Source organism: Altererythrobacter sp. H2 (assembly GCF_035319885.1).
Taxonomy (GTDB): domain Bacteria; phylum Pseudomonadota; class Alphaproteobacteria; order Sphingomonadales; family Sphingomonadaceae; genus 34-65-8.
Genome location: NZ_CP141285.1, coordinates 113,103 through 169,614 on the forward strand (window position 1 = coordinate 113,103; position 56,512 = coordinate 169,614).

The following is a 56,512-nucleotide window of genomic DNA, read 5'->3' on the forward strand; positions in this document are numbered from 1 at the left end:
CCCGGCCATAACCGCCCACCGCCAGGATCGAGAGCCGTTCGCCGGAAGATCGGTTCGCCAGCGGATAGACGTCGGCCACCACGTGGTCGTGGATCAGGCGCACGATCTGGTCGATCAGGAAAGCATGGCCACCGGTGCATTCGTGCCCGGCCGAAGGCGCTGCCTCCAACCGCCGGTCCAGCTCCTGCCGCCCCGCATCAAGCGCATCGCGCAGCAGGGCCACGACCTGCGGGCGGGCACTGTCGCCCTGCTCCGCCGCCAGCGCCGCAATCTGCGCGGCGAGCGTCCGGCGATCGAGAATCGCGCGCTGACGGGGAATGGTCTGGCGGTTCAAGCGGCGAGGAACTCCTGGGTGTACTTTTCCCGCAGCGAACGCTTGTCGATCTTCTGGGTGCCAAGGCGTGGCAGGGTGTCATCCGCCCGCCAGTAGACCACCGGCTGCTTGAACGGGGCGAGCCGGGTGGCGAGGAAATCGCGCAGCTCGGCCTCGGACAGGTCGCGGCCCGGCTTGGTCAGGAAGACCGCGCCGACAATCTCGCCATAGCGTTCGTCCGGCAGGCCGAAGACCGAGCATTCGGCGATCGCGTCATGGGCATAGATCGCGTCTTCCACCTCGATGCAGGTCACGTTCTCGCCCCCGCGGATGATGATATCCCTCTTCCGGTCGACGATGAAGAGGTAGCCGTCCTCGTCCAGCCGCCCCAGATCGCCCGTGCGGAAATACATGTCGTCGGTGAAGGCGGCGGCCGTCGCGTCTTGGTTGTTCCAGTAGCCCAGGAAATTGCAGACCGAGCGGATGCAGACCTCGCCCACGCTACCCTGCGCCACCGGCTTTCCGGCATCGTCGAGGATGGCGAGATCGACCAGCGGGCGGCTCGGCTTGCCGGTGCTGGAAGGCTTGGCGAGATAGTTCTCGTTGAAGTTGCCGCAGCCCACGCCGTTGGTTTCGGTGAGGCCATAGCCGAGCAGCGGGAAACCGTCCGGAAAGGCGTCCCTGATCTTGGTGACGTGCTCCGGCGGACGCGGTGCGCCGCCGCCGGCCCAGCCCTTGCAGGTCGAGGTGTCGAACTTGTCGCGGTCAGGGTGGGTCGCCATTTCGTAGGTCATCAGCGGCACGCCGGCGAAATAGCTGACTTTCTCGTGATCGATCAGGCGCAGCGCCTCGCCCGCATCCCACTTGGCCATCAGCACGATCTTGCGGCCCAGCGCGAAGCTCTGGAGGAACAGCGGCACTTCGCCGGTTACATGGAACAGCGGCACGGCCAGGAGGGCGCAGGCCTGGGTGGTCGGCGCATTGCCGCCCGCATCGAGATAGCTGAACGCCATGAGCGACTGGAGCGCATAGCTCATCGCCCCGTGCACGACGCCGCGGTGATCGGAATAGGCCCCCTTGGAGCGACCGGTCGAACCGGAGGTGTAAAGCAGCGTCGCCAGGTCGTCCGGCCCCAGATCGGGCAGCGTCACCGCCGCCGGATCACCCCAGACATTGGCGAGGCCTTCGGCAGGCTCGCAATCATGGCTGAACAGCACGACTTCGGCGCCGTGCTCGATCCCGTCGAGCCGCGCGGCACGGGCCGTATCGGCCAGTACCAGCCTGGCTTCGACCAGGTCCACAGCATCGGCCAGTTCCTCGCCATTGGAAAACCCGTTGAGCAAGGTGGCGCAGCCGCCCGCCATGATGACGCCCATGTAGAGCACGATCCAGTTGGCCGAATTGCGCGCCGCGATCCCGACACGGTCGCCCCGCTTGAGGCTGTGGCGGACCAGCAACCCGGCCGCGACGTGGCGGGCAGCATCGTAAGTCTGCCCGAAAGTGAGGCGGCATTCGCCATCGACCAGGAACACCGCATCCTTGTGCTGCATGCAGTAGTGGCCGAAGTAATGCGCCAGGCTTGGCGGCGCATTCTTCAGCGCCGGAATGGACACACCCTTGCGTTCGAACGGGACGGTTTCAGCAGGCGCGCCCGGCGCGGTGAGCCGGTCCATGATGGCATCAAGGGTCGTGTCGAGCTCAGTCGGCATTTTTGTCCTCTCCATTGCGTGATCGGGCAAGACTTTCCCTGCGGGGTTTCGTCAAACCCCCGGCTGTGCCAAAGCCGCTGGAAAAGCCGGACCTGTCAGTTTGATCCATACCTAGGGGCTTCCCATCGTGCTGTCACTACTTGCCGCCACGTCAATCGCAGCAACCGGAACCGAACCTGCCATGCAGTGGATCGACCTTGGCCTGACCAAGGGGATCGACCTCGGTTTATTCGAACTGCGCTGGTACAGCCTGGCCTATCTCGCCGGGATCGTGCTCGGTTACTGGCACCTGACGCGGATGATCAAGGCACCGGGCGCGCCGATGGCGCAGCGCCATGCGGAGGACCTGTTCTTCTACTGCACGCTCGGCATCATCCTGGGCGGCCGGTTCGGCTATGCCCTGTTCTATCGCCCGGAACTGTTCGTCAGCTTCGGCGGAGACGGCTGGGTCAGCTGGGAACTGCTCCGGTTGTGGGACGGCGGGATGAGCTTCCACGGCGGGGTACTGGGCGTGCTGGCGGCGATCGCCTGGGTCGGCCTGCGCGCCGGGCTCAGCTTCCTGCGGGTGGCCGACTATATCGCCGTCTGCGTGCCGTTCGGGATGTTCTTCGGGCGGCTCGCCAACTTCGTCAACGGCGAGCTGTGGGGCCGCGCCACCGATGTTGCCTGGGCGATGGAGTTCTGCGACCTGCGCCACAGCGAGACCGAATGCCTGACGAGCGGCCTCGCCCGCCACCCCAGCCAGCTTTACCAGGCCGGGCTGGAAGGCCTGGCGCTGATCGTGATCCTGCTCTACCTGTTCTGGCGCACCCGCGCGCGCTACCGCCCGGGCTTGCTGGTCGGCGTGTTCACCCTCGGCATGGGCGTGGCCCGGTTCGTCAACGAATTCTTCCGTGAACCAGACGCGCACCTGCAGGAATTCGCCGCCGAGACCGGCCTGTCGATGGGCCAGTGGCTGACCATTCCGATGTTCGCGGTGGGCCTGTTCCTGATCGTGCGCGCACTGCGACGGCCGGAGCTGGCCGGCGGGCCGCCCCCGGCCTGACGCCCCGGGCAGGACGACCATGGGAGAGGATGACCAGCCGCTCGGCGCGATCTTCCGGCGCCTGATCCGCAACACCGGGCCAATCAGCGTCGCCCAGTTCATGGGCGAGAGCAACGCGCGCTACTATGGCGGGAAGGACCCGCTCGGCCTTGCCGGGGATTTCGTCACCGCGCCCGAGATCAGCCAGATGTTCGGCGAGCTGATCGGGCTGTGGTGCGCCGACATGTGGGTGCGGGCCGGGCGCGTCGAGCCGGTCCATTATGTCGAGCTGGGGCCGGGGCGCGGCACGCTGGCGAAGGATGCCCTGCGCGCCAGCCACCGTTACGGGTTTACGCCGCGGGTCCACTTTGTCGAAACCTCGCAGGCGTTGAAGGACGTGCAGCTGGAAACGCTGCCCGGCGCAGTCTGGCATCATGATCTGTCGACCATCCCGGTCGACGGGCCGGTCCTGCTGGTGGCGAACGAATTTCTCGATGCCCTGCCGATCCGGCAACTGGTGAAGACCGGCGCGGGCTGGCGCGAGCGGATGGTGGGGCTGGAGGATGACCGGTTCGTGTTCGTCGCCGGCAGCCAGCCGATGGACAGCGCCGTTCCGGCCGACCTGCGCGAAGCCGCCGAGGGCACCGTGCTCGAAACCTGCCCGGGGGCTGCGGCCACTGTCTACGAAGTGGCAGGGCGGCTGCGCGAACAGGGCGGGGCCGCGTTGTTCATCGACTATGGCCATGCCGAAACGCGCGCCGGGTCCACCCTTCAGGCCGTAGCGCAGCACCGCAAGGTCGATCCCTTCGCCGATCCCGGCGAGGCGGACCTGACTGCGCTGGTCGATTTCGCCACGCTGGCGCGGGTGGCGCAGTCGCGCGATGCCCGCCATCTCGGCACGGTCGGCCAGGGTGACTGGTTGCGGGCGCTGGGCATCGAGGCCCGTGCTGACGCGCTCGCCACGCGCGCACCCCATTTGCGCAGCGAAATTGCCCAGGCACGCGACCGGCTGATTGCCGACGACCAGATGGGTCGGTTGTTCAAGGTCATGGGGCTCGCCGCGCCGCACTGGCCCGATGGTGCCGGCTTCGCAGTGGCCGGTCAGCCCTGACGGCGCGTTGCGGCGGCCCCGGCGGCCACGCGGGCAATATCGGTCAGCCCCTGCGCCAGCAGGACTTCGGCGGCCTGGCTGTTGCCGATCAGCTCGCGGTGCAGCCCGGTCAGGCGGTCCACCAGCCGTGACAGCCGCTCCCCCCGCCAGATGCCAAGCTGGACCTCGATCTCGCGCTCTTCCTTGAAGAAGATCCGCCGCGCCTTGGTCTCGCTGGAAACAAAGCCGCGCACGTTCGGGCTGTTGCCGAGCCGGGCGGCAAGCTGGGCCAGCTGCGCCGCGCGCCGCTCGACCGCCAGCAGCACGCCGACCGGATTGAGCGACAGTTCGCGCATCCGCGCAATCTCGCCCGAGAGCCGCGCCCTGTCTCCGCCCAGCGCGGCGTTGACGATCGGACTGAGGCTGTCCTCCTCGCTCGCCGCGCCGATTGCGTCGAGCGCAGCCGCATCGGCAGCCCGGGGCGATTGCGGCGATGCGTCCAGGTAGAGCGCCAGCTTGTCGACTTCCGACTGGGCCAGCCGCAGGTCGAACAGGCAGGCGCCGGCGATCCGTTCCGCCAGATTGCCGCCCAGCTTCAGACCCGCCGCATCGCCCATCTGCCGCACGGCAAAGACAACATCGCCCAGCTCCGGCGGGTAGAACATTGCCACCAGCGAATCGCTGCGCGCCTCCAGCAGCTTGGCGGTGCGCGACTTGTCGGTGGCTCCGCTGGCGACGATCAGTACCGGACAGGCCTCTCCCTGGCCGGTCAGGTGGTTGCCGACCGCCTCGCACGCCTCGTCGCCCTGAGCCCGGACCAGGATATGGCGGCTCCCGCCGAACAGCGAACTGGACCGCGCCTCGTCCGCCAGCAGCACCGGATCGCGGCGGATGTCAGCGCCGGACAGTTCGACCCGCTCACCCGCATCGGGCAGGAGATCGACCACCGTCTTGACTGCCGCCCAGGCGCCTGATTCGTCAGGCCCGCAAAAGAAGAACACCTTGCAGGTGCGCGCCGCATCACGCGCGGCCTTGGCAAAATTCTTCTGGTTGGTCTTCACCGGTTCCCGTCACTGGCCCCCATCACTGGACCCCGTCACTGGCCTTTACGCAGTGTCAGCGCAATCTGGGTCGCTATCCGGCCGGATACCTCGCGCGCCAGGTTTTCCAGCGCAGTCTGCTCGGCAGCGATCGTGGCGTATTCGCTGGAGACCACATCGATCCCGGCATCCGATCCGGCGGTCGCATCGAGCAGGATGTCCCCGCTGGCCAGGTCGACCAGCTGGTAGCGCGCGCGCAGGATGCGCCGCTCTCGCCCGATGGTGTCATCGTTCAGCACACCCAGCCCTTCGAGCCGGTCATCGAGCCGCACGTCGAGCCGGTAACGCGGCGCGGCCTCACCGGCTGCGCCAAGCCGGTCAATCAGGGCATTGCGGACCAGCCACCCTGCCCGCCCTTCGATCATCGGCACCTCAATCGCCGCCAGCCCCTGCGCCACCGCGCCCTGGCTGCCGCCTGCATACATCGGCGAAAGCCCGCAGGCAGAGAGCGACAGAAGTGCCAGACAGAGGGCAGAAGCGCGGATCACGTGACGATATTCACCAGCCTGTCGGGCACCACGATCACCTTGCGGACCGGCGCCCCGTCAATCGAACGCTGCACTTTCTCGCTGGCAAGGGCAAGCGCTTCGAGCTCCTCGCGCGGCAGGCCCTTGGGTGCGGTCAGCGTGTCGCGCAGCTTGCCCATGTGCTGGACGGCTATGGTGACCTCGTCCTCGACCAGCAGTGCCGGATCGACTTCGGGCCAGTCGGCCAGGGCCACCAGGCCGGTTCCATCCATCGCTGCCCAGCCTTCTTCGGCCAGGTGCGGCATCATCGGCGAGGCCAGCTGCGCCATGGTGCGGATGGCATGGCTGCGGCTGGCAGACGGAGCCGCCTTGTCGACCGCGCTGGCGAGTTCATAGAGCCGCGCAACCGCCTTGTTGAATGACAGCGCCTCGATATCCTCGGCGACTGCCGCGACGGTCTGGTGCAGCTTGCGCAGCAAGGCCTGATCCTCGCCCTGCGCCGCAGCATCATACTGGCCGAACAGGCGCCACAGCCGTTGGACGAAGCGCCAGCACCCTTCGATGCCCGCTTCGGACCACGGCAGGTCACGTTCCGGCGGGCTGTCACTCAGCATGAACCAGCGCACGGCGTCTGCACCGTATCTGGCGATGATCGCGTCCGGGTCGACCACGTTTTTCTTCGACTTGGACATCTTGATCACCCGGCCGATCTCGACCGGGAAACCGTCTGCCCGCAGCACGGCGGAATCGCTGCGCCGCTCCACGTCATCGGGCATGAAATAGCTGCGCTGGCCATTGTCCGGGTCGCGCCGCGAATAGGTCTCGTGCGTCACCATGCCTTGCGTGAACAGGCTGGCGAAGGGCTCGGCAAAATCGAGCTTGCCGGTGTGCTGCAGCGCGCGGGTCCAGAAGCGGGCATAGAGCAGGTGCAGGATCGCGTGTTCGATCCCGCCGATATACTGTTCGACCGGGAGCCATTTCGCCACTTCCTCAGGGTCGAACGGCCGGTCAGCCGGCTGGCTGGCGAAACGCAGGAAATACCACGAGCTGTCGACGAAGGTGTCGAGCGTGTCGGTCTCCCGCTCCGCGTTGCCCCCGCATTTGGGGCACTGGGTGTGTTTCCAGGTCGGGTGGCGCAGCAGCGGGTTGCCGGGGGTCTGGAAGTCGACGTCCTCGGGCAGGGTGACGGGCAGCTGGTCCTTCGGTACCGGCACCACTCCGCAGGAATGACAATGGATGAACGGGATCGGGGTGCCCCAGTAACGCTGGCGGGACACGCCCCAGTCACGCAGGCGCCACACGGTCGTGCCCTTGCCCCAGCCTTCGCGCTCGGCCCGGCCGATCACTTCCTGCTTGGCGGCATCGACCTCCATCCCGTCAAGGAACTGCGAATTGACGAGCACCCCATCGCCCGCTTCGGCTTCGGTGCCGAACGGCACAGCGGCGTCGGCCAGGCTCGCGGCGACGACCCGCGGGATCGGCAGGCGGTACTTGGTGGCGAATTCGAAATCCCGCTGGTCATGCCCCGGCACCGCCATGATCGCGCCGGTGCCATAGTCCATCAGCACGAAATTGGCGATGAAGACCGGAAGGTTCGCCCCGGTGAACGGGTGGCGGGCGGAAAGGCCGGTGTCGAACCCGAGCTTCTCTGCCGTCTCCAGCTCCGCCGCAGTGGTGCCGCCCTTCTTGCAGCGGTCGATGAACTTGCCGGCTTCGCAATTGTTCATCGCCACGCCCTGCGCGACCGGGTGGTCAGGCGCGACCGCCACGAAGGTGGCGCCGAAGATCGTGTCCGGGCGGGTGGTATAGACCGGCAGCCGCTCACCGTTGCTGAGCTCGAACGCGAATTCGAGGCCCTGCGATTTGCCGATCCAGTTTTCCTGCATCAGCCGGACCTTTTCCGGCCAGGTGTCGAGCGTGCCGAGCCCGTCGAGCAGGTCTTCGGCGAAGTGGGTGATCTTGAGGAACCACTGATCGAGCTTGCGCTTTTCCACCTCGGCGCCCGAACGCCAGCCCTTGCCATCGATCACCTGCTCGTTGGCCAGCACGGTCATGTCGACCGGGTCCCAGTTGACCTCGCTGGTGCGGCGGTAAACCAGCCCGGCCTCATAGAGGTCGAGGAACAGCGCCTGTTCGTGGCCGTAATATTCCGGGTCACAGGTGGCGAATTCGCGGCTCCAGTCGAGCGCGAAGCCGATCCGCTTGAGCTGCGCCTTCATGTTGGCGATGTTCTCGCGGGTCCAGCCGCCGGGGTGGACGCCCTTTTCCATCGCCGCATTCTCGGCCGGCATCCCGAAGGCGTCCCACCCCATCGGGTGGAGCACCTCGAACCCGCGCATCCGCTTGTAGCGCGCCAGCACGTCACCCATGGTGTAATTGCGCACGTGGCCGATGTGGATGCGCCCGCTGGGATAGGGGAACATCTCCAGCACGTAGCTCTTGGGCTTGGCGCTGTTGCTGTCAGCCTCGAAGCAGCGCGCCTCGTCCCAGGCACGCTGCCAGCGGCCGTCGGCCTGCGACGGATCGAAACGGGTGTCGGTCATGGCGGGGACGAAATCTTAGCCGCGAATCGCCTGGCGGCGCAGGTCGCGCGCCTTGGTCAGGATAATATCCTCGAGCCGCTGCACGGTTGCAGCCTGGACCGGGGCATCGACCCAGCCACTGCCCTGCGAGACCTGGCGGCTGGCCGCCACGCGCACGGCGTCGGCCCGCAGGTCCTGATCGAGGATCGCCACGGTCATCTTGACCCGCTCACCCGGATTGGCCGGGTTGACGTACCAGTCGGTCACGATCACGCCGCCGGCGCTGTCTGCCTGCAGGAGGGGTGCGAAGCTGACCGCTTCCAGCGCAGCGCGCCAGAGGTAGGAGTTGACGCCGATGGTCGTCACCTGGCTGGCGGCAAGGTCGGCGCGCGGGCGCTCCCGCCCTCCGCACGCGGCAAGCGCGACCAGCGCCGTGCCGAGGACCAGCGAGCGTGCGATCGTCCGGCCGGACAGGGAAATGCGGGGCATCGCGATTGAGGCGGTCATGGCAGAGTGGCTTCCTTCAACTGTCTTGCGGTCTCTATAGCCTGCACGGCGCGCTCGGCAAGGCGCGGGGTGCAGGAATGCATCGCCGCTCCGGACAGGGGCGCGAACGGGGCGGCCAACAGGCCAGGGATAGCGGCGAACAGCGTGAACTGTGCCTGAATCCTCGCACGCATCCGCCCGGCCATCCCCGCGGCCTGTGTGCCGGATGCAACACTTTGAAAACAGACTGGGGCCACAGACCGGAAAGAGTCGCCAAGCCGTTGTCATGAATCTATCAAAACCGACGGCTAGACGAGCGCGACTCGGATCGGCACACCATGCCGGTCAGTCCATGTTCAGGCACCAAATGCTTGAATGACGGTTTAAGCCATACGGGGAAGGAACGGCAAGGCAGGCACATGGCACGCGTACGGGGCACTTCAGGCATGGGCAGCATTGCGCCGGCGCTGATCGCTGCGGCGCTGTTTGCCGTGCCGACTGCCGGCCTTGCGCTGGCCGGGCTCGACGCGGGCCTGGGCGCATCCGACACGATCCAGGCCACGCCCTTCACCCCCGCCAATGTCGATCCCGCGCTGGCCCGCCGCGTGCAGGACCGGATTGCCGCGCGGGGCAAGGCGATCCGTTTCACTCCGGCCGGCGCTGTCGCCGACGGGGAAAGCATGGTGACCGTGGCTGTCCGCGTCGATGGCGACACTGCCCGTGCGATTTCGGTCCGCTCGGCTCTGGCCGGGGTGCAGGGCGAAGCCGGCACCCGCAGTGTCACGCTGGCCGGCACCCGTTACAACCTCGGCATTGCGCGCGGCTACCAGAGCTTCGCCAAGCCGCAGGTACCGTCGATCTCCACCGGTCTGCGCGATGTCGCCATGCCTGACCTGGCTGATTTCAAGCCTTCGGAAGGCGCGGCGGACAAGCCAAGCCGCTTCCAGCCGCGGATCGCCCTCGAAACCGCCGAGACCAAGGGCCGCGCCCGCGGCACGCTGGAAGGGCTGGGTGAACAGTCGCTTGACGTGGGCGGTGCCTACCGCGTGACCCGCAATCTCAACGTGACCGCCGGGGTCCGCCTGTCGCAGGAACGTGACCGTCTCGCCCCGCTCAGCGACGGGCTGGAAGACGACAAGGCCGTTTACGTCGGCACCCAGTTCCGGTTCTGAAAGCCGCAGCTTGCCGCTGAATTCGTATGAGAGACCCCGCCCCGGCGGGGTTTTTCTTTGTCTGGTGCGAATCGCTCGCCTAGACTTTCCGTCGGGTCAAACTGACCGCGAAGTCACACTGGCCGTAAGGTCAAACCGGCATACGGGAGCGGAATCATGGGAAGAGTAGCGATTGTCACGGGCGGCACGCGCGGCATTGGTGAGGCGATCTGCCAGCGGCTGAAGAAGCAGGGGCACACCGTGATCGCCAACTATGCCGGCAACGAGGAAAAGGCCAAGGCCTTCACCGCCAAGACCGGCATCCCCGCCTACCGCTGGGACGTGGGTGACCATGAAGCCTGCCTGGCCGGATGCGCGCAGGTGGCCCGAGAACACGGGCCGGTCGATATCGTGGTCAACAACGCCGGCATCACCCGTGACGGTACGATGCACAAGATGACCTTCGATGACTGGAACGATGTCATGCGCATCAACCTGGGCGGCTGCTTCAACATGGCCAAGGCGACTTTCCCCGGAATGCGGGAGCGCGGCTGGGGCCGGATCGTCAACATCGGGTCCATCAACGGCCAGGCCGGGCAATACGGCCAGGTCAACTATGCCGCCGCCAAAAGCGGCATCCACGGCTTCACCAAGGCGCTGGCGCAGGAAGGCGCCAAGTTCGGGGTCACCGTCAACGCGATTGCGCCCGGGTATATCGACACCGACATGGTCGCCGCCGTTCCCCCGCCGGTGCTGGAAAAGATCGTCGCCAAGATCCCGGTCGGCCGTCTGGGCCAGGCAGAGGAAATCGCCCGCGGCGTGGCCTTCCTGACATCCGAGAACGGCGGCTTCGTGACCGGCTCCACGATGAGCATCAACGGCGGCCAGCATATGTATTGATGGCGGGAGGCGGCGGGCAGGCATCCGGCCTGATCGCCGCTTCGCCGCATCGGCGGCCATGCCAGAAGGCTAGGCCGACGCCGCCTCTTCAACAGCACAGCCATCGGCCCGGTCATCTTCGGGGACCGGCAGCGCGACATCGATGCTCGCAGCGAAGGCTTTCAGCAATTCGCTGTCAAAGTGGCCTTTCGACGCCACCATTTCCTCCAGCGCCCGGGCAGGCGACCAGGCCGCCTTGTAGGCACGGTTGGACGTGAGGGCGTCATAGACATCGCAGATCGCCCCCATGCGCGCGATGGTCGGAATCTGCGCCTCTGACAGACCGAGCGGATAGCCCGAGCCATCGATTTTCTCGTGATGCAGGTGAGCGACTTCCACTGCTGCGGCGGGCAGATCAGGGATATCCTGCAGGATCAGGAAGCCTTCGTGCGCGTGAGACTTGACCAGGGTGAATTCATCATCGGTCAGCGATCCCCGCTTGTGCAGCACTTCGCCGGGAACCCGCATCTTGCCGACATCGTGCAGCAGCCCCGCCAGTCCGCAGTCTCGCGCTTCGGCCTCGGGCATGCCGAGCTGGCGGGCAAGTTTCAGCATCAGCGCACAGACGGCCACCGAATGAAGATAGGTGTACTCGTCCGCCGTTTTCATCCGCACCGCATCGAGCAGCATATGCTCCCCGCGCTCGAACATCTCGTCGATTTCCGTGACCAGCCCGATCGCCTCTTCGACCGGAACGGACTTGCCCAGCCGGGCGGTGTCGAAAAGCTCCCGCACAACGGTTTTGGCACGCGCGACGGTGCGGATCGCCCGATCCTGCGCCGCGCGCTCGGCTGCACCGGGCGAGCCTGAGCTGGCGATCACCCGCCGGCGGGGGGCCTTCGCCGGCCTCTCCCCGATGCTCTCGACAAGCAGGGGCCGGGGTTCGCGCTGGGGTTCGCGCTGGGGTTCGGGCACTTCCTCATCAACCGGTCCGCAACCCAGCTCGTCATCGATTTCGACAAAGGGAATGGCGCAAGTGCGGAGCGCATCGACATCGGACTGGGCGGTGAGCTTGAAGCGGCTGCGCCAGAAGGGATGACGGAAGAAGGAGCCGCCGAGCGCGTGGATGTACATTCCAAGCCGAACCTGATTGGGATTGATCCGCCTGAGCACGTCCCTCGACCTCCGCTGCCGCTTTCATGCGAGCGGTGCGATTACCTGCAAGGTCGGCATTGACCGGCTACCCCGGCCCTCGTTGGAACCGCGTAGGCCTGGCCGCAGGTTTCCTTAACGCTGATGCCTGGCTTTTTCGCTGCAACCGCCTGCAATCGGTGAAACGCTTCACCGGGGTTCAATCGGTATGGATGATCGACACCTTTGTGCCCCGATCCGAACTCTCGGTATGCACTTCGGCATCGAGCTGTTTTGCAAGCGCTTCCACAATTCCCGTGCCAAGGCCCGGCCTGGCGTCAGCTTCTGCCCCCATCCCGTTGCCGTTGTCATCGACCGACAGGGTCCACGATCCGTCGCTGCGCAGGTAATCCACCTCGATATGGCCCTGCTGCAGCCGGCCGGGGAAGGCGTGCTTCAAGGCGTTGATGACCAGTTCGGTCACGATCAGGCCCAGACTTACCGCCGCATTGGCGGACGCCGCCACGTCCTCAATCGAGGTGCCGATGCTGATCCGGTCGGGATCGTCGATCATCGAGGCACCGATGCTCGCACACAGGTCCCGCATATATTTCCTGAGCTCGACCTCATCCGAATTCCGGACGGCGAGCTGGGACTGGAGCGTGGCAATCGACATCACCCGGTTGTGCGCATCATGCAGGTGAAGCCGGGTTTCCTCGGACTGGACCCGCCGTGCGCTCTGCATCAGCACGCTGGCGATGATCTGCAGGCTGTTGGCCACCCGGTGCTGCAATTCGCGCAGCAGGATGTCATTGCGCAGGACCAGTTCGTCCTTGAGCTTTTCCGCCAGGCGGGCGGAGGTGACGTCGGTTACGGCAAGGACAATCCGGTTCACTTCGCCTTTGCCGTAATCGAGCTTGTGCGCGTTCAGGATGAGGCAGGCGGTATCGTGGCCGTCACGCTCCAGCCGCATCTCGTACGCCTCGATCGCCGCTGCTCCTTCGAAGGTGGCGCGCAGGAGCGAATTGAGTTGCGGCACATTCCATTCGCCCTTGCCGATGTCCGCCAGCCTGGTTCCGTTGACCGACGCTGGATCGATCCCGAACGCGCTGCAGAAAGACGCACTGGCTCCGACCACGGTCAGGTCATCCGCCAGCAGGACCAGCGGCGCCTGCGACGATTCCAGCAGGGCGAGCGACAGCCGGGTAGCCGCGTCGACCAGCGGGGCAGTGGATGAAGTCATGGCCAGGGCCTTTGGAGTACGGGGTCTCTCAGGGTGAGAGCTCGCCCCGATCGGGCTGCCGGATCAGTCAGCTTGGGCGAGAGCGATCACTCACCGCTATACGACGCTTTCCGGCAAAACCGGCGGCAATTCGAAAATTGCCTGATTATGCAGGCTTTCCAGTGCGCTCCAGTGCCAGTCGCACGATTGCGATCAGGTCGCTGGCCCGGAAAGGCTTGAGCAACAGCAGGTGATCCGGGTTTCGCTGGACCAGCTTTTGCGGGCTCCCGGTCACAAACACCACCGGGATGGGCGGACCGCTGCAAATCGCGTCCACCGCATCAATTCCGCTGCCCGGGTTCAGTTCGACATCGGCTGTGATCAGGTCAGGGCATCTGCTGCGGGCACAGGCCACGGCATCATCCGCGCAAGCGGCGAACTCGAAGGAGGTAAAGCCGCATTCGAGCAGGGAGTCCTCGATCAGCATGGCAATCAGAGGTTCGTCTTCGATGATCAGGGCGTGGATCGCGGCTCTCCCGGCTGCCGAACACGCTGCAAAGCTTCAGGGGTGAAGCGATCAAACGTGGTCCGGACCCTGCCCTAACGGACGGTGAGCCTGTTCGTTGCACTTTTCTTGCGCAAGTTTGTTCCGCCGGATCGGCGGAGGGGCTGCCGGCTTCCGGCGCCAATCGTGAAGCCCCTCCAGGCTCATCCGAAGCGGCCGCGACGCGGCGGAATTCCAGCCAGATCCTGCGCCCCCGTCTTTCCGCGAAAAACAATCCTCGTCCGCAGAGACTCGCCCGGCGCACCCCTCAATCGAACATGATGCCCACTACCTTCCACGCGCTGTCTTCCCACGCCAGCGAGAGGTTCTCGGTCTGCGCGGTGCCGTTGGCGTAGGTCGAACGAAACTTGATCAGACGGTAGCCTTCCGGCGGGGCGGGCACGAATTCATCGCCGACAATATTGCGCGTAACAGTCTCGCCCAGCGGCGTGCGAACCCGCCGGGAGACTTCGGTCCAGCGTTCCAGGGAATTGAGCGTGCGGAACTGCGCGCCGGTGGCGGCGTAGCTTTCGGCCCAGCGGCCCTCGTCGAGCAGGATCAGGAATTGTTCTGCTGCGCGGGCAGGGGTGGCTTCGGCGGCCTGGGCGAGAGCCCCGGTGCCACCGCCTGCGCTGTTCGGCAGCAAAGCGACGGGAGATGCAGGCAGAAGCAGCGCGGCAAGGATCAGGGACATGGCAAACACTCCGGTTCCGATGACAGCGAAGCGGCGCTTCGCCCACCGCCCTGTGGCGGCTGCCCCACTTGCCCCGGTGTCAGCCGCAGCCGCATCCCCGATTGACTTGTCCCCCAGCAATTCGGGGGCCGCGCCCTCCGCTGCATGCACGATCCGGGCTGCCTCGCGGCTGCTGGTCACGCCCAGTTTGCGCCGCGCGTCGCGCAGCCGCTCGTTTACCGTGTGGACCGACAGGCCCAGCGCACGGGCCGATGACTTGGCATCGTGCCCGCGCAGCAGCAGGCGCAAGGTAGCCTTCTCCTTGTCGGTGAGGCGTTCGTAGGCGGTCATGCCATTCGGTCTAGGCTTCGGTGCCCGAGGCCTCCACCCCGAATTTTTCGTACCCGTTGCGGCGCGCAAGCGGCTATCGGGTTGCCATGCCTGCTCCCTACCACCCGCCGGTGAAACGCTCGGTCGAGATCGCCGGGCACAAGACTTCGGTCAGCCTGGAGCCGCTGTTCTGGGACATGCTGCGCGCGGCTGCTGCCGCAGAGGGGCTTCCCCTCAACGCCTTGGTGGCGCGGATCGATGAAGAGCGGATCGCCAGCGCCACACCCTGCGGGCTGGCCGCGGCGGTCCGGCTGTGGCTGGTCACGCGCCGCACACACGAAAGGGACGACGGGATCGCTCCCGCCGCCCCCCGGGACCGCTGACCGGAGACGGTCAGCAATCGGTGCATACTCAGTAGTTGGCCGGCGGATCGCTGGCGGGGAAGCTCTGGTCGAGCTCCTCGTCGGTCTTGGTCCAGCCAGACTGCTTGTCGCGCATGGAATCCGCTCCAGCGGTGCGGATAGTCGCGTCGCCCTGGTTTCCGGCGAAGGCCGGCTGGGTCGATGAGGCGTGGTTCTTCTCGTAATACTTGTAACCGGCGTAGCCGATGCCGGCGAGAGCGGCGAGCTTGATGATCATGATGAAATTCCTTTCTGCCCGCTCAACGCGCCATCGGCAGAAGGGTTCACGCCAATCGTCAGCTGTCGCCCACCCGTTCGATATCCGCGCCGACCAGCTGGAGCTTTTCCTCCAGCCGCTCATAGCCGCGGTCGAGGTGGTAGATCCGGCGCACGACAGTTTCGCCCTCGGCTGCGAGCGCGGCGATGATCAGGCTCATCGAGGCGCGCAGGTCCGTCGCCATGACTTCCGCGCCGGTCAGCCGGTCCACCCCCTTGACGATCGCGGTGCGCCCCTCGGTCTCGATGTCCGCGCCCATGCGGCGCAGCTCGGGCACGTGCATGTAGCGGTTCTCGAAGATCGTTTCCTTGAGCACGCTGGTGCCCTGGGCCTTGCACACCAGCGCCATCAGCTGGGCCTGCATGTCGGTGGCGAGACCGGGATAGGGCGCGGTGGTGAGGTTGGCAGGCCTGAGCGGACCTTCTGCAGCCACCCGCAGGCCCTTTTTGGTTTCCTCCACCGTCACGCCGATGGCGCGCAGGGCATGGATGGTCGCCTGCATCTCGCCTGCGTTGGCCCCTTCGAGGAACACGTCGCCCCCGGTGATGGCGGCGGCGCAGGCGTAGGAACCGGCCTCGATCCGGTCAGCCATCACCCGATAGGTCGCCCCGTGCAGGCGCTTGACCCCGTGGATGGTGAGGTCCGAGGTGCCGATTCCTTCGATCTCCGCGCCCATTGCCACCAGCAGGTTGCACAGGTCGACGATTTCCGGCTCGCGCGCAGCGTTGAACAGGCGGCAGGTGCCGTTGGCCAGCACGGCCGCCATCACCGCGTTCTCGGTCGCGCCGACCGAAACCACGGGGAAGTCGAACTCGCCCCCCGGCAACCCGCCATCAGGCGCAATCGCCTTCACATAGCCCGCAGCGAGCTCGATCACCGCGCCGAACGCGGCCAGCGCCTGAAGGTGGAGGTCGATCGGCCGGTCACCAATGGCGCAGCCGCCCGGCAGCGAGACCGTCGCCTCGCCCATCCGCGCCAGCATCGGGCCAAGCACCAGGATCGAGGCGCGCATCTTGCGCACCAGGTCATAGGGAGCGACGGTGGAGGTGATCCGGGTCGCCTCCATGCTCATCACCCGCCCGAAATCTTCGGGGCGCGTGCCCTGGATCACGGTGGTGACCCCGAACTGGTTCATCAGGTGCTGGAACCCGTCGATATCGGCCAGGCGCGGCAGGTTGCGCAGGGTGACCGGTTCCTCGGTCAGCAGGGCGCAGGGGATCAGGGTCAGTGCGGAGTTCTTCGCGCCTGAGATCGGGATGGTGCCGGAAAGGCGATTCCCGCCCCGGATGATAAGCTTGTCCATGGGCCAGCGTTTAGCCGGAATCGCGCTTCACGCAACTGTCACGCAGAGCGGCGATGGAGGCGGCAGTTGCGCGGCGGGAACCCCCGTCCTATCGCGAGGTTCCATGACCATGCAGACATCGACCGGCCACAAGCCCATCCGTACCGCCGTGTTCCCCGTTGCCGGGCTCGGCACCCGTTTCCTGCCCGCGACCAAGGCAATCCCCAAGGAGATGCTGCCGATCGTCGACCGCCCGCTGATCCAGTATGCGGTGGACGAAGCGCGCGAGGCGGGGATCGAGCAGATGATCTTCGTCACCGGGCGCGGCAAGAGCGCGATCGAGGACCATTTCGACATCGCCTTCGAGCTGGAAAAGACCATGTCCGAACGCGGCAAGAGCCTGGCCGTGCTCGAACCGACCCGGCTCGGCCCCGGCAACTGCGCCTATGTCCGCCAGCAGGAACCGCTCGGCCTGGGCCACGCGATCTGGTGCGCCCGCTCGATCGTGGGGGATGAACCCTTCGCGATCTTCCTGCCCGACGAATTCATGCACGCCCACCCCGGCGGGGATGGCTGCATGAAGCAGATGGTGGAAGCCTACAACGAAGTGGGCGGCAACCTGCTGTCGGTGCTGGAAGTGCCGCGGGAACAGGTGTCCAGCTACGGCGTGATCGATCCGGGCGCCGAGGTATCAGGGGGGCAAGGCACTTTGACCGAAGTGCGCGGGCTGGTGGAAAAGCCCCGGGTCGATCAGGCCCCATCAAACAAGATCATTTCCGGGCGCTATATCCTCCAGCCCGAAGTGATGCGGGTGCTGGAACGCCAGGAAAAGGGTGCCGGCGGCGAAATCCAGCTGACCGACGCGATGGCGCAGATGATCGGCACCCAGCCGTTCCACGCCGTGACCTTCAACGGCCGCCGGTTCGATTGCGGCAGCAAACTCGGCTTCGTCGAGGCGACCCTTGCGCTGGCACTGGAGCGCGAGGACATGGGCGCCGACGTGCGGGCGATGGCCCAAAGACTTCTGCAATAACGCGGCTGCTGGGGTGGGCCGCTGCCGGGCAGGGCCCGGGTGAGACAAACACTCAGATTTCCCGCGCCGTGACCGAAGTTCCGTTGAGGGTTATCGCGCCGTCCTGATAAAGCAGCGCAACTTCGGGGCCGACCAGCTTGGGAGCAAGTCGGCGCAGCACCGCGCCGTTGACTCTGATGGGCGACGGCCAAGAGCCTTCGGCGGGAATATCGCAGGCCATCTGCGCGGTACGAAAGGAAAGTCCCTCGGCGCACCGCATTATCACGACGTCCGGTTCAAGCTTGATGCCGTGCAGGCGCAGACCTGCCCTGGTGCGGACGAAACCGATCGCTTCGAGCAGGTCGTCCTTCGTCAGGGTGGCTCGCCAGACTGGATCACTCATGCAGCATGGTCCCCCTCGTTTCGATCCAGCGCCCGCATTGCGGCGGTGATCGCGTTCGCAACCCTCGCATTTTCCTACACCCCTCCCCCGCGCTATCGTGCGCGCCATGGCCCGGTTCCGCCCGCCCCTCGCCCGCTTCGCTGGTGCGCTAAAAGCGCCCAAAGCGCGGGCGCGCGCCGGGCGGACTTTTTTGGTCCAGGACTGTGTAACAAGTGGTCCATGTCTCGCGGCGGCGGCGGATTGGCCCTCGGCCGGTCCTACAGGGCGGCCTGACCGCGAAACGGGGCTAGTTGAGCGTCAGCCCGCCATCGACCACCAGCGTCTGCCCCAGCACGTAGGCGCTGAGCGGCGAGGCGAGGAACAGGGCAGCCCCGGCCATGTCCGCCGGCGTGCCCATGCGATGCAGGGGAATGCGGGCGAGCGCGCCGGCCATGCGGTCCGGATGGTCGGTGGTGACCCTGGTCATCTTGGTGGCGACAAAGCCGGGGGCAATGCCGTTGACGCGGATGCCCTCGCCCGCCCAGGCCGCCGCCAGGGTGCGGACCAGCGCCACCGCGGCCGCCTTGGACGCGGCATAGGCCGGGTTGCCGATGGTCGCATGGAAGGCAGCGGTGGAGCTGACCACGATGAGCGCGCCGCCAGCCGCACCAAGAGCAGGCTGGAACTTGCGGGCACAGTCCATCACCGAATGGAGGTTGACGTCCACCACCCGGTGCCAGCCTTCGCGCTGGAACTCGGCCCGGCGATACTCGACCGCGCCCTGACAGGTGACCAGCACGTCGAGCCGGTCCATGCCCTGGGCGGCGTCAATCGCCGCAGGGTCGGAGACGTCGACCTGCTCGTATGCGAGACCGGTCATGTCGCTGCCCGGCTCATCGGCATAGTCGGCGGCAGAGGCGCGGGTGCCCCAGACGCGGACCTCGGCCCCGCGCGCCCGGAACGCCTGCGCAATGCCGTTGCCGATGCCGCTGGAGCCGCCGACCACCAGCGCGCGCTTGCCGGTCAGGTCGAGCGGGTCGGCCGTGCTCGCGCCGCTCACGCTGGGGTGAACCGCAGGGGCAGGGTCTTGAGCCCGCCGACGAAGGTGCTGCTGGCGCGTGCTGGCTCACCCGCCAGCTCGATCGTGCCGAGGCGGTCAAGCAGTGCCTCGAACAGGATCCGCATCTCCAGCCGCGCCAGGTGCAGGCCGAGGCACTGGTGCGCCCCCGCCCCGAACGCCAGGTGGCGGTTGGGGCTGCGGGCGGCGTCGAACTTGCGGGGCTCTGCGAACTGCGCAGGGTCATGGTTGGCGGCGACGTAGTTCATCATCAGCCAGTCGCCCTTGCGGATCGGCTGTCCGCTGAGCTCGGTATCCACCGCCGCAGTGCGCATGAAGTGCTGCACCGGGGTGGTCCAGCGGATCGCTTCCTCGACAATGCCGGGGAGCAGCGAGCGATCGGCCTTGACCCGCGCCCACTGGCCAGGGTCCTGCGCCAGGGCGAGCATGGCTCCGGCGGTGCTGGCGCTGGTGGTGTCATGCCCGGCGGTGGCGACGATGATGTAGTAGCCCGCCATATCCCGCTCCGGCAGCGGTGCGCCGTCGACGGTGGCATTGGCGATCACGCTGGCGACATCGTCGGTCGGGTTGGCGCGGCGATCGCGGGCGATCTGGGCGAAGTACTCCTCGAAGCTCTTGACCGCGCCCGCCACCAGCATGGTGACCTGCTCCGGCGTCATGTTGTCCATCCCGGTGCCGGACAGGTCCTTGTCCTGCCCTCCGAACATCTGCTGGGTCAGCATCAGCATGCGCGGCTCGTCCTCCTCCGGGACGCCGAGGATCTGCATCACCACGTGGAGCGGATAGGGCGCGGAAACGAGCTTGCAGAAGTCCGCTTCCGGCCCGCTTTCCAGCAGCCGGTCAACCGTGCGGTGGGCAAGGTCGCGGATCTCCGCTTCCAGCCGCGCCAGGTTGCGCGGCATGAACCACTCTTGGGTCAGCTTGCGGTACTTGGGGTGGACCGGGGCATCGAACACCACCAGCGAATCGACCAGCATGTTGCTGCCCGTGGCCGCCCGGGAGAACTCGATCGCGGCGTTCAGGCTGAACACCACCGGGCGCGGGTTGTTGAGGAAGGTCGCGTTGTCCTTGCTCATCCGCATCACGTCATCGTAGCGGGTGACCAGCCAGAACGGCTCGAACAGGCCTTCGGTCTCGGGCACGATCTTCGCCACCGGCGTTTCGGCGCGGAGCCGGTCGAAGGTGTCGAGCAGCGGGCTCCAGGCAGCATAGCTGTGCGGATCGATCACCTCGCGGGCGACATCTGCGGACAGAACGGGTTCGCTCACGCTCGCCATCACAAGGCCTCCAGTGCGGCGCGGGCCGCGTATTCATCGCGCAGTTCGCGCTTGTACAGCTTGCCGTTGGCCTCGCGCGGCAGATCAGGCCGGAAGTCAAACAGGCGCGGCATCTTGATGCGAGAGAGGCTGGGGGCGAGGAACTCGCGCAGTTCCTGCTCCAGCTCCGGCCCGGCCTCGGCCATGTCCATCGGCTGGACCACTGCCACCACCTGTTCGCCCAGATCCGGCTCCGGCGCGCCGATCACAGCAGCGTCCATCACCTTGGGATGGGTGACCAGCAGGTTCTCGATCTCCTGCGGGTAGATGTTGACCCCGCCGGAGATGATCATGTGGCTCTTGCGGTCAGTCAGGTAGAGGAAGCCGTCTTCGTCGACATGGCCGATGTCGCCCAGGGTCATCCAGCCCCTGGGATGCATGGCATCGGCAGTCTTGTCGGGATCGTTGTGGTAGGTCGGCAGGATGTCGTTCTCGAAGTAGATCAGCCCGTCCGTGCCTGCCGGCACCTCCTCGCCATCCGGGCCGACCACGTGGAGCTTGCCGTGGATCGCGCGGCCGACCGTGCCGGGGTGGGTCAGCCAGTCGGGACTGCGGACCATGGTCATGCCGATGCTTTCGGAACCGGCATAATACTCGTTAACGATCGGGCCCCACCATTCGATCATCGCCTGCTTGACCGGGACCGGACAAGGCGCCGCAGCGTGGAGCGCACGCTGGTGGCTGGAGAGGTCATAGCGGGTGCGCACTTCTTCCGGCAGCTTGAGCATCCGCACGAAGTGGGTCGGCACCCACTGGCTGTCAGTCACCCGGTATTTCTCGATCGCGGCGAGCGCCGCTTCGGGATCGAACTTCTCCATCACCACCACGGTCGCACCGAGGCGCTGGACCGTGCTGCACCAGCCGATCGGGGCGGCGTGGTAAAGCGGCGCGGGCGAAAGGTAGATCATGCTGCCATCCGACGGCATCCCTGCCCCCATCGTGGCGAGCATCACCAGCGGGTTGAGCGCGAGGATATCGGGATCAGCCGGCGGCGCGGGGCGGATGCCCTTGGGGCGGCCGGTCGTGCCGGAGCTGTAGAGCATGACCATCCCCGGGGCCTGGTCGGCAATCGGTTCCGCTGGCTGCGCGGCCAGTGCAGCTTCGAAATCGTCCCCCCCGTCAGAGCCGATCACCAGCGTCGGCACGTCGGCCCCTGCATCCGGCAAGGCCTCCAGCACCTCGGCGAACCTGGTCGAACTGATCAGCAGTTTCGCTTCGCTGTCCTTGAGGATGTAGGCGATTTCAGGCGGGGTGAGGCGGGTGGAGACCGGCACCAGCATGGTGCCGGCGCGCTGCGATCCCCACACCAGTTGCAGGTAAAGCGCGTTGTTTTCGAGCAGGACTGCAAAGGCATCGTTGGGGCCAAGGCCATGTGCCCGCAGCAGGTGGGCGAAGCGGTTGGCAGTGGCGTCCATCTCCCCGTAGGTCACCACCTCGCCGCTGGATGCCATGATGATGGCAGGGTGGTCAGGGCGGTTCTGGGCATGGGCAATCGGATGCATCGGGTCAGGCTCTCTCCATCGCGGCGCTTGGTGCACCATCTGTTGCGATTCGAAACCTACCGTGCCGCCACGCTCCGGCAAGAAAAAAGGGCCGCCGGTTCGACCGGCAGCCCCTTTTTTGACAGAGTTTGGTGCGGCTTGCGCCGGAAGCGATGTCTTATTCGCCGCCGCCCTGACCGCCGCGGCCGGTAGCGAGAGCGAAGGCCTGCTGGGCTTCCGATTCGACCATGTAGGGAACCGGATTGACCGCTGCACCGGCGATGCGGACTTCATAATGGAGATGCGGGCCGGTGGAACGGCCGGTCGAGCCGACATAGCCGATGATTTCGCCCTTCTTGACCCGCTGGCCGGATTCAACCGCGAGACGCGAAAGGTGGGCATAGCGGGTCTGCATCTCGGCACCGTGCTCGATCGCAATGTACAGGCCATAGCTGCTGAACCAGTCGGCGCGGCTGACGATGCCGTCGGCAGTGGCGTAAACCGGTGTGCCAGTGGGTGCAGAAAGATCGATGCCTGCGTGACTGCGGCGACCGCCGAGGACGGGGTGAGTGCGCATTCCGAAGTTGCTCGACATGCGGGCATCTTCCAGCGGCATCCGTGACGGGATCGAAATGCCGGTCAGCGGGCCTGCGGTGGTGGTTTCGGTTTCGTCCGTACCGTCAAGCGCGCGCCACTGCGAGAACAGCTGGCGGAACTGCGTATCGCCGGAAAGGCCCCCGGCACGGTTGTCCTGGATGGGTGCGGTGACATCAGCGGCAGCGGAAGCGCTGCTGTTTGCCAGAGCGGGCTGAGCTGCCAGCGCCAGCGGTGCGAGACCAAGAAGCGCGACCAATCGGGTCAGGCGCGAGAATAGGGTGTTTGCGACCAAGGTTTTGTCCGTCCTTTGCTGGCAGCGCCCCAGCTGCCGACCCCGTTTTTTGACCCCTGCCCCGAAGGGCCGATGCCAGTGCTATTTTCTTTCACGAACGCACCGGAACCTGTCGGCCGTTCGTGTGTTGGGGGGGTTGTGCAGCATCAGGATTAATCCGCAAGGCTGGCATAGAAACCGCGCGACAGACCGGCTGCAAGACGCGCCGAGTCGTTGAACGGCGGCTTAACGCTGCCGTGAAAGTGGCGGGCGACCAATGTTTTCCAGCGGGATTCGGGCGATTCACGCCGCCCCTGGCAGTGCGCGATGAAATGCTTTGTGCCGACGCCAACGTGCCGGATTTCATCGTCAAGGATTCGTTGCAGGATCCGCGCACCTTGCTCATCGCCTTGCATCCGGACCCGTTCAAGCGTTGCCGGCGTGACATCGAGCCCGCGGGCTTCAAGCACCATCGGCACCACGGCAAGGCGGGCCGCGACATCATGCGCGGTATCGCGCGCAGCCTGCCACAGGCCGCCGTGCGCTGGCAGGGCACCGTAATGGCTGCCCAGGCTCCGCAACTTGCGATCGAGCAGGGCGAAATGCATCGCTTCATCCGCCGCCACCGCCAGAAAATCCGACACGAAGCCCTGCCCCATCTCCTCCCCGAACCGCCCCGCCATGTCCAGCGCGAGGTCGATCGCGACGAATTCGATATGGGCCAGCGCATGCCAAAGGGCGACGCGGCCCTGTTGCGATCCCTTGCGCCGCCGGGGCATCTGCGCCGGGGACAGCAGCTCAGGGTGTGCGGGCCGGGCCGGCTCGTCGGGCATGGCACCGTCGAATGCGAAGGTAAGCCGCCCCTGCCGCCAGCCGCGCGCGACGTCCCGCGCCGCCATGGCCTTGGCGCGGGGCTCTGCGGTGAGCAGCGCGGCCCGGATGGCAGCACCGACGCCGGTCAAAGCGCTTTCGCCGCCTCCAGCACTTCGGCCGCATGGCCCTTGACCTTCACTTTCGGCCAGACTTGCGCAATCCGGCCCTCGGCATCGACCAGCACAGTGGTGCGGACCATGCCCATGTAGGTCTTGCCGTACATGCTCTTTTCCGCCCACACGCCAAGCGCATCGGACAGGCCGCCGGTTTCGGCATCGCTCGCCAGCGGCACCGTCAGCCCGTGCTTGTCGATGAACTTGCGGTGCTTCGCCGGCGGATCCTTGCTTACGCCGAGCAGCGCAGCACCCGCCGCTTCGAATTCCCCCTTGAGCGCGGAAAAGTCCTTTGCCTCATTGGTGCAGCCCGGCGTGTCGTCCTTGGGGTAGAAGAACAGCACCAGCTTGCGCCCGCGAAAATCGGACGGTTTGACCGTGCCGCCATCCGGCGTTTCCATCGCAATGTCGGGCAGCAGGTCGCCGGTGGCGGGAAAATCGCTCATCAATCCATCTCCAGTTCGGTTTCGAAGTGCTGGCGCCAGGCGCGCGCCACGCGATGTCGTGCTTCGTTGCAGGCTTGCAAGAGGCCGGCGGCATTGTCGTGCCCGCACGCGCGCGCCAGCACCTGGTCGGCAGGCGCGGGCGGGACGGCGAGGTCCGGGGCCAGCAGGCGGGTAGCGACCAGCATCCGCGTCAGCAGGTCGTGCGCCCCCTGCAAGGCCGGATCGAGCAGGCCCGCCGCCACCAGGCGCCTGGTCGCCAGCCCGAGATCGGGGGAGAACGCCACCCGCTCGCGCAATTGCAGATAGTGGACCAGGAATTCCAGGTCGACCAGCGCCCCGCGCAGCAGCTTGGCATCCAATGGCCCGCGCGGCGGCTTGCTGGCGGCCATGTCGCCGCGCATCTTCAGCACATCGGCCCGCAGGCCGGCCGGATCGCGTTCGCGCATCAGCACCGTCTCGATCGCCTGCTCGACCTCGGCCCGCGCCGCCTCGCCGCCAACCAGCACCCGCGCGCGGGTCAGCGCCATGTGTTCCCAGGTCCAGGCATCCTCGCGCTGGTAGCGGGCAAAGCTTTCGATGCTGGCTGCGAGCGGCCCCTGCGTGCCCTGCGGGCGCAGCCGCGTATCGACTTCATAGAGCGCGCCCTGCGCGGTCGGTACGCTGAGGGCGGCGCTGACCCGCTGAGCCAGACGGTTGAAATAGAGCGTTGCCCCCAGCGGGCGGCGCCCATCCGATTCGCCCTCGTGTGTGCCGGAGAAGAGATAGACAATGTCGAGATCGGACGCATGGGTGAGCAGGCCCCCGCCGAAACGCCCGAACCCCAGCACCAGGAGTTCGCTCCCGGCAATCCTGCCATGCTCGCGGGCAAATTCCTGCGCCGCCGCCTCGCTGGCCAGCTGCAAGGCCGCCTCGGCATAGCGTGACAGGGCGCGGGCGATATCGAGCGGGTCGTGCACCGCCTCGATCAGCTGCACTCCCAGCGCGAAGCGCGCTTCGCCGGTGACCAGCCGAATGCGGTCGAGCAATTGCTCATACCCTTCGTCGCGCTCGGTGCGGGCCATCTTGGCCTTCAGGACGGCAGTCGATCCGGGCAGGTCGAGCGCGCTCTGGTCGATCAGTGTATCGAGCAGGTCGGGCCGCCGCCCCAGCTCGTCAGCCAGCGGCGGAGCGAGCGTGAGGATCCGTACCAGCTGGTCCAGCAGGCCGGGCCGCGCTTCGAGCAGGCGGAACAGGTTGATCGCGCTCGACGCCCTTTCCAGCACGTGTTCCCACCTCAGCAAGGCGCGTTCCGGCTCGGGTGCTTCGGCCAGCGCCTCCAGCAGACGCGGCAACAGGCTGGCGAAGGCGGCCTGAGCCGACGGGCTGCGCAGCGCGCGGATATGCCCGTCCTGCCAGCCGTCAATCCGCAGCGCCAGCGCCTCCGGATCGGCATAGCCCAGTTCGGCCAGACGGGACGGGAGGGCACCGGCAGCCCTATGTCCGGTTGCCGATTCCACCCCGATCAGCCGGTCGAACCGCTCGGCCACCTGCGCCGTCACGCCGGCCAGCTCTTCCAGCAGCGCCGCACCATCAGCGAGGCCATCCAGCCGCGCTACCCGGTCAAGCGCCTCACCGCCGGGCAGGGTATGGGTCTGCTGGTCCTCCAGCATCTGCAACCGGTGCTCAACCGTGCGCAACCGGTCGTAGCTTGTCCCCAGCACCATGGCGTCGTCGGCCGAGACCAGCCCGGCGGCGGCCACTGCGTCGAGCGTCGCCCGTACGCCGCGCAGCCGCAGCGAAGGATCGCGCCCGCCATGGATCAGCTGGTGGGTCTGGGCGAAGAACTCGACCTCGCGGATGCCGCCGCGCCCCTGCTTGAGGTTGAACCCGGGCTGCGGGCCGAGCGGGCCGGTGTAAGTCTCGCGGATGCGTGCGGTAAGCCGCCCGATCTCCTCGATCGCGCCGAAATCGAGGCTGCGCCGCCACACGAACGGGCGGATCGCGGCGAGGAATGCCTCGCCCGCCGGAATGTCGCCGGCGCAGGCCCGCGCGCGGATGAACGCCGCCCGCTCCCACGCCAGTGCCGAGCTTTCGTAATGCGACAGGGCCGCATTGTACGAGATCGCCAGCGGGCTGACTTCGGACGCCGGGCGCAGGCGCAGATCGACCCGGAAGACATAGCCTTCGGCCGTGCTCTCGGCGAGGGTGCGGACGATTTCACGAGCATAGCGCTGGGCCGCCTCGCCCGGTTCGTCCCGTTCGCGCCGGGGCAGGGTGTCGGGATCGTAAAGCAGGATCGGATCGATATCCGAGCTGTAGTTCAGTTCCCCCGCACCGTGCTTGCCCAGCGCCAGTGCGATGAACCCGCGCGGCTCCTGGTCCGTGCGCCGCAAAACCGCATCGCGGATTGCGGCATCGAGCGCGCGGTCGGCCAGCGCGGACAGTTCTCCGGTCACCTGCGCGAGCGGGAAGGCTCCGGCCAGGTCGCTGATGGCCAGCACCAGCGCCACCCCCAGCCGCTCGCGCCGCAGGGCCACGCCGACATCGTCGATCCCTTCGCCGGAGGCCCGGGCGCGTTGCAGGGCTTCCTCGCCCCGCCCCGCTTCCAGCAACTCTGCCAGATCGGGGCGCCGCTCCAGCGCCATGGCGAGGAACGGCGCGTGGGCGCGGGCGCGTTCGGCAGCAGAGGTCCAGTCCGGGCTCATGCCAGCGTCCCTGCCCCGCTCCGCCGGGCGAGGCAAGCCCGCCAACCTTGCGACATGGCTCCGCCTGCTGCAAAGGTGCAGTCACGACGCATTCCAAGGTACGAGGAACACCGCTGATGAACCGCTTTGTACTGGCTGCCGCCACCGCTGCCGCGCTGGGCGCCTGCAGCGCGAGCACCGAACAGGCCGGACTGGATATTCCCGCCATCGAGGCGGGTGAACTGTCGCAGACGACCATGGTCGACATTACCCGCGAGCTGAGCTCCGACGCATTCGAGGGGCGGATGCCGGGATCGCCCGGGGAAGAGAAGACCGTCGCCCTGCTGACCGAGCGGTTCCAGGCCGCCGGGCTGGAGCCGGGCAACAACGGCAGCTGGGTGCAGAAAGTGCCGCTGGTGGAGATCACCGGGCGCGATTACGCCCCGCTGTCGATCAAGGGCCAGGGCGTGAACCTGTCCTTCCAGTACCAGCAGGACTGGGTCGGTGTGACCTACCGCGAGGAAGCCGCAACGGCACTGGCTGACAGCGAACTGGTTTTCGTAGGCTACGGCATCGTCGCCCCTGAAAAGGGCTGGAACGACTATGCCGGGATCGACATGAAGGGGAAGACCGCCGTCATCCTGGTCAACGATCCTGATTTTGCTACCGAAGGCCTCGAAGGGCCGTTCAATGGCAAGGCGATGACCTATTACGGCCGCTGGAGCTACAAGTATGAGGAAGCCGCCCGGCAGGGTGCGGCAGGCGCGATCATCGTCCATGACACGGCGCCCGCCTCCTACGGCTGGAATGTGGTCGAATCGAGCTGGTCCGGGCCGCAGGCCTATGCCCAGCGGGGGGAGAATGCCCCGCCGCTGACGCAGATGAACGCCTGGGTGCAGAAGGGCGTGGCCGAGCAGATTGCCAAGGCAGCAGGCAAGGATCTCGCCACCCTGTCCGCCGAAGCGGCGAAAAAGGGTTTCAAGCCGATGCCGCTGGGGCTGACCGTGTCGACCAGCTTCCAGAGCGACATCCGCACGTTCGAATCGCAGAACGTGATCGGGATCCTGCGCGGCAAGACCCGGCCGGAAGAATACGTCATCCACACCGCGCACTGGGATCACCTCGGCCGGTGCACACCCGCCCCCGACGGCGACGACATCTGCAACGGTGCGGTCGACAATGCCACCGGCACTGCGGCCCTGGTCGCGCTGGCGGAAGCCCACGCCAAGGCCGGAGCACCCGATCGCAGCCTGGTGTTCCTGGCCGTGACAGCCGAGGAATCGGGCCTTCTCGGCGCGCATTACTATGCCGAGAACCCGGTCTTCCCGCTCAGCCAGACCGTGGGCGGCATCAACATGGACGCCTTTCTGGTGGGCGGGACGTCGAAGGACGTGACGGCCGTCGGCCTCGGCAAGTCGCAGCTAGACGAATTCCTCGAAAACGCGCTGACGGCCGACGGGCGCACGGTCACCCCGGACCCGAACCCGGAAGCGGGCTATTACTACCGCTCCGATCACTTTGCCTTTGCCAAGCGCGGAGTGCCGTTCCTCTATGTCGACGGTGGCGAGGATCTGGCCGAGGGCGGGCGCGAGGCCGGCGCGGCACTGGCGGCGGAATACCGCGACAAGCGCTATCACGGCCCGAAGGACGAATTCGACGAGAACTGGGACTGGTCGGGCGTAATGGCCGACCTGCAGCTGTTCTACCGCATCGGCCGGATGCTGGCGGAAAGCGCGAGCTGGCCCAACTGGAACGAGGGCGACGAATTCCGCGCCATCCGCGATCAAAGCTGCGCGGCCGGCGCAGGGTGTGGCAGCTGACCGGTCCAGTTGGAGCGGTACCGGTGACTGCATTGATGCCGCCCGAATGGGCGCCGCAAAGCTGGCTGTGGGTCGGTTTCCCGCACGATGCGGAGGAATGGCCGGGCTACCTTGCGCGTGCACAGGAACAGATGGCGGCCTTCGCCAGCGCGGTGGCTGAGAGCGGGCAGGACGTGCGGCTGCTGGTCCGCGACGAGGCCAACGAGGCCCGGGCGAAGGCGCTCTGCTCAGCCTCCGTCACGCTGGAGCGGCGGGTCTATGGCGACGTCTGGCTGCGCGACACCGGACCCTTGGTGCGGGCCGATGGTTCCGGGCTGCGCTGCCGCTTCAACGGCTGGGGTGGCAAGTACCTGATGGAGGGCGACCAGACAATCGGCGCCGAACTGGCGCGTGATGCCGGGTTGCCTGTCGTGGAGAGCGACTGGGTGCTGGAAGGCGGCGCGATTGACGGCGATGGCACCGGTCTGGTCGCCACCACGGAGCAATGCCTGCTCAATCCCAACCGCAACCCGCACCTGTCACGCGATCAGATCGAGACGCGGCTGGCCCGCGATCTCGGCTTTACCCGCGTGCTGTGGCTGGTTGACGGGTTGATCAACGATCATACCGACGGGCACGTCGACAACCTCGCCCGCTTCGTCGCCCCCAACCTGCTCGCCCTGCCGCGCGCGACCGGCACCGACGATCCGAACGCCGCGATCTATGCTGATGCGAAGACGCGGGCAGAGGGCATGGGGGTCAAAGTGGAAGAAATTCCCTCACCCGGCCTGATCGAACGAGACGGACGGATCGAGCCTGCCAGCTATGCCAACTTTGCGATCACCACCCGCCTGGTGGTCGTGCCGACGTTCGGCTCTCCTCACGATACCGACGGCGTGGCGGCCATTGCCGCGCTGTTTCCTGATCGGGACACGGTCGGCCTGCCCGCCGATGCCGTGCTGGCAGGGGGCGGGGGTTTCCATTGCGCGAGCCAGCAGATGCCCGTGCTTTAACGATTGGTTTACCGGCGCGGGGCCAATGTGAACCGATGGCTCACGCTCTTGCCCTTGCCCGCAATGCGACGCTGAATGTGTCGCGGGACTGGCTGCGCCCGATGCTGGTGGTCGGCTGTGGTCTGGCGCTGGTGTTCGCGCGTCAGCCGCTGCCGTTCTGATCAGAACAGCCGGATAAGGGCGGCCACGGCCGCTCCGCCCAGCACCAGGCCGACCACGCTGCGCCAGAGCGGATCGCTCACTTTGCCGGAGGCTTTTGCGCCGAGCCAGTTGCCCAGCAGGACCATGGGAAAGAGCGCTGCGGCGAGCAGGGGATGGCGCATTTCCATGATCCCCAGTACGCTTGCCGAGAGCAGTCCGGCCAGCCCGGCAACGGTGAACACCAGCATCATTGACGCCTTGGCCGTCTCGCGCGGAATGTCGCGCCCGACATAGTAGGGCACCACCGGCGGCCCCGGCATCCCGGCATATCCGGTCATCAGCCCGCTGACCACGCCGACTCCACCCGTTACCAGCGGGCCATGATGGAGGGCTCTACGCCGAGGGAGGAGAATCGCAGCGAAGGCTGACAGGGCGATCAGCGCGATCACCAGCCGGGCAATGTCCGGACCGGTGGCGGCAAGGGCAAAAAGACCCAGAGGAGTAAGCAGCAGCACCAGGCCCGAAAGGTGGAATGCGCTGCGCTCCGCCCCGCGCACCAGCCGCCGGATTTCGGTCAGCCCGATGAAGAGGGACAGGAAATTGGCCACAACCACCGATTCAACCGGCGGCAGGGCCAGCGCCAGCACCGGCACCAGCAGGATCGCCATGCCGAAGCCCGCCAGCCCGCGCACATAGGCCGAGCCAAGCGTCGCCAGCAGAGCGATTGTGACCTGTGTCCAGGTCAGGCCGAGCCCGGCCAGCAATTCTGTCAGAAACTCTGGCAGGGGAAGATCAATGATTGGCGTGGGGGTCGGCAGCCGCTGATGCATCGGCACCCGCACCGGCCGATTCCATGATCGCGTTGCGGACCCGCAGCCAGCGCTCCATTTCCTCGATCTCGGCCTGCTGCGTGGCGATCACGCGGGTGGCGAGCTCCCTGACCTTCTCGTCGGTGCCGTATTTCAGCGCCACTTCGCTCATCTCCACCGCACCGCGATGGTGGGCCAGCATCCCCTGCATGAAGGCAACGTCAGGATCGGCGTCCACCGTCGTCATCCCCTCGTGCATGCGCTGACTGGCCGCATCGTAGGCGGCCTGAGCTTCAGTCATTGCCGGAGCGGCAGCGCCCTCTGCTGTGTCGGTGGCCGGTTCACCGGAACAGGCGGCCAGAACGAGGGCCAGGGCCAGAGCTGCAATCATCCGCATCATCAGTCTCCCTTGCGCAGATCGGGCGGCGTCGCCTCGGCGCGGAGCATGGCAATCGCTTCGTCCAGTGTCATCACCTTCTGGTGCTCGGCGCCCAGCGTGCGGACGGCGACTTTGCCTTCCTCCGCCTCGCGCTTGCCGACCACCAGCAGGTGCGGCACCTTGGCGAGGCTGTGCTCGCGCACCTTGTAGTTGATCTTCTCGTTGCGCAGGTCGGTCTCCACCCGGATTCCTGCGCTGTCCAGCTTCGCCGTGACATCGCGGGCATAGTCGTCGGCATCGGAGACGATCGTTGCCACCACCGCCTGCACCGGAGCGAGCCACGCCGGCATCCGTCCGGCATAGTGCTCGATCAGGATGCCGATGAAGCGCTCATACGAACCGAAAATCGCGCGGTGGAGCATGACCGGGCGGTGCTTGCCGCCGTCCTCGCCGACATAGGTCGCATCGAGCCGTTCGGGCAGCACCCGGTCGGACTGGATCGTGCCGACCTGCCAGGTCCGCCCGATCGCATCGGTCAGGTGCCATTCGAGCTTCGGCGCGTAGAACGCGCCCTCGCCCGGCAGTTCTTCCCATTCGAGGCCGTTGGCGGTCAAAGCATCGCGCAATTCCTGCTCGGCCTTGTCCCAGTCGGCATCGGACCCGAACCGCTTGTCCGGGCGCAGGGCCAGCTTGATATCGTAGGTGAAGCCGAAATCGCGATAGACGCTGTCGGCCAGCGCGATGAAGTCCTGCACTTCGGCCACCACCTGGCCTTCGGTGCAGAAGATGTGCGCATCGTCCTGCGTGAACTGGCGCACCCGCATCAGCCCGTGCAGCGCGCCGTGGGGTTCGTTACGGTGGCAGCAGCCCATCTCGCCCAGCCGGACCGGCAGGTCGCGGTAGGATGTGATGCCCTGCTTGAACACCATCACGTGGGCCGGGCAGTTCATCGGCTTGATCGCCAGCCATTCGGCGTCATCGGCCACCTTGGGAGAGGCTGCGCCGCTCTCTTCGTCGACATCGGGCACGATGTCGGGGACGGCGAACATGTTCTGCGCGTACTTGCCCCAGTGGCCGGACTGGGTCCACTGGCGCACGTCCATCAGCTGCGGGGTCTTGATCTCGCGGTAGCCCGCGCCGTCCATCTTGCGGCGCATATAGGCCTCCAGCTCGCGCCAGATGCGGTAGCCCTTGGGATGCCAGAAGACGCTGCCGTGGGCCTCTTCCTGCAAGTGGAACAGGTCCATCTCGCGCCCCAGCTTGCGGTGGTCGCGCTTGGCGGCCTCCTCCAGCCGGTGAAGGTGCGCATCAAGCTGCTTCTTGTTCAGCCAGCCCGTGCCGTAGATGCGCGTCAGCTGGGCATTGTTCTGGTCACCGCGCCAATAGGCACCGGCAACCCGCATCAGCTTGAAAGCCTGCGGGTCGAGCTTGCCGGTGCTGGGAAGGTGCGGGCCGCGGCACATGTCGAGCCAGTCTTCGCCGCTCCAGTAGACCGTCAGTTCCTCGCCCTCAGGCAGTTCTTTCGCCCATTCGGCCTTGAAGCTCTCGCCCTCACCTGCCCACTTGGCGATCAGCGCCTCGCGGCTCCACACTTCGCGGCGCAGCGGCTTGTCGGCGCGGATGATGCGGCGCATTTCTTCCTCGATCGCAGGCAGATCGTCCATGCTGAACGGCTCGCGCGTGTCGGGGGCCTTCACGTCGTAATAGAACCCGTCATCGGTTGCCGGGCCGAAGGTGATCTGCGTGCCCGGGAACAACGCCTGTACCGCTTCGGCAAGGACATGGGCATAGTCGTGCCGGGCCAGTTCGAGCGCGTCGGCTTCGTCGCGTGATGTGACCAGCGCCAGCTGCGCATCGCCTTCGAACGGCCGGGTCAGGTCGCGCAGTTCCCCGTCCACGCGCGCCGCGAGCGCCGCCTTGGCAAGGCCCGGGCCGATCGCAGCCGCGACGTCGAGCGGGGTCGAGCCCTGCGGCATCTCGCGCACCGAGCCATCGGGCAGGCTGATCTTGAGCAATTCCGTCATCGTATCCGTCCGTTCGTTTCGCGGGCGGCGCCTGAAGCCACGCCCGTTTCCGGGCGCCATGGCACAGGGCCGCGCGCGCTTGAAGCGGCGTTTTCATTCAATCCGGTTTCGGGAGGAAACGCCAGCCACCCGAAACCGGGTGGCGGCGGAAACGATTAGTTCGCGTCCGACCGCCCCCGGAGGGCCGGGGTGGTGGTAGTCGTCACACGGGTGTCGGGCCGTTGCATGAGACTGCGGATAGCGGAATGCCGGTGTCGCTTCAACCGGCATCAAAGCGGTTGCTGCCCGCCATGCTTGCCATGCTGTGCGATCCCGCCAGCCGGGTCGAGCGTTCACGCACGCCGGCCATCATCCGCCATTCGCAGCTGGCGCGGGTGGGCGTCAGCTCGACCGCCATATAACCGCGGCGGCTGGTTTCGGCCCAGGAGAGCTGCGGATTGTCGCTGACCATGGCCTTGGACAGATCAGCCGGAGCAATCGTGGTGAGATAGCTTTCGAACCCGGGCGAGGTGACGCTCTGCCCGGCGAACTCGATCCCGGCCGCTTCGCCTGCGTGTTCAAGCTGGAACGCCCAGGCGTTGTGGGTGTCCCCGGTCAGGGTCACGAGGTTGGCATCCGCCTCCCGAGCCGCGGCAAGCAGCCGTTCGCGCGCGGCGGGATATCCGTCCCAGGCGTCCATGTTGGCCGGCAGGCCAGCACGGCTGGCGGCAGCGGCGGCCAGCAACCGGCCGCGCAACCAGTCCGGCGCTTCCCCTGCGAGCCCTTCGACCAGTTCGGCCGGCGAGGCAAAGCGGCCCATCACCACCTGCTGGGCCAGCACCTGCCACGTCCTGCCTGACCTGCGCGAAGACTTCAGCCCGTCGGCCAGCCACAGTTCCTGCGCATCGCCCAGCACGGTCCGGGCCGGATCGGCATAGGCGCCTTCGCGGAAGGCGGTGAGGCGGGCGATCATCTCGTCACGGCCCGCCGCACCTTTGAGCAATTCTGCCAGACTGGGCGGCTGCGAGCGCGCGGTCAGCCGCGTTTCCAGCCGGAACAGCGTGGCAAGCTCGCCAATCTCGTAGCGTGCCCACGGCTCGTCCGAGACCGGCAGCCATTCGCGGTAGGCGCGCATCGCCGCGCCTTTGCGCACCTGCCAGTCGCCCTCGGTGTCGGGCTGGTGATTTTCCGCGCCATCGGCATAGCTGTCGTTGGTGCTCTCGTGGTCATCCCACCCCATCGCCATCGGCCATAGCTGGTGCAGGCGGCGCAGGTCGGGATCGGCGCGATAGGCGGCATGGCGCAGGCGATAGTCGGCCAGCGTCACCGTCTCGTGGTCGGGCCACAGGCGGCGGCCGTCCATCATCCTGTCGGGATAGGTGCCCTCGGGATATTCGTAGAGATAGTCGCCCGTGTGGACGACCATGTCGAAATCGCCGGCCTCGGCCGCATGGGCATAGGCGTTGAACCAGCCAAAGCCCAGGTTGGCGCAGCTGAATACCGCCATTCGCCAGCGCGCCACCGGGCCATCGGGCAGGGTGCGGGTGCGGCCAACGTCGGACATGGAGCCGTCGGGTGCGATGAAGCGGTAATAGTACCACTGCCCCGGCGCGAGCCCTTCGGCGACAGCCTTGGCGCACCAGTCCCGCGCCGGGCTGGCCTTGGCGAAGCCTTCGCTGGCGATCCGGGTGAAGTTCTCGTCCTCGGCCACCTGCCATTCAAGCGCGATCTCCGCCTCGCCGACGCAGCGTGTCCACAGCAGCACGGTGTTCTGCCCCGGCTCGCCGCTGGCAACCCCATGGGTAAAGCCGCCACCCGGCGCCTGCGCGCCGAGCGGCGCAGCGGCCAGCCCCATGCCGATCATCCCGCCCTTGAGCAGCTGGCGGCGGTCGAGCGCGTGGCCCCTTGCCCGGTCCTGCGGTTCGGTCGGAATCATCGCGCGCTCCTCTGCCTGGACATCCAGTTCCCTCGCCCACTGGCTAGTCCGGATGAAACTCTGATGACAGGGAGAATTTCGGCACAGCCGACCGCTTGCGTCTTATGGAAAGGGTGCTTGACACGATTTGGAGATAATGACAAAGGTCCTTTCCATATTTGAAAGGACACTTGACCATGAATCGATATCGGGAAGCACTTGTCTGGGCCGGGGTAATCATGGCGATTGCGCTGCTGGACTTCGACACAGGCGTGGCCACCGCACTTATCGGAGGGGTCACGATAGTCGCCCTCAACTCGCTTTACCGGCGCGACCGGGCAACGTGCGGATCGTGCCGCGCAGGAAGGTCCTGAATCATGGCACAGCCCAGGAGCCCCGCAGCGCGCCGCTATGTCCGCCGCCTCGCCGTGTTGATGACGGTCTATCTGGCGGTCCTGTTTGCCGCCGTCTGGCTGTTCCGCAACGACATGGTATCGGGTGCAGGCGCCTGGCCGCTGGCGATTGCCCCCGCACTGCCGGTCATTGGCGTGTTCTGGGCAGTGATGCGCTTCATCGTCGAGGAAACGGACGAGTTCATCCGGATGCTGATCGTGCGCCAGTGCATGGTCGCGACCGGTTTCTGCCTGACGATCATGACAATCTGGGAATTCCTCCAGAACTTCGAAGTGGTACCGGCCGGCAACGGCGGGTTCGGGGCGGCTTTCTTCTGGTTCGTCGGCCTGGGGGTAGGGGCGCTCTACAACAAGCTGACCATGGGCACGGCCGGGACCTGCGCGTGAAGAACCGGCTCAAGGTGCTGCGCGCCGAGCGGAACTGGAGCCAGCAGGATCTGGCCGAGCGGCTCGAGGTCAGCCGCCAGAGCGTGAACGCGATCGAAACCGGCCGGTATGACCCGTCCTTGCCCCTGGCTTTCCGGATCGCCGACGTGTTTGCCCTGCCGATCGAGGCCATCTTCCAGCGGGAGAACGAAGGATGAAGGCCCTGCTCGCTTTCCTTTTTATGGCCCTCGCCCTCGGCGGATGTGGCCAGGAAAGCCGGTCCCCGGACAACGAACCGCTTGTCCTGCCTGCTCTGTACTGACTTGCCATCGACCGCCGGGCAGGGGCATGGCAGCAGGATGAGCGCGCACCGTTTCCACACCCTGCCCGATGGGCGCCGGATCGCTTACCGTCATATACCCGGCACCGGCCCGACCCTGGTGTTCCTGCCCGGCTATATGTCCGACATGAGCGGCGGCAAGGCGACTGCGGTGTTCGACCACGCCCGATCACGGGGCCGCGCCTGCCTGCTCCTAGACTTCTCCGGGTGCGGCCTCAGCGATGGCACTTTCGCCGAGGGCACGCTCACGCGCTGGGCTGACGAAGTCATCGCCCTCGTCGAGGCACTGGTTGACGGGCCGGTCGTGCTGATCGGCTCCAGCATGGGCGGCTGGCTCATGCTGCTGGTGGCAGAAGCGCTGGGTCAGCGGGTTGCCGGCCTGATCGGAATTGCCGCTGCGCCGGATTTTTCCGAATGGGGGTATGACGCAGCTCAGCAGGCACGGCTCGAACAGGGCGAGACGGTGTTCGAGGACAACCCTTATGGCCCGGAACCGACCCCCACCCACGCCACGTTCTGGTGCGACGCACAGAGCCGGCTGATGCTGGACCGCACCATCCTGATCGAATGCCCGGTCCGCCTGATCCACGGCCAGTGCGACACGGACGTGCCATGGGAAACGAGCCTCAGGCTGGCCGACGCGCTGCTTTCAGACGCGGTACAGGTCACGCTGGTCAAGGACGGGGATCACCGCTTGTCGCGCGAGCAGGACATTGCCCTGTTGCTGCGCACCATCGAAAACCTGTGAGCCACCGCCCATGTTGATCGCCAGCCTGATCCTTCCCCTGCTGATGCAGGTTGGGCCCAACCCGGCCCTGGCCCTTCCCCCGGCCGTGCCCGAGGAACTCGTCGAGCAGCGCCGGCTGAACCGGGAACGGCAGCGCCCGCCGCTGGCCATTGTCGAAAGCGATCCGGTCCAGTCCTGCAGGGCCCGGGTGGCCGGGAATGCCGAGGGCGTCCTGCTGGAGGCGCAGGCCCGGTTCGACCGGGCCGCCGGACTGGACCGGGCCATTGCCGGGCACTGCCTGGGCCTTGCCCAGGCCGAGCTGGGACGGTGGCCGGAAGCGGCCGACGCGTTCAGGAATGCCAGAGAGGCCCTGCCATCCGATCAGGCAGCCTATGGCGCGCGCCTGGGGCTGGCGACCGCTGCCGCCGAACTCGCAGCAGGCCGCGCCCAGGCCGCACTGGATGAACTCGCACGGATTGACCCGGGCAGCGACCGGCAACTGGCCGGGGCCATCGCCATCGACCGGTCGCGCGCACTGGTTGCGCTCGGACGGCAGGATGACGCTGCCGAAGCGCTCCTGCAGGCTCGCACCGCCGACCCGGACAACGACGAGGCCTGGCTGCTCTCCGCCACCCTCTCGCGCAGGATGGGCCAGCTTGACGCGGCTCAGGCGCAGATCGAACGCGCCGCGATCCTGCGCCCGATTGGGCCGGAAATCGGGCTTGAGGCCGGGGTCATCGCGGCGCTGGCGGGCCGGGATGAAGCGGCGCTGCGCAGCTGGCAATCCGTGCTCCAGTCCGCGCCCGGCACCCCTGCCGCCTTGACGGCGGCCGAATATATCGCGCAGGTACGGGGGAATGATCCCGCTATCCGTCCTCGATCTGGTCCCGGTGCGCGAAGGCGGCACGCTGGAGCAGGCCTTCGCCGCCACTGTCGCGCTGGCCCAGGCCGCCGAGCGTTTGGGCTACCGCCGGTTCTGGGTGGCCGAGCACCACGCGATGGACGGGATTGCCGGCGGTGCAACGTCAGTCGTCCTCGCCCACATCGGCACGCTGACCCGGTCGATCCGGATCGGCTCGGGCGGGATCATGCTGCCCAACCACACGCCGTTCCAGATCGCCGAGCAGTTCGGCACCCTCGCTGCGATGTTCCCGGGCCGGGTCGACCTCGGCCTTGGCCGCGCGCCCGGTGCCGGGCCGGAACTGCAGCGCGCCCTGCGCAAGGACCTGCACCGTGCGGCCGAGACGTTCCCGCAGGACGTAGCCGAATTGCGGGCACTGCTGACCGGCGAGCCGGAACTGGCGATCCGGGCCACGCCGGGCCACGGCGCCGATGTCGCGATGTGGATGCTGGGGTCGAGCCTGTTCGGTGCGCAACTCGCCGCAATGATGGGCCTGCCTTATGCTTTTGCAGCCCATTTCGCGCCCGACCACCTCGATACGGCGCTGGCGCTGTATCGGCGCGATTTCCGCCCTTCGCCCGATCTCGCCGAACCCTATGTCATGGTCGCCATGTCGGTCATCTGTGACGAGACCGACGCCGGGGCCGAACTGCTGGCCAGTTCGCAGGCGCAGAGCTTTGTCCGGCTCCGCACGGGCAATCCGGGCAAGCTGCCACCGCCGGTCGCGGGATATCGCGACAGCCTCCCGGCACCGGCGCAGGCCATGCTCGCCCATCTCGGCCAGGCCAGTGCGATCGGTGCGCCCGCCACGGTCCGCGAGGCCATCGGCCGCTTCGTCGAGCGGACCGGGGCGGAGGAGATCATCGTCTCGGGGTCCACCTTCGACCCTGAGGCGAGAATACGCTCGCTGGAACTGACCGTGGATGCGCTAGCGAGTTAATACCCACGCCAACCCGCTACGTCCGCAAGGTTTCCTCTGCTATGGATGGCCCTCACGCATTGGCTTGCCCTTAGGGAAGGGAAGGCCTATCGGCGCAGTATTGTTGCAGCGTCCAGCAATAATGTGCTGGTCGACAGATGAGGGCGCACAGGCCCCGCGGAGCAGGACGAATGGCTTCCACCAAGGGCACTTCACCCCGGTCTTCAAAGGGCCGGACTTCGACCGCCAAGCCATCCGATGCCGTGCCACAGCGCCGGCTGGCGCCCGATCATCCGCTGGCACAGGCACTCGCCGGTCAGATGCGCGATGCCGTCCTGCCCGGTGATACCCAGTTCAACCCGGCCGAACTGGCCGATGCCGCCGCCTTTCTGGCCGATGCCGCCGCCCGGCGGGAACCGGGCGAGCCGGTGGTCCGTCTCCTGTCTGCCACCGAAGGCCGGCGGATGCTGCGGATTGCCCTGGTGAACGACAACCAGCCATTCCTGGTCGATTCGGTCGCAGCGACCATCGCCGCCCACGGCATTGCGATCGACCGGCTGGTCCATCCGGTCGTCGCTGTCCGCCGCAGCGCCGAAGGCACGCTCGAGGACATCGGCGAAGAGGCCGGCGACGGAAGCGGCCTTGTGCCCGAATCGATGATCTATCTCGAAACCGACCGGGTCGATGCCCGGTTGCGGCGCGACCTGGAAAAGGCGCTGCGCCAGGCGCTGGCCGACGTTCACGTGGCCGTGCGCGACTGGCCAAAACTGCGTGAGGCCATGCGGGCCGACGCCGCCGGGATGGCCGACCGCGAGGCTGCGGCCCTGCTCGAATGGCTTGAAGGCGGCATGTTGACACAGCTCGGCCACATGACCCGGCACCGCGATTGCAGCCACTCCGCCCTGCTGGGCGTGTGCCGCCGCAGCGCGAGGGACATTCTGGCCGAGGCTTCGTGTGACCGCGCCTTCGACTGGTTCGATGACCCGAAAAAGGGCGCAAAGCGCGATCTCCTTGTCATCAAGGCCAACCGGATCAGCCTGGTGCATCGCCGCGTACCGCTGGACCTGTTCATCGTCCCGGTGCGCGAAGCGGGCAAGGTTACCGCGCTGTCGATCCATGCCGGGGTATGGACCAGCGCGGCGCTGGCCGCGTCACCCGGCCAGGTCCCGGTGCTGCGGGCCCATGTCGCTGCGCTGATGGACAAGCTCGACCTTGATCCCTCGGGCCATGCCGGAAAGTCGCTGGTCCATGCCCTGACCGCGCTCCCGCACGACCTGACCATCGGCTTTGCCAGCCGCGACATCGAGCGGGTTTCGACCGCGATGATGAGCCTGGTGGACCGGCCCCGCCCCCGCCTGGCTCTGGTCGAAGCGCCGCTGGCGCGCCACCTGTTCGCCTTCGTGTGGATGCCGCGCGACCTGCTCTCGACTCAGATCAGGCTGCAAATCCAGCAACTGGTCGAACAGGGCACCGGTGCCGACCTGCTGGACTGGAGCCTCCAGGTCGAAGGCAGCACGCTCGCCATGCTGCGCTTCGTGCTCGACATGCGCGGCGAGCGCGAGGCCCGGCACGACGAGGCCGCGCTCGACAGCCAGCTTCAGACCCTGCTGCGCGGCTGGGGCGAGGCAGTCGAATCGGAACTGGCGCTGACCATGGAGCAGGGCCGCGCCGCTGCCTTTGCCAACCGGTTCGCTGACGCTTTCCCGACTGGCTACCGGGCGCACTACGGCCCGCGCGAAGCGGCGCTCGACATTGGCCGGCTGCGCGATGCGCAACTGGCCGAAGGCGAGGCCTCGCGCCCCGGCCCGCACCGCGCGGCACGCCTGTTCACCCTGCCGGAAGACCATGCCGGGGAACTGCGGCTCAAGCTCTACGAACACGAAGGTTCGCTGCCGCTGTCCGATGCCGTGCCTGCGCTTGAAAATTTTGGTTTCCGCGTGCTGGAGGAAAACCCGACCAGCCTGGCCGGGGGCAAACTCGGGACAATCCACGATTTCCGGCTGGCCCTGCCAGCGGGAGATACGGCAGCGCCATTGCTCGAGCGCGCCGACACAATCGAGCGGGCCATTGCCACGGTGCTCAACCAGCAGGCCGAGAACGATCCGTTCAACCGGCTGGTGACCGGAACCGGCCTGTCTGCCGGCGAAGCCGACTGGCTGCGCGCGTTCTATCGCTATCTGCGGCAGACCGGCATGGGTTACACCATCTACACCGTGGTCGATGCGCTGTACCGTGCGCCGCAGGTCACCCGGGGCCTGATCGCCCTGTTCCGCGCCCGGCACGAGCCCGGCTTCGGCGGAGGTCGCGAGAAAGCGGCCGGGGAGGCCCGCAGCGCCATCCGACAGGGCCTTGCCCGCGTTACCGCGATCAACGACGACCGCTTGCTCCGGCTCTATCTGGCGCTGATCGAAGCCATTCTGCGCACCAACGCCTTTGCCGCTGCGGGCGAGGAAGCCCTTGCCTTCAAGATCGACAGCGCGCTGGTACCCGGCCTCCCCCGCCCGGTGCCATGGCGGGAAATCTGGGTCTATTCGCGCCGGGTGGAGGGCATTCACCTGCGCTCCGGCCCGGTTGCCCGGGGCGGTCTGCGCTGGTCCGACCGCCGCGACGATTTCCGCACCGAAATCCTCGGACTGATGAAGGCCCAGCGGGTCAAGAACGCCGTCATTGTGCCGACCGGGGCCAAGGGCGGGTTCTATCCCAAGCAGCTGCCCCACCCGGCGATCGACCGTGACGGCTGGGCGGCTGAAGGGCAGGCGAGCTACGAGGTGTTCATCCGCACCCTGCTTTCGATCACCGACAACATTGTCGATGGCAAAATCGTCCATCCTGTCGATGTCGAAATCAACGATGGCGAAGATCCCTATTTCGTCGTTGCAGCCGACAAGGGCACCGCGCGGTTCTCCGATATCGCCAACGCCATTGCCGAAGCACACGACTTCTGGCTCGATGATGCCTTCGCCTCGGGCGGATCCAACGGTTACGACCACAAGGCGATGGGCATCACCGCCAGGGGCGCCTGGGTCTCGGTCCAGCGGCACTTCCTCGAAATGGGTGTCGACGTGCAGCGCGATCCGGTGCGGGTGGCGGGCTGCGGAGACATGTCCGGTGACGTGTTCGGCAATGGTATGCTGCTGTCGAAATCGATCCTGCTGGTCGCGGCATTCGACCATCGTCACATCTTCATTGACCCTGATCCCGACGCGGCGGCCAGCTGGAAAGAGCGCAGCCGCATGTTCGCCCTGCCCCGCTCGAGCTGGGACGACTATGACAAGTCGCTCATTTCCAGGGGCGGCGGTGTCTGGCCGCGCAGCGCCAAGACGATCAAGCTGCCCAAGGCGGCGGCGGCGGCACTCGGGCTGGAGCCGGGCGACTACGAACCCGACACGCTGATTTCCGCCATTCTCAGGGCACCGGTCGACCTGCTGTGGTTCGGCGGCATCGGCACCTATGTGAAGGCCAACCATGAAAACAACGTCGCTGTCGGCGATCCGGCCAACGATGCCCTTCGGGTCGATGCGGCTGACGTGCGCGCAAAGGTGATCGGGGAAGGCGCGAACCTGGGCGTGACCCAGGCCGCGCGGATCGAATTCGCCCTCAGCGCCAACGGGCGGATCAATACCGACTTCATCGACAATTCGGCCGGGGTCGATTGTTCCGACAACGAGGTCAACATCAAGATCGCGCTCGCCGCCGCAAAACGCGCCGGCAAACTGTCCGAAAAGGCACGGATCAAGCTGCTCGCGGAAATGACCGACGAAGTGGCCGCGATCGTGCTCGAGGACAACCGGTTGCAGGCACTGGCGCTGTCGATCGCGGAAACCGGCGGGCCGCGTGCGATGGCTGCGCAGATGCACCTGATCGACACGCTAGAAGCGGGCGGCAACCTCGACCGGCGGACCGAAGGACTGGCTGACAACCAGACCCTGCAGCGGCGGGCAGCAGACGGCCAAGGGTTGACCAGGCCGGAGCTTGCGGTGCTGCTTTCGTCGTCCAAGCTGGTCCTGCAGGATGCAATCGAAACGAGCACTTTGCCGGATGACCCGGCGCTCGAAAGCACTCTGTTCGGTGCCTTCCCGGCCCCGATGCGGAGCAAGTTCAAGGCACAGATCGCCAGCCACCGCCTGCGACGCGAAATCATCGCCACCAAGCTGGCCAACCGCATCGTCAACCGGCTGGGGATCATCCATCCGTTCGAGCTGGCGGAAGAAGAAGGGGTCGATCTGAGCCAGGTTGCCGCCGCCTTCGTGACGGTCGAATCGCTGTTCGGACTCGACCAGCTGTGGTCGTCACTGGAAACGACCGCCATGCCCGAGGCAGCACGGCTCATGCTGTTCGACCGGCTCGCCGCTGCGGTGGGCAACCTGATGTCGGATGTCCTGCGCACCGCGGCCGGGCAGGTCGCGCCGAGCCGGATGATTGCCGACCTGGGCAAGGGCGTGCGCATTCTGGCCGAAGCGACAGACGGCCTGCTGTCGGCCGAATCGAAAACCCAGTCCAAGCGGTTGCGCGACCATTTCTCCGCCAGCGGCGCCCCCGAACGGCTGGCGGCACAAGTGGCGCTGCTCTACGACTGCGATGGCTCGGTGGGCCTGGCGCGGCTGGCGCAGGAGACCGGCATTGATCCGGTCGCACTTACCCGCGGCTTTACCTCCCTTGGCGCGGCGCTCGGGCTCGACTGGGCCCAGTCGACTGCCGCTCTGATGAACCCGTCCGACGTGTGGGAACGGCTGCTGGTGGACGGGCTGGCGCGCGACTTCCAGCAGATGCGGCTCGACCTGCTGCGGCGGCTGGCCGCTCGCAAGGGTGCCAGGAAGGACCTGGCCGAAGCGGTCGCCCGCTGGTCCGAAGACCATGGGCCGGCAGTCCGCCAGTTCCGGACAATGGTCAGCCGGGCCCAGTCGCAAACGCCGGTCGCGCCAGCCATGCTGGCCCAGATCGCCAGCATGGCGCGCAACCTGCTGGTCCGCTGAACGCTTGACGGCACGCCGTTTTGCGGCGAACCGCTTGCCCCATGGACCGGGCAGATGTGATCATAGTGGGAACCGGGCATGGCGGCGCACAGGCTGCCATTGCCCTGCGGCAGGCTGGCTTTGCAGGATCGATCCTGATGATCGGCCGCGACAGCGAGCCGCCCTACGAGCGTCCGCCGCTGTCGAAGGAATACTTCGCCGGTGACAAACCGTTCGAGCGGATCTGCATCCGCCCTGTCCAGTTCTGGGCTGACAAGCAGATCACCCTGCGCCTCCAGACGGAAGTCACCGGCATCGATGCCGCGGCGCACACCCTCACCTTGGGTGACGGCACTGCGCTTGGCTACGGCAAGCTGATCTGGGCTGCCGGCGGGGACCCGCGCCGCATGTCCTGCCCGGGGGCAGATCTCGGCGGCGTCCATGCCGTGCGCACCCGTGCCGATGTCGATGCCATGAGCCGCGAGCTGGCCGCTGGCGCGCGCCGCGTAGTGGTTATCGGAGGCGGATACATCGGCCTCGAAGCGGCTGCCGTGCTGCGCAAGTTCGATTGCGACGTCACTCTGGTGGAAATGCTGCCGCGCGTGCTCGCCCGGGTCGCCGGTCCGGAACTGAGCGCCTTTTACGAGGCAGAGCACCAGGCGCACGGGGTGGATCTCCGGCTGGAAACCGGGGTTGATGCGCTGGTGGGCGACAATGGCAAGGTGACCGGCGTCACGCTCTCCACCGGAGAGACCATCCCCGCCGACATGGTCGTGGTCGGTATCGGCATTATCCCGAGCGTCGGCCCCCTCATTTCCGCCGGAGCGTCGGGGGCCAACGGGATCGATGTCGACGAATATTGCCGCACCACTCTCGACGATATCTACGCCATTGGTGACTGCGCTGCCCATGCCAGCGCCTATGCCGACGGGGCCGTGATCAGGGTCGAATCGGTCCAGAACGCCAACGACATGGCGACCGTTGCGGCAAAGCACATCTGTGGGGAGGAGGTTCCCTACCGGGCATTCCCGTGGTTCTGGTCGAACCAGTATGACCTCAAGCTGCAGACGGCCGGGCTGTCGCTGGGATATGACGAAACCGTGGTGCGGGGCGACCCGGCCACGCGGTCGTTCTCGGTGGTCTATCTGAAGCAGGCGCGGGTGATCGCGCTCGACTGCGTCAACATGACCAAGGATTATGTCCAGGGCCGCAAGCTGGTGGAAGCGCGGGCTGCGCCCGAGCGGGCCTTGCTGGCCGACGCAGCCGTGCCGCTCAAGGAACTACTGCCAGCCGGCTGAGCGCCCAGCGCGCCGCATCTGCGACGGCCGGGTCAGGATCGGCTTGCAGCGCCTGAACCGCGCCGACCAGTCCCGCATCGCTGCTGTTGCCCGCTGCGTAGAGGCAGTTGCGCACGAACCGGTCGCGCCCGATCCGCTTGATCGGCGATCCCGAAAACAGGGCGCGGAACCCCGCATCGTCCAGTGCAAGGAAGTCTGCCAGCCGCGGTGCCACCAGCTCTGCCCGGGGCAGAAAGGCCATGTGTCGGGCGGCCGCATCGGCGAACTTGTTCCACGGGCAAACGGCCAGGCAATCATCACAACCATAGATGCGGTTGCCCAGAGCTGCGCGGAATTCCTCCGGCACCGGCCCCTTGTGCTCGATCGTGAGGTAGGAAATGCACCGCCGCGCATCGAGCACATAAGGCCGGGGGAAGGCCTGCGTGGGGCATGCCGTCTGGCAGGCCGTACACGAACCGCACCGGTCGGGATGCTCGCTGTCAGGCTGCAGCTCGAGCGTGGTGTAGATCGCGCCGAGAAACAGCCAGCTGCCGTGCGTCGGGCTGACCAGATTGGTGTGCTTGCCCTGCCAGCCCAGCCCTGCTGCCTGCCCCAGCGGCTTTTCCATCACCGGCGCGGTATCGACGAACACCTTCAGTTGCGCCTCCGGCGCCCGTGCAACCAGCCACCGGGCCAGCGCCTTCAGGGCCTTCTTGACCGTGTCGTGATAGTCGCGCCCCTGAGCATAGACCGAAATCCGCGCCCGGTCCGGTTGCGCTTCCAGGGCCAGCGGATCATGCGTCGGAGCATAGCTCATGCCCAGCGCAATCACGCTGCGCGCTTCGGGCCACATGGCCTGCGGGCCGCGCCGGACTTCGGCACGATCCTCCATCCAGCCCATCGAGCCATGGTGACCAAGCTGGAGCCACTCGGCCAGGCGGGAAGCGCGGACGGGATCGTCAGCGGCAGGCGCGATCCCGCAAGCCGCAAACCCGAGCCGGGCCGCCTCCTGCTTGAGTTCACCGGCAAGTTGCCCGGCTACCGCGCTGTTAACCATGTTTGGCATTGCCCTCGTTCATCGCTCAAGGTTAACCGCGCAGCATGGATATGGCGACAGGCGATCTCACCCTTCCCGCAACCGACGGGCGCGCCCTCGCCATCGAGGCGCGCGGGCTGGTCAAGCGGTTTGACGGCGTGGCGGCGGTCAACGGGGTCGACATCAGCGTATCCGAAGGGGCAATCTATGGCATTCTTGGCCCCAATGGCGCGGGCAAGACCACCACTTTGCGCATGTTGCTGGGCATCATCGACCCGGACAAAGGCACCCGTCGGATGCTGGGGCATGACAATCCGCAGGATATTGCGCGGCTGGTGGGCTACCTTCCCGAGGAACGGGGTCTCTACCCCTCGATGAAAGCCTACGAGGCGATCGCGTTCATGGGTGCACTGCGAGGGGTGCCGCTCAAGGTCGGCCGCGAACGGGGTCGGGAGCTGCTGGAAGGACACGGCATGGGCGAGGCGGCGGACAAGCAGATCCGCCAGCTGAGCAAGGGGATGGCCCAGACGGTCCAGTTGCTCGGCACACTGGTGCACCAGCCGAGGCTGGTGGTGTTCGACGAACCGTTCAGCGGGCTCGACGCGATCAACCAGGGCAAGCTGGAACGGCTGATCCGCAGCCTCGCCGAGCAGGGCACGACCGTCATCTTCTCGACCCACGTCATCGCCCATGCCGAACGACTGTGCGAAGGCGTGGCGATTATTGCCGGCGGCAAGGTGCCCTTTGCGGGCAAGGTCGATGACGCGCGTGACCGCATCCCGGCTCAGGTGCGGCTGGAGACCCGGATGCGCGAGGGCCGCTGGCTCGAGGCACTGCCCGCAGATGTCCGACGCGAGGGGGACTTCTGGCACTTCTCCCTGCCGGAAAGCGGGATCGAGCCCTTGCTGCGCGCCCTGATCGAAGGCGAGGCAGGCATCCTGTCGCTGTCGATCGAACGCGCTGGCTTGCACGATGCCTTTGTCCACATTGCCGGGGAAGCGGTCGCCCGGGAAATGGCCCGGACCAGCGAAGGAGACGCCGCATGAGCGCGCAGCCCGCCCGTTCGCGGCTGTCGATCTGGCAGGCCGCCTTCGTCATCGCCCGGCGTGATTTCGTCGCCATCCTGTTCAGCCGGGCCTTCATCTTCTTCCTGCTCGGGCCGCTGTTCCCGGTCATGGTCGGCGCACTGGCCGGCGGGATCGGCAGCGAAGTCCAGCAGCAGGCGACCAGCAGCGCAGTGGGCATTGCCATGAACGAGGCCGATACGGCCGCCATGCTCGAAGCGCACCGGCAGCTTGCCGATGAACTGGGGCCGGTCATGCCGGCGATGAAGCCGGTGGTGGAAGCGCACCGCGACGCCGGGTTCGATGCCGCCGCAATGCTGGAAGCGCGAATGGGTGACTATGCCGCAATCGTCAGCGGCACACCGGCCCAGCCGCGTCTCGCCGGGACGCAGGAACAGGTGGACCGGCTGGGCGGCCGGGTCGCGCTGGTGGCTGCCAGTGCCATTGGCAATGCCCCGCGCGCCTTTCCCGAACTGGCCACGCAGGTCGTGACCACCAGCGGCGCGAGCGAAAAGGTTGACCGGGTCCGCACCGCCCAGGCGGGGCAGCTGCTCCTGTTCCTGCTGATCATGCTGCTGGCCGGAATGGTTCTTTCGAACCTGGTCGAGGAGAAAGGCAACAAGATCATCGAGGTTCTGGCTGCTGCCATTCCGATGGATGCGGTGTTCCTGGGCAAGCTGTTCGCCATGCTCGCGGTCTCCTTTGTCGGGATCGTGGTCTGGGGCTCGGCCGGTGTGGCAGCCTTCGCGCTCGGTGCCGTGGATGGCGGGACGCTGACCGAGCCGGCAGTCGGCTGGCCACTGTTTTTCGTGCTCGGCGTGGTCTATTTCGCCATGGGCTACCTGCTGCTTGGCTCGCTGTTCCTGACCATCGGCGCCATGGCGTCGACCGTGCGGGAGGTGCAGACGCTGTCGATGCCGGTCACCATGATGCAGCTGATGGTGTTCTTCTTCGCCAGCTATGCCCTCGCCAGGCCTGGTTCGTGGCAGGAACTGGCGGCAGCCGTGTTCCCGCTCAGCTCCCCCTTCGCCATGCTGGCCCGCGCAGCGCAGTTCGGCGAGGTCTGGCCCCACTTGGTGGCGCTGGCCTGGCAGGCGCTGTTCGTTGCCATCCTGGTCAAGGGCGGGGCCACCCTGTTCCGGCGGCGGGTGATGCAGTCCGGTCCGCGGACCTCCGGCAGAAAGGCGTGGTTCGCCCGCAAGGCCAAGGCATAAGTCCCGAATCGCAACTGGCTATTGACATTGCGGTAAGTAACGGGTGCAATCCTGCCCAAGCGACTCCCCGGCCAAGGGGGGCGAAGCAGGAGAGAATGCATGGCCACCATCGCCCCGGAAACCGGCGCCCCGGAAAAGCCGCAATGGCGCACTGAACCATCCGCGTACCAGGCGCTGAAGGATTTTCTCGCCCACAATCCGCAGGGGATGCCACCGCACGAGCATCCCTACGATGTCAGCCGCAGCGACATCTATGTCGAAGACCGGTGGCAGCCGATCTTCGCCGAGATGCGTGCCAAGGGCCCGCTGCACTTTGTTCCGCACAGCCCTTACGGTGCCTACTGGAACGTGGTCAGCCACAAGGCGATCCAGCACATCGAGGCCTTGCCCGAGCTTTACTCCTCAAGCTGGGAACACGGCGGGATTACCATTCTGGAGCGTGACGAAGGCGTCGAAGGCCGCGAGCTGCCGATGTTCATCGCGATGGACCGGCCCAAGCACACCGGCCAGCGCCGCACGGTCGCGCCCAAGTTCACCCCGGGCGAGATCACCAAGATGGAAGTGGAGGTGCGCCAACGCACTGCCGAACTGCTCGACAGCCTGCCGCGCGGCGAGGTGTTCGACTGGGTCGACAAGGTCTCGATCGAACTGACCACCGGCATGCTGGCAATCCTGTTCGGCTTCCCGTGGGAAGATCGCCGCCTGCTGACCTTCTGGAGCGACTGGGCGGGCGATACCGAAATCGCGCTGGTCCCCGAGCTGGGCAACGATCGGGAAATGGTGCTGCAGGAAATGGCGGCCTATTTCCAGCAACTGTGGATGCAGCGCAGCCAGGAAGAACCGGGATCGGACCTGATCTCGATGATGATCCATTCGCCCGCCATGAACCAGATGAGCCCGCGCGAATTCATGGGCAACCTGGTCCTGCTGATTGTCGGCGGCAACGACACCACGCGCAACACCATGAGCGGGATCATCCATGCCTTCGATAGCTTCCCTGACCAGCGCAAGCTGTTCGAGCAGAATCCTGACCTCATCCCCAATGCGGTGCAGGAGTGCCTGCGCTTCCAGACCCCGCTCGCCCATATGCGGCGCACGGTGACGGAAGATCACGAGCTGTTTGGCGAGCAGTTGAAAACCGGCGACAAGCTGATCCTGTGGTATCTTTCGGCCAACCGCGACACCGAGGTTTTCGCCAACCCCGACAAGCTGGACATCACCCGCGAAAACGCGCGGCGGCACCTTTCCTTCGGTTACGGCATCCACCGCTGCATCGGCGCGCGCCTCGCCGAATTGCAGCTCAAGATACTGCTGGAAGAAATGCACAAGCGCCGGATGCGGGTGCACGTGGCGGGCGACGTCGAGCGGGTCCAGGCGAACTTCGTCCACGGCTTCCGCAAGCTCGAGGTCGAGATCACCAACTTCTGAACCTGGGAAACGAAACCTTTGCCCGCCTCGCCGCGTATCTGGTAAGACACGCCGCAAGGAAGCCGATCATGACCACACGCCCCACTATCACGACTCGGCGCCGCCTGCTCGGCTGGCTCGGACTAGGCAGCGGTGCGGCCGTCCTTGCAGGATGCGGGGTCGACCGCGCGGAAGCGAAGGAATTCCCGGTCAGGCTGAGCGATGCCGAATGGAAGCGCAAGCTGACCGGAGAACAATACCGCATCCTGCGGCAGGCGGGCACCGAGCGGTCATACTCCTCGCCGCTCGACAAGGAAAAGCGCAAGGGTACCTTCCACTGCGCCGGTTGCGGCAATGCGCTTTATGCCTCGGCGGTGAAATACGACAGCGGCACCGGCTGGCCCAGTTTCTGGCGGGCCCTGCCCGGCGCGGTTGGCACCTCGACCGATTACAAGATCGGCTTGCCCCGCACCGAAGTCCATTGCGCCGACTGCGGCGGGCACCTGGGGCACATCTTCAACGATGGCCCCCGCCCGACCGGCAAACGGCACTGCATCAACGGGGTGGCGATGGTGTTTCGTCCAGCCTGACGCGATAGACACGGAACTCCGGGGTCGAAAGCGCGTCCACCGGTTCCAGCCAGTTCGGTCCCGAGTCACTTGCCAGCAGCGCAGCCAGCCCTTCCGGATGCCGGGCAGCATAGAGCGCCGGTTCCGCCAGATCGGTGCAGAGCGCCAGATAATCCGCGCCATGGCTGGCGACGACCGCGCGCGCATGGTCCGGTGGCGCGATGAACGCCCGGATCACATCAGCCATCGCTGCTTCTGCCCGGTGGTGGCTGGTGGCGACCACCGCATGCCGGGTTTCCAGCAGGATGGCCGGCCCCATATCGAGCGGGGCGAAGACAACGCCGCGAGGAAGGATGCGGAGCGAAGCCGCCCGGTCACGGACATCGCAGGCCGCGCTGGCAACACTGGCCGGGCGGGACACGGAGACTGCCGGACTCAGCTGGTTTGCGACAGTGACCGGCGCACTCGGGACCAGCACCAGTACGATCATCAGGGCCGCAGCGCCCCTGAGCCCCAGACCGGAAGCGGCGCGCATCCTGCCGAGCAGGCGGACCGCAAGCCATCCCAGCGGAACGGCCGCAATGACGGCCGCGAACGCGAGCGAACGGGATACCAGCAGGCCCAGCACCAGCGCCCCGAGCAGCACGGCGGCATGTTCGGCCCACCATACCCGGGCGGCACCCGTGCTCTGCCGCCACAGCATGGCGCAGGCTGCCAGCGCCGCAACCATCTGCACCATGGCCGGGAGGAACTCGGCCGCTGGCCTTTGCCACAGCGGCTGGCCCTCGGCGATGTGAACATACCAGTAGTCACGCACCAGCGGGTCGAGCCCGGCAAACGGCGGGGCAAGGCACTGCGGCGCGATCAGGGCCAGGGCGCCCACCCCGGCAAGGCCGGTCAACGCCAGCCCGGCAGCGATCACCGCTCGCGTCGGCTTTGTTGCGGCAAGGCCGGTTGCCCCGAGCGCAATCACGGCAAAGAATACCAGTTGCGGCGGACTCACCGCATCGCACCATGCGCTGGGCGCACCTGTGCCGCGCGTGGCCAGGAAAAGGACAACCAGTCCGATCGCCAGGACCTGCAGGTAGGTGATAAGCCAGATTGCGGCATGGGGCTTTCGCCACCAGCGGGCCGCCAGCACAGCGGCAAGAATCGCGGCGATCGGCAGCAGTTCGAGCGACACGGACATCCCGAAGGCCATGGCCGCTCCGGCCAGAGCCGCGCCGCCCCGGGCATGGCTGCCGGCGATCGCGAGCATGGCCAGCGCAACACTGGCAACCTGCCAGCCATGGTGATCGATCCGCATTGGCTGGAGCTGCATGAGCAGGGCGGGGATGAACCCGCAGACCAGGCAGGCAAACAAGACCACCTCGCCGCCGCACAGCCGCGCTGCGAGCTTGCCGACGCACCACAGCACCGCGCCCAGCGTCAGCAAGGGTACGATCACCAGCGCCGCCCCCTCACCAAGCAGGAGCGTCACGGTGAGCAAGGGAATGTCCACCAGCCGGGACCAGTGCATCGGGGTGCCCGTGGGCGGGTCGATCCGGTACTGGACCATGTCGAACCAGCCTTGCCCGCCAATCAGGTCGCGCACCTGCACCAACCGCAAGGCGTCGTCGGGGTCGGGCAATTGCCCGGACATGATGCGGGAGGCTGCGGTGATTGTCAGGATGGCGGACAGGATGAGCCATGCCAGCAATACGGTGCGGCCAGTGGTTTTGTCGCTGGAGATCGCGCCGGTCATCAGGGGAACTGTTACCCGGTTGCCCGGAACACGATCCGGCTGCGCAACAGCCAGGTGGCCGCAAAGCTGACTGCGATGGCCAAGATCTTGGCAAGGCGCGGATCGAACCCCGCCAGTTCGCCTGCACCGACGATAGCGGTGGTCAGTGCCAGCCCGACCAGGGCCGAACCGACAAACAGCGCTTTCTGCCGGGTCCGGTCCGGGCCGCGCTCAGCCACCCGCCCCACAAACACCGCGCGGCTGGAGATCAGCCAGTGCGTCACGATACCCAGTGAATAGCCCAGTGCGGAGGCCGGGGCGGCAGCAAGGCCGGCCGCGAGCAGGAGCAGGAACAGTCCGATGTCGACCGCCAGTGCGGCGACACTTGCCAGGCCATAGCGCAGCAGGCGCAAATCCGTCATGCGGGTAAGAAGCTGGTGCACTCGGGTCCCCCTGCAACGCCGTTACCGGTTCATTGCCGTTTCCGGTTAACAAAGCGTCAACAGGCGGTTACGCGAGCGGTTGGAATGCCCATTCCGGCAGATTTCGGGCGGATTTGGGGCGAGCGGGCTGCGGGCAAGCGGGCAATGCGTGGACAGCGGGGGTGATTGACAGGGTGGACGACAGGACAATCGGCAGGATCTACTGGGCCATGCTGGCACTAGGCACCTGCGCCATGTTCGCCTATCTGACCAGCGTCGGCCGCTGGCCCTTTTCGCCCGACGGCGATGTCGTCATCACCGACTTCGCGACCGTCTGGGCGGCCGGCGTTCGCGCCCTCGAAGGCCTGCCCTCGTTAGTCTACGACCATCCTGTGCACGAAGCCTATTATGCCCGCCTGATCGGTGAACCGGCGGCGAGCGGGCTGACCTTCGGCTATCCGCCCACAGCCCTGCTGCTGTTCGCTCGGCTTGGCCTGCTGCCTTATGGCACAGCCCTGCTGCTTTACCTTCTGCTCGGCATGACGGCATGGTTCATCGTGCTGCGGCACATCACGCGCGACTGGCTGACCGCGCTTGCCATGGCGCTGGCCTGGGGGGGTGCGAGCCAGACGATCCTGCTCGGCCAGAACGGTTTTCTGACCGCGAGCCTGATCGGCGGCGGCTTGCTGCTGCTGCCGCGCCGCCCGGTGCTGGCGGGCATCCTGTTCGGGGTGCTCGCCATCAAGCCCCATCTCGGGCTGGCACTGGCACTGTTCCTGCTGGTGCGGCGCGACTGGCGGGCGATCCAGGCGGCGGTTGCCACCCTGCTGGCGATGGTGATGGCGACGATCGTGCTCTGGGGCCCGCGCCTCTGGCTCGATTTCCTCGCAGGCAGCCGGAAAGTGGCCGATATGGTCGCAGAGCGGGTGGACACGATCATCGCGGGCAAGATGCAATCAGCCTTTGCCTTGGCCGTGGAGCAGCTTCCGGTGGCGGCCGCCCTGCTGGTCCACGCAGTTTTCGCGGTAACGGCGCTGGGGCTGATGGTGCTGGTGGTGCACCGCGCTGCGCGGTTCGAGATCCAGGCGGCCGCTGCCATTGCCGCGACCGTGCTGGTGACGCCCTACTCGTTTCTTTACGACTGCACGATGCTGACCGCTGCGGCAGGGTTTCTGCTGGCAGGGCCCGCGAGCCGATCGGAACGGAATGCTGTACTGCTGGCTATGGCCCTGCCGGGAATGTGGTTCTTCACGGCGGAACCCTTTGTGCCGCTGACCGGCCTGCTGCTGCTCGTCCTGTGCCTGCGACAGGCCCCGAAGGAAGCCGGGTCTAGGCCGCCTCGCGTCCGGGACCGGCTGGCCTGATCCGCTCGGGCACATCACGCACCGACGCGAGCGCTGCCGCCTGGTCAGGGGTGACTGCCTCGCGGGCGGGCAGCGCCGCTTCGGCACCTTCATGGCCTGCTTCGTGGTACTCGGCGTCCTCGTTGACACACCAGGTGTCATAAACACGCCGTCCGGCGAGGATGTTCTCTACCGTCAGCATGGCGGTCATCATCGCATGGTCCTGATTGTTGTAGCGGTGCATCCCGTTGCGCCCGACGAGGTGCAGGGTCGGATGCTTCTCTTCCAGCTCATGGCGCATCGCCGAAACATTGGCGGCGTAGCTTTCATCATAGACCGGGTAGGCCTTTTCCTGCCGCACAACGGCACCGCCGCGCACGCGCGCCGGATCGACCAGACCCAGAATTGCCATTTCTCGTTTGGCCAGTTCGATCAGGTCAGCATCGGCCATCGACCACAGGCCATCTCCCTCGAAGCAGAAATACTCCAGACCAACGCAGGCCATGGCTTCGTCCGGCACCATCTCCGGTGACCACGAGCGGAAATTCTGGACCCGGCCGACCTTCACCTTGCTGTCGTGGATATAGATCCAGTTGTCCGGAAACAGGTCTTCGCCTTCGACCATCAGTGCCACGGTCAGAAAATCGCGGTACTTGAGGTTCGAAGCGTTCCATGTCGTATCCGGCAGTGGATGGAGGCGCGCAGCCAGTTCCCGCATCGGGGCGGAGCTGATCGCGTGAGCCGCCCTGATCACGATCTTCCCGTCGGGGCCGTTGGCCGTCATGCGCCAGCCGCCATTGCCATCCGACGCCAGCTGCTCGAGCGCATGGCCCATCAGCACCTGGCCCCTGCCGCTGGCGACAATCCGGTCACGTGCGGCATCCCACATCATCCCGGGGCCAAGCCGCGGGTAGCGGAAGGTTTCGAGCAGCGTCTTGACCGCCTGCCCGTCATTGGGGCGCTTGTTGAGGCCCAGCGAGCGCTTGAGCCCGTCCGTCACCGCGCCCCAGAGCGAGAGGCCCTTGATCCGCTGGGCGGCCCAGTCGGCGCTCATCTCGTTGCAGGGCATGCCCCACACCTTCTCGGTGTAGGTCTTGAAGAAGATCGAATAGAGTTTCTGGCCGAACTGATTGGTGGTCCAGTCCTCGAAGCTCTTGACGGTGCGGACCGGGAACAGCTTGTAGCGCAGGTAGCTCACCATGCAGAGGGTGGAGCGCCACACGCCAAGGTTCCACAGCGCCTCGAAGGCACGCAGCGGATAGCTGTAGAACTTGCCCTCGTAATAGATGCGGCTCATTCGCGGACGCTGGATGAAATCGTCGGGCAGGATCTCGTTCCACAGGTCGACGACCTGCTGCGACTTGGAGAAGAAGCGGTGCCCGCCAATATCGAAGCGGTAGCCTTCATGTTCGACCGTGCGGCTGATCCCGCCGACGTACGTACCGTCCTTCTCGATGATCGCGACGGTCTTGCCAGCTTTGGCCAGGAGGTAACCGGCGGTGAGGCCGGCAGGCCCCGCCCCGATGATCGCCACGTCAACCGTTGTTCCCTCAACTGCTGGCAACCCACCTGCGTTCGTCATAGTCCGATGCCCCTGATTAAACCGGTCATCGGCAAGTGAAGGAAAATGGTAAGCGGAAGGTTAACGGCTCAGCAGCGAAGGACTTTGCAGGCGCGCAGCGATCTGGGCGAAGTCGCCGAGCGAGAAGGTATCCTCGAACACCAGCCCGAACTGGGAATCTCGCCGCCAGCGAACCTTGGCCCGTATCTCGGGCAAATACCCTGATTCCAGCCGCACCATCTGGATCAGGGCAAGCCTCACGTCGCACTCGATCCGTGCTCCCTGCTGGGAAAGATTGCGGATCATGGCTGGATGCTTCTGACCAAGCACCGCGAGGTTGACCGGCAGGTCGATCCCGATCCGCAGCTTGCGCTTGCGATAGCTTCCGATTTCGTTGACCAGCGCGGCCACGTCGATCGGCTCTTCGAACTGAAATCCGGCCTCGTTGTCCCGGTCCCACACCCGGTGCATGGTCACCCGCATGCCGGTTTCGGTTTCCAGCACGGCAGCTTCGCCCATCGGCAGCGGATGGAACATTCGCACACTGACCCCGCTGGCTGAAACGTCACGGATGACGCAGACGAATTCGCCCTCAGGCATCGCCAGCTTTGCCGGCCGGATCAGCAATGTCACACGCGGCGCCGCGCGGAGTTCCTCGGAGCCGGGCCCCGACGCCCTTATGACAGTCTCTAGCACACCACGTTCCATCACTCTGCGATCCGCACCTGACCTGCCAGGCAAGCCGAGGTGTAGTTTGCCTACCCTTGTGCGGCCGCTTGTGTGCGCAAGGGTTTAAGGTTCGCCATGGGGCAGCATCGGCATTTCTGCCTAAACGCCGGTAAACTTCAGGGTAGATGAATTGCGCCTAGTAAGACGATGACAGCCAGTCGAAAACCGAGACATGCAGCGGCCTTTCGAACTCTATCCCGATCGAGCTGGTGTCCTGCCAGCGGACCCGCGCCAGCAATGGTCCGATGCCCTGAAAGCTGATCTGAACAGTCGTCCCGGTCTCGAAACAGGGCGACAGGCCCTGGACCCGTGCCCCGGTCAGGGAGATGTCAGTCACCTTCACCCCAGCGGCGAACCCGTTGCCGACACGCAGAAACCCCGCTGCCACGAAGCGGCGGCGTTCCGTCGAGCGGACCGGCGGCAATTTTGACGGCGGCTCGCCATGATCCTCTTCCAATGTCCGTTCCCTCGAAGCGTTCGTGCGACCCGCTTTCGATCAGCTTTGTCCGTCCATCACGGCCGTCCCGGGTTGCCCGGCGACAAGCTTGTTTCGAGGGCAAGAAATAGGCGAATGGCTGCTGGAAAAGGTTGATGGAAACAGTCAACAGGACGTTAAAATGCTCTCATCCGTGACCTCGCCGACCAGAGAGACGGCCC

Annotated in this window: 52 protein-coding genes (1 of these 52 running past the window's edge); 21 read left to right on the forward strand and 31 right to left on the reverse strand. The window is 66.5% G+C overall.

Features of this window, described 5'->3' with window-relative positions:
• Both U4960_RS00535 and U4960_RS00540 read right to left on the reverse strand, forming a co-directional pair.
• Nucleotides 1-334 carry the start of a [protein-PII] uridylyltransferase gene (locus U4960_RS00535; protein ID WP_324261670.1) on the reverse strand. It extends 2,426 nt beyond the left edge of the window, so 334 of the gene's 2,760 nt are visible here — the first part of the coding sequence; its start codon is at nt 332-334; the stop codon falls past the left edge of the window.
• A complete protein-coding gene (locus tag U4960_RS00540) occupies nt 331-2,022 on the reverse strand; it encodes a class I adenylate-forming enzyme family protein (protein ID WP_324261671.1) in 1,692 nt (563 codons plus the stop codon). Before U4960_RS00540 ends, U4960_RS00535 begins: the two co-directional genes overlap by 4 nt.
• A 130-nt stretch (nt 2,023-2,152) precedes the next feature.
• Here U4960_RS00540 and lgt point away from each other — a divergent pair, with 130 nt between their 5' ends.
• Together lgt and U4960_RS00550 are read left to right on the forward strand one after the other, a co-directional pair.
• Entirely contained in the window at nt 2,153-3,067 is a 915-nt protein-coding gene (gene lgt, locus U4960_RS00545; RefSeq protein ID WP_416379128.1) for a prolipoprotein diacylglyceryl transferase, read from the forward strand.
• A gap of 19 nt (nt 3,068-3,086) precedes the next feature.
• Nucleotides 3,087-4,157, forward strand: coding sequence for a class I SAM-dependent methyltransferase (locus U4960_RS00550; RefSeq protein ID WP_324261673.1), 1,071 nt, complete (start codon nt 3,087-3,089; stop codon nt 4,155-4,157).
• Here U4960_RS00550 and U4960_RS00555 read toward each other — a convergent pair.
• Genes U4960_RS00555 through U4960_RS00570 form a run of 4 tightly spaced genes read right to left on the reverse strand, consistent with a single transcriptional unit; the run spans nt 4,148 to nt 8,714 of the window.
• The gene (locus tag U4960_RS00555; RefSeq protein WP_324261674.1) at nt 4,148-5,197 is read right to left on the reverse strand and encodes a DNA polymerase III subunit delta; all 1,050 of its coding nucleotides are present in this window, start codon (nt 5,195-5,197) and stop codon (nt 4,148-4,150) included. The two genes, U4960_RS00550 and U4960_RS00555, sit on opposite strands and share 10 nt — an antisense overlap.
• A 35-nt stretch (nt 5,198-5,232) precedes the next feature.
• On the reverse strand, nt 5,233-5,724 hold the full coding sequence (gene lptE, locus U4960_RS00560) for an LPS assembly lipoprotein LptE (RefSeq protein WP_324261675.1): 492 nt from the start codon (nt 5,722-5,724) through the stop codon (nt 5,233-5,235).
• Nucleotides 5,721-8,246, reverse strand: a complete 2,526-nt coding sequence (leuS, locus tag U4960_RS00565) for a leucine--tRNA ligase (protein ID WP_324261676.1) — start codon at nt 8,244-8,246, stop codon at nt 5,721-5,723. Before leuS ends, lptE begins: the two co-directional genes overlap by 4 nt.
• A 15-nt stretch (nt 8,247-8,261) precedes the next feature.
• Nucleotides 8,262-8,714 (reverse strand): DUF3576 domain-containing protein, encoded by a 453-nt coding sequence (locus U4960_RS00570; RefSeq protein ID WP_324263141.1) that lies wholly within the window; start codon nt 8,712-8,714, stop codon nt 8,262-8,264.
• 416 nt (nt 8,715-9,130) lie between these two features.
• Here U4960_RS00570 and U4960_RS00575 point away from each other — a divergent pair, with 416 nt between their 5' ends.
• Nucleotides 9,131-9,883, forward strand: coding sequence for a hypothetical protein (locus U4960_RS00575; protein WP_324261677.1), 753 nt, complete (start codon nt 9,131-9,133; stop codon nt 9,881-9,883).
• A 156-nt stretch (nt 9,884-10,039) separates the two neighbouring features.
• Nucleotides 10,040-10,762, forward strand: coding sequence for an acetoacetyl-CoA reductase (phbB, locus tag U4960_RS00580; protein ID WP_324261678.1), 723 nt, complete (start codon nt 10,040-10,042; stop codon nt 10,760-10,762).
• Between the two features lie 69 nt (nt 10,763-10,831).
• Here the strand turns inward: phbB and U4960_RS00585 are convergent, their stop codons facing one another.
• The 4 genes from U4960_RS00585 to U4960_RS00600 form a co-directional block, all read right to left on the reverse strand.
• A complete protein-coding gene (locus tag U4960_RS00585) occupies nt 10,832-11,914 on the reverse strand; it encodes an HD-GYP domain-containing protein (RefSeq protein ID WP_324261679.1) in 1,083 nt (360 codons plus the stop codon).
• Nucleotides 11,915-12,092: 178 nt separating this feature from the next.
• Nucleotides 12,093-13,115 carry a sensor histidine kinase gene (locus tag U4960_RS00590; RefSeq protein WP_324261680.1) on the reverse strand — a complete coding sequence of 341 codons (1,023 nt, stop codon included), beginning with the start codon at nt 13,113-13,115 and terminating at the stop codon, nt 12,093-12,095.
• A 145-nt stretch (nt 13,116-13,260) separates the two neighbouring features.
• Nucleotides 13,261-13,620, reverse strand: a complete 360-nt coding sequence (locus U4960_RS00595; RefSeq protein ID WP_324263142.1) for a response regulator — start codon at nt 13,618-13,620, stop codon at nt 13,261-13,263.
• A gap of 286 nt (nt 13,621-13,906) precedes the next feature.
• Complete coding sequence (locus U4960_RS00600) at nt 13,907-14,662, reverse strand: helix-turn-helix domain-containing protein (protein WP_324261681.1); 756 nt, start codon at nt 14,660-14,662, stop codon at nt 13,907-13,909.
• A gap of 86 nt (nt 14,663-14,748) precedes the next feature.
• Between U4960_RS00600 and U4960_RS00605 the strand changes: the two genes are divergently transcribed.
• Nucleotides 14,749-15,024: a ribbon-helix-helix domain-containing protein gene (locus U4960_RS00605; RefSeq protein ID WP_324261682.1), complete on the forward strand. Its 276-nt coding sequence runs from the start codon at nt 14,749-14,751 to the stop codon at nt 15,022-15,024.
• A gap of 28 nt (nt 15,025-15,052) precedes the next feature.
• On the opposite strand, the gene U4960_RS00610 is transcribed toward U4960_RS00605, so the two are convergent.
• Together U4960_RS00610 and murA are read right to left on the reverse strand one after the other, a co-directional pair.
• Nucleotides 15,053-15,280 (reverse strand): hypothetical protein, encoded by a 228-nt coding sequence (locus U4960_RS00610; protein ID WP_324261683.1) that lies wholly within the window; start codon nt 15,278-15,280, stop codon nt 15,053-15,055.
• A 58-nt stretch (nt 15,281-15,338) separates the two neighbouring features.
• Nucleotides 15,339-16,622: a UDP-N-acetylglucosamine 1-carboxyvinyltransferase gene (gene murA, locus U4960_RS00615; protein ID WP_324261684.1), complete on the reverse strand. Its 1,284-nt coding sequence runs from the start codon at nt 16,620-16,622 to the stop codon at nt 15,339-15,341.
• Nucleotides 16,623-16,731: 109 nt separating this feature from the next.
• Here murA and galU point away from each other — a divergent pair, with 109 nt between their 5' ends.
• Nucleotides 16,732-17,634: a UTP--glucose-1-phosphate uridylyltransferase GalU gene (galU, locus tag U4960_RS00620; protein WP_324263143.1), complete on the forward strand. Its 903-nt coding sequence runs from the start codon at nt 16,732-16,734 to the stop codon at nt 17,632-17,634.
• A gap of 52 nt (nt 17,635-17,686) precedes the next feature.
• Here galU and U4960_RS00625 read toward each other — a convergent pair whose 3' ends face one another.
• From U4960_RS00625 to glnE, 8 genes are all read right to left on the reverse strand, one after another.
• Nucleotides 17,687-18,016 carry a hypothetical protein gene (locus U4960_RS00625; protein ID WP_324261685.1) on the reverse strand — a complete coding sequence of 110 codons (330 nt, stop codon included), beginning with the start codon at nt 18,014-18,016 and terminating at the stop codon, nt 17,687-17,689.
• Nucleotides 18,017-18,302: 286 nt separating this feature from the next.
• A complete protein-coding gene (locus U4960_RS00630) occupies nt 18,303-19,055 on the reverse strand; it encodes an SDR family NAD(P)-dependent oxidoreductase (protein WP_324261686.1) in 753 nt (250 codons plus the stop codon).
• Entirely contained in the window at nt 19,052-20,350 is a 1,299-nt protein-coding gene (locus U4960_RS00635) for a cytochrome P450 (RefSeq protein ID WP_324261687.1), read from the reverse strand. Before U4960_RS00635 ends, U4960_RS00630 begins: the two co-directional genes overlap by 4 nt.
• Nucleotides 20,350-21,891 carry an acyl-CoA synthetase gene (locus U4960_RS00640; RefSeq protein WP_324261688.1) on the reverse strand — a complete coding sequence of 514 codons (1,542 nt, stop codon included), beginning with the start codon at nt 21,889-21,891 and terminating at the stop codon, nt 20,350-20,352. The genes U4960_RS00635 and U4960_RS00640 overlap by 1 nt, the downstream gene beginning before the upstream one ends.
• Before the next feature lie 157 nt (nt 21,892-22,048).
• Nucleotides 22,049-22,723 carry a M23 family metallopeptidase gene (locus U4960_RS00645; RefSeq protein WP_324261689.1) on the reverse strand — a complete coding sequence of 225 codons (675 nt, stop codon included), beginning with the start codon at nt 22,721-22,723 and terminating at the stop codon, nt 22,049-22,051.
• A 188-nt stretch (nt 22,724-22,911) separates the two neighbouring features.
• The gene (locus U4960_RS00650; protein ID WP_324261690.1) at nt 22,912-23,700 is read right to left on the reverse strand and encodes a ferritin-like domain-containing protein; all 789 of its coding nucleotides are present in this window, start codon (nt 23,698-23,700) and stop codon (nt 22,912-22,914) included.
• Nucleotides 23,697-24,170, reverse strand: a complete 474-nt coding sequence (locus tag U4960_RS00655) for a peroxiredoxin (RefSeq protein WP_324261691.1) — start codon at nt 24,168-24,170, stop codon at nt 23,697-23,699. Before U4960_RS00655 ends, U4960_RS00650 begins: the two co-directional genes overlap by 4 nt.
• Nucleotides 24,170-26,854 (reverse strand): bifunctional [glutamate--ammonia ligase]-adenylyl-L-tyrosine phosphorylase/[glutamate--ammonia-ligase] adenylyltransferase, encoded by a 2,685-nt coding sequence (gene glnE / locus U4960_RS00660; protein WP_324261692.1) that lies wholly within the window; start codon nt 26,852-26,854, stop codon nt 24,170-24,172. Before glnE ends, U4960_RS00655 begins: the two co-directional genes overlap by 1 nt.
• Nucleotides 26,855-26,970: 116 nt before the next feature.
• Here glnE and U4960_RS00665 point away from each other — a divergent pair, with 116 nt between their 5' ends.
• Genes U4960_RS00665 through U4960_RS00675 form a run of 3 tightly spaced genes read left to right on the forward strand, consistent with a single transcriptional unit; the run spans nt 26,971 to nt 29,806 of the window.
• Nucleotides 26,971-28,653: a M28 family metallopeptidase gene (locus U4960_RS00665; RefSeq protein WP_324261693.1), complete on the forward strand. Its 1,683-nt coding sequence runs from the start codon at nt 26,971-26,973 to the stop codon at nt 28,651-28,653.
• Between the two features lie 35 nt (nt 28,654-28,688).
• A complete protein-coding gene (locus U4960_RS00670) occupies nt 28,689-29,645 on the forward strand; it encodes an agmatine deiminase family protein (protein WP_324263144.1) in 957 nt (318 codons plus the stop codon).
• Between the two features lie 35 nt (nt 29,646-29,680).
• Nucleotides 29,681-29,806: a hypothetical protein gene (locus U4960_RS00675; protein ID WP_324261694.1), complete on the forward strand. Its 126-nt coding sequence runs from the start codon at nt 29,681-29,683 to the stop codon at nt 29,804-29,806.
• Here the strand turns inward: U4960_RS00675 and U4960_RS00680 are convergent, their stop codons facing one another.
• The 4 genes from U4960_RS00680 to U4960_RS00695 all read right to left on the reverse strand — a co-directional run bounded on the left by U4960_RS00680 (nt 29,807) and on the right by U4960_RS00695 (nt 34,913).
• The gene (locus U4960_RS00680) at nt 29,807-30,616 is read right to left on the reverse strand and encodes a TSUP family transporter (RefSeq protein WP_324261695.1); all 810 of its coding nucleotides are present in this window, start codon (nt 30,614-30,616) and stop codon (nt 29,807-29,809) included.
• The gene (copM, locus tag U4960_RS00685; RefSeq protein ID WP_324261696.1) at nt 30,579-30,995 is read right to left on the reverse strand and encodes a CopM family metallochaperone; all 417 of its coding nucleotides are present in this window, start codon (nt 30,993-30,995) and stop codon (nt 30,579-30,581) included. The genes U4960_RS00680 and copM overlap by 38 nt, the downstream gene beginning before the upstream one ends.
• Nucleotides 30,995-32,998, reverse strand: a complete 2,004-nt coding sequence (thrS, locus tag U4960_RS00690) for a threonine--tRNA ligase (RefSeq protein WP_324261697.1) — start codon at nt 32,996-32,998, stop codon at nt 30,995-30,997. The genes copM and thrS overlap by 1 nt, the downstream gene beginning before the upstream one ends.
• A gap of 259 nt (nt 32,999-33,257) precedes the next feature.
• The gene (locus U4960_RS00695; RefSeq protein WP_324261698.1) at nt 33,258-34,913 is read right to left on the reverse strand and encodes an alkaline phosphatase D family protein; all 1,656 of its coding nucleotides are present in this window, start codon (nt 34,911-34,913) and stop codon (nt 33,258-33,260) included.
• A 176-nt stretch (nt 34,914-35,089) separates the two neighbouring features.
• Here U4960_RS00695 and U4960_RS00700 point away from each other — a divergent pair, with 176 nt between their 5' ends.
• The 4 genes from U4960_RS00700 to U4960_RS00715 all read left to right on the forward strand — a co-directional run bounded on the left by U4960_RS00700 (nt 35,090) and on the right by U4960_RS00715 (nt 36,759).
• Nucleotides 35,090-35,266, forward strand: a complete 177-nt coding sequence (locus U4960_RS00700) for a hypothetical protein (protein ID WP_324261699.1) — start codon at nt 35,090-35,092, stop codon at nt 35,264-35,266.
• Between the two features lie 3 nt (nt 35,267-35,269).
• Complete coding sequence (locus U4960_RS00705) at nt 35,270-35,692, forward strand: hypothetical protein (RefSeq protein ID WP_324261700.1); 423 nt, start codon at nt 35,270-35,272, stop codon at nt 35,690-35,692.
• On the forward strand, nt 35,689-35,889 hold the full coding sequence (locus tag U4960_RS00710; protein ID WP_324261701.1) for a helix-turn-helix transcriptional regulator: 201 nt from the start codon (nt 35,689-35,691) through the stop codon (nt 35,887-35,889). The genes U4960_RS00705 and U4960_RS00710 overlap by 4 nt, the downstream gene beginning before the upstream one ends.
• 141 nt (nt 35,890-36,030) lie before the next feature.
• The gene (locus U4960_RS00715) at nt 36,031-36,759 is read left to right on the forward strand and encodes an alpha/beta fold hydrolase (protein ID WP_324261702.1); all 729 of its coding nucleotides are present in this window, start codon (nt 36,031-36,033) and stop codon (nt 36,757-36,759) included.
• Here the strand turns inward: U4960_RS00715 and U4960_RS00720 are convergent.
• Nucleotides 36,686-37,522 (reverse strand): hypothetical protein, encoded by an 837-nt coding sequence (locus U4960_RS00720; RefSeq protein ID WP_324261703.1) that lies wholly within the window; start codon nt 37,520-37,522, stop codon nt 36,686-36,688. The two genes, U4960_RS00715 and U4960_RS00720, sit on opposite strands and share 74 nt — an antisense overlap.
• A 73-nt stretch (nt 37,523-37,595) precedes the next feature.
• Here U4960_RS00720 and U4960_RS00725 point away from each other — a divergent pair, with 73 nt between their 5' ends.
• From U4960_RS00725 to U4960_RS00735, 3 genes are all read left to right on the forward strand, one after another.
• Nucleotides 37,596-38,579: an LLM class flavin-dependent oxidoreductase gene (locus tag U4960_RS00725; RefSeq protein WP_324261704.1), complete on the forward strand. Its 984-nt coding sequence runs from the start codon at nt 37,596-37,598 to the stop codon at nt 38,577-38,579.
• A 170-nt stretch (nt 38,580-38,749) separates the two neighbouring features.
• Nucleotides 38,750-43,531 (forward strand): NAD-glutamate dehydrogenase, encoded by a 4,782-nt coding sequence (locus tag U4960_RS00730; RefSeq protein ID WP_416379084.1) that lies wholly within the window; start codon nt 38,750-38,752, stop codon nt 43,529-43,531.
• 41 nt (nt 43,532-43,572) lie between these two features.
• A complete protein-coding gene (locus U4960_RS00735; protein ID WP_324261705.1) occupies nt 43,573-44,808 on the forward strand; it encodes an NAD(P)/FAD-dependent oxidoreductase in 1,236 nt (411 codons plus the stop codon).
• Here the strand turns inward: U4960_RS00735 and queG are convergent.
• Nucleotides 44,783-45,844, reverse strand: coding sequence for a tRNA epoxyqueuosine(34) reductase QueG (queG, locus tag U4960_RS00740; RefSeq protein ID WP_324263146.1), 1,062 nt, complete (start codon nt 45,842-45,844; stop codon nt 44,783-44,785). The genes U4960_RS00735 and queG overlap by 26 nt on opposite strands.
• Before the next feature lie 44 nt (nt 45,845-45,888).
• Here queG and U4960_RS00745 point away from each other — a divergent pair, with 44 nt between their 5' ends.
• From U4960_RS00745 to msrB, 4 genes are all read left to right on the forward strand, one after another.
• A complete protein-coding gene (locus U4960_RS00745; protein ID WP_324261706.1) occupies nt 45,889-46,869 on the forward strand; it encodes an ABC transporter ATP-binding protein in 981 nt (326 codons plus the stop codon).
• On the forward strand, nt 46,866-48,101 hold the full coding sequence (locus U4960_RS00750; RefSeq protein WP_324261707.1) for an ABC transporter permease: 1,236 nt from the start codon (nt 46,866-46,868) through the stop codon (nt 48,099-48,101). Before U4960_RS00745 ends, U4960_RS00750 begins: the two co-directional genes overlap by 4 nt.
• Before the next feature lie 99 nt (nt 48,102-48,200).
• The gene (locus U4960_RS00755; RefSeq protein ID WP_324261708.1) at nt 48,201-49,529 is read left to right on the forward strand and encodes a cytochrome P450; all 1,329 of its coding nucleotides are present in this window, start codon (nt 48,201-48,203) and stop codon (nt 49,527-49,529) included.
• 68 nt (nt 49,530-49,597) lie between these two features.
• Nucleotides 49,598-50,098, forward strand: a complete 501-nt coding sequence (gene msrB, locus U4960_RS00760) for a peptide-methionine (R)-S-oxide reductase MsrB (protein WP_324261709.1) — start codon at nt 49,598-49,600, stop codon at nt 50,096-50,098.
• Here the strand turns inward: msrB and U4960_RS00765 are convergent.
• Nucleotides 50,064-51,821 carry a hypothetical protein gene (locus U4960_RS00765; protein WP_324261710.1) on the reverse strand — a complete coding sequence of 586 codons (1,758 nt, stop codon included), beginning with the start codon at nt 51,819-51,821 and terminating at the stop codon, nt 50,064-50,066. The genes msrB and U4960_RS00765 overlap by 35 nt on opposite strands.
• Before the next feature lie 11 nt (nt 51,822-51,832).
• Nucleotides 51,833-52,222, reverse strand: a complete 390-nt coding sequence (locus tag U4960_RS00770) for a GtrA family protein (RefSeq protein ID WP_324261711.1) — start codon at nt 52,220-52,222, stop codon at nt 51,833-51,835.
• Nucleotides 52,223-52,404: 182 nt separating this feature from the next.
• On the opposite strand from U4960_RS00770, the gene U4960_RS00775 reads away from it, so the two are divergent.
• On the forward strand, nt 52,405-53,586 hold the full coding sequence (locus U4960_RS00775; RefSeq protein WP_324261712.1) for a glycosyltransferase family 87 protein: 1,182 nt from the start codon (nt 52,405-52,407) through the stop codon (nt 53,584-53,586).
• Here U4960_RS00775 and U4960_RS00780 read toward each other — a convergent pair.
• From U4960_RS00780 to U4960_RS00790, 3 genes are all read right to left on the reverse strand, one after another.
• Entirely contained in the window at nt 53,552-55,147 is a 1,596-nt protein-coding gene (locus tag U4960_RS00780; RefSeq protein WP_324261713.1) for an NAD(P)/FAD-dependent oxidoreductase, read from the reverse strand. The genes U4960_RS00775 and U4960_RS00780 overlap by 35 nt on opposite strands.
• A 60-nt stretch (nt 55,148-55,207) precedes the next feature.
• Nucleotides 55,208-55,834, reverse strand: a complete 627-nt coding sequence (locus U4960_RS00785) for a PilZ domain-containing protein (RefSeq protein ID WP_324261714.1) — start codon at nt 55,832-55,834, stop codon at nt 55,208-55,210.
• Between the two features lie 157 nt (nt 55,835-55,991).
• Complete coding sequence (locus tag U4960_RS00790; RefSeq protein ID WP_324261715.1) at nt 55,992-56,312, reverse strand: PilZ domain-containing protein; 321 nt, start codon at nt 56,310-56,312, stop codon at nt 55,992-55,994.
• Nucleotides 56,313-56,512 lie beyond the last annotated feature (200 nt).

Coding starts and splice junctions, on each gene's coding strand:
- U4960_RS00540 (WP_324261671.1), bottom strand. CDS start 2,022: ATGCCGACTGAGCTCGACACGACCCTTGATGCCATCATGGACCGGCTC.
- U4960_RS00550 (WP_324261673.1), top strand. CDS start 3,087: ATGGGAGAGGATGACCAGCCGCTCGGCGCGATCTTCCGGCGCCTGATC.
- leuS (WP_324261676.1), bottom strand. CDS start 8,246: ATGACCGACACCCGTTTCGATCCGTCGCAGGCCGACGGCCGCTGGCAG.
- U4960_RS00570 (WP_324263141.1), bottom strand. CDS start 8,714: ATGCCCCGCATTTCCCTGTCCGGCCGGACGATCGCACGCTCGCTGGTC.
- U4960_RS00575 (WP_324261677.1), top strand. CDS start 9,131: ATGGCACGCGTACGGGGCACTTCAGGCATGGGCAGCATTGCGCCGGCG.
- phbB (WP_324261678.1), top strand. CDS start 10,040: ATGGGAAGAGTAGCGATTGTCACGGGCGGCACGCGCGGCATTGGTGAG.
- U4960_RS00590 (WP_324261680.1), bottom strand. CDS start 13,115: ATGACTTCATCCACTGCCCCGCTGGTCGACGCGGCTACCCGGCTGTCG.
- U4960_RS00600 (WP_324261681.1), bottom strand. CDS start 14,662: ATGACCGCCTACGAACGCCTCACCGACAAGGAGAAGGCTACCTTGCGC.
- U4960_RS00605 (WP_324261682.1), top strand. CDS start 14,749: ATGCCTGCTCCCTACCACCCGCCGGTGAAACGCTCGGTCGAGATCGCC.
- U4960_RS00610 (WP_324261683.1), bottom strand. CDS start 15,280: ATGATCATCAAGCTCGCCGCTCTCGCCGGCATCGGCTACGCCGGTTAC.
- murA (WP_324261684.1), bottom strand. CDS start 16,622: ATGGACAAGCTTATCATCCGGGGCGGGAATCGCCTTTCCGGCACCATC.
- galU (WP_324263143.1), top strand. CDS start 16,732: ATGCAGACATCGACCGGCCACAAGCCCATCCGTACCGCCGTGTTCCCC.
- U4960_RS00625 (WP_324261685.1), bottom strand. CDS start 18,016: ATGAGTGATCCAGTCTGGCGAGCCACCCTGACGAAGGACGACCTGCTC.
- U4960_RS00635 (WP_324261687.1), bottom strand. CDS start 20,350: ATGGCGAGCGTGAGCGAACCCGTTCTGTCCGCAGATGTCGCCCGCGAG.
- U4960_RS00640 (WP_324261688.1), bottom strand. CDS start 21,891: ATGCATCCGATTGCCCATGCCCAGAACCGCCCTGACCACCCTGCCATC.
- U4960_RS00655 (WP_324261691.1), bottom strand. CDS start 24,170: ATGAGCGATTTTCCCGCCACCGGCGACCTGCTGCCCGACATTGCGATG.
- glnE (WP_324261692.1), bottom strand. CDS start 26,854: ATGAGCCCGGACTGGACCTCTGCTGCCGAACGCGCCCGCGCCCACGCG.
- U4960_RS00665 (WP_324261693.1), top strand. CDS start 26,971: ATGAACCGCTTTGTACTGGCTGCCGCCACCGCTGCCGCGCTGGGCGCC.
- U4960_RS00670 (WP_324263144.1), top strand. CDS start 28,689: ATGCCGCCCGAATGGGCGCCGCAAAGCTGGCTGTGGGTCGGTTTCCCG.
- U4960_RS00675 (WP_324261694.1), top strand. CDS start 29,681: ATGGCTCACGCTCTTGCCCTTGCCCGCAATGCGACGCTGAATGTGTCG.
- U4960_RS00680 (WP_324261695.1), bottom strand. CDS start 30,616: ATGCATCAGCGGCTGCCGACCCCCACGCCAATCATTGATCTTCCCCTG.
- copM (WP_324261696.1), bottom strand. CDS start 30,995: ATGATGCGGATGATTGCAGCTCTGGCCCTGGCCCTCGTTCTGGCCGCC.
- thrS (WP_324261697.1), bottom strand. CDS start 32,998: ATGACGGAATTGCTCAAGATCAGCCTGCCCGATGGCTCGGTGCGCGAG.
- U4960_RS00695 (WP_324261698.1), bottom strand. CDS start 34,913: ATGATTCCGACCGAACCGCAGGACCGGGCAAGGGGCCACGCGCTCGAC.
- U4960_RS00700 (WP_324261699.1), top strand. CDS start 35,090: ATGAATCGATATCGGGAAGCACTTGTCTGGGCCGGGGTAATCATGGCG.
- U4960_RS00705 (WP_324261700.1), top strand. CDS start 35,270: ATGGCACAGCCCAGGAGCCCCGCAGCGCGCCGCTATGTCCGCCGCCTC.
- U4960_RS00715 (WP_324261702.1), top strand. CDS start 36,031: ATGAGCGCGCACCGTTTCCACACCCTGCCCGATGGGCGCCGGATCGCT.
- U4960_RS00725 (WP_324261704.1), top strand. CDS start 37,596: ATGATCCCGCTATCCGTCCTCGATCTGGTCCCGGTGCGCGAAGGCGGC.
- U4960_RS00730 (WP_416379084.1), top strand. CDS start 38,750: ATGGCTTCCACCAAGGGCACTTCACCCCGGTCTTCAAAGGGCCGGACT.
- U4960_RS00735 (WP_324261705.1), top strand. CDS start 43,573: ATGGACCGGGCAGATGTGATCATAGTGGGAACCGGGCATGGCGGCGCA.
- queG (WP_324263146.1), bottom strand. CDS start 45,844: ATGGTTAACAGCGCGGTAGCCGGGCAACTTGCCGGTGAACTCAAGCAG.
- U4960_RS00745 (WP_324261706.1), top strand. CDS start 45,889: ATGGATATGGCGACAGGCGATCTCACCCTTCCCGCAACCGACGGGCGC.
- U4960_RS00750 (WP_324261707.1), top strand. CDS start 46,866: ATGAGCGCGCAGCCCGCCCGTTCGCGGCTGTCGATCTGGCAGGCCGCC.
- U4960_RS00755 (WP_324261708.1), top strand. CDS start 48,201: ATGGCCACCATCGCCCCGGAAACCGGCGCCCCGGAAAAGCCGCAATGG.
- msrB (WP_324261709.1), top strand. CDS start 49,598: ATGACCACACGCCCCACTATCACGACTCGGCGCCGCCTGCTCGGCTGG.
- U4960_RS00765 (WP_324261710.1), bottom strand. CDS start 51,821: ATGACCGGCGCGATCTCCAGCGACAAAACCACTGGCCGCACCGTATTG.
- U4960_RS00770 (WP_324261711.1), bottom strand. CDS start 52,222: ATGACGGATTTGCGCCTGCTGCGCTATGGCCTGGCAAGTGTCGCCGCA.
- U4960_RS00780 (WP_324261713.1), bottom strand. CDS start 55,147: ATGACGAACGCAGGTGGGTTGCCAGCAGTTGAGGGAACAACGGTTGAC.
- U4960_RS00785 (WP_324261714.1), bottom strand. CDS start 55,834: ATGGAACGTGGTGTGCTAGAGACTGTCATAAGGGCGTCGGGGCCCGGC.